The organism is Paenibacillus lacisediminis, from assembly GCF_046567315.2.
Map to the genome: position 1 here is coordinate 1 of NZ_JBKIAX020000026.1, position 56,764 is coordinate 56,764.

Sequence of the window (56,764 nt, forward strand, 5' to 3'; positions counted from 1 at the left end):
CCCCCTCAAGATGAGATTTCCCAACTAGTAAGACCCCTTGAAGACGACGAGGTTGATAGGCCTGAGGTGGAAGTGCAGCAATGCATGGAGCTGACAGGTACTAATCGGTCGAGGGCTTATCCAAATGAACATCTAAAATGCAAATTAGTTTCGTATCCAGTTTTCAAGGATTAACACCTTGAATTTATGGCTTGGAGAGATACCCAAGTGGCTATAAGGGGACCCTCTGCTAAGGGGTTAGACTGCGTAAGCGGTGCGAGGGTTCGAATCCCTCTCTCTCCGCCATTTGTACAAGTTTATTATATGGCGGCGTAGCTCAGCTGGCTAGAGCGTACGGTTCATACCCGTGAGGTCGGGGGTTCGATCCCCTCCGCCGCTACCAACAATTTTGATTTGGAGGCTTAGCTCAGCTGGGAGAGCATCTGCCTTACAAGCAGAGGGTCGGGGGTTCGATCCCCTCAGCCTCCACCATGAACTATTATTTTTTTCTTTTGCACTGTGCCGGTGTAGCTCAATTGGTAGAGCAACTGACTTGTAATCAGTAGGTTGGGGGTTCAAGTCCTCTCGCCGGCACCATGAAGTCTTTTTATTGCGGAGCCGTGGTGTAGAGGCCTAACATGCCTGCCTGTCACGCAGGAGACCGCGGGTTCGAATCCCGTCGGCTCCGCCATTACATCATTGAATATTTCCACAATGAAGTGGGAAAGTTACCAACTTAACCGCTTTATTTTTTTGGCCAATTACATACGGCTCGGTAGCTCAGTCGGTAGAGCAGAGGACTGAAAATCCTCGTGTCGGCGGTTCGATTCCGTCCCGAGCCATTTTTATGCCCCCTTTTGGATCGTTACCGGTCTAAAAGGGCAGCATATATTACATGGAGGCTTAGCGAAGCGGCCAAACGCAGCAGACTGTAAATCTGTTCTCTTACGAGTTCGGTGGTTCGAATCCATCAGCCTCCACCAGTTTTTATGAGCCATTAGCTCAGTTGGTAGAGCACCTGACTTTTAATCAGGGTGTCGAAGGTTCGAGTCCTTCATGGCTCATCAAAAGTCGTTGACCTTTGGGTTGGCGGCTTTTTAGTTGATAGAGTTTAGTCGCCTTGGTTCTGACTATTAATTGTAAATCATACAACTAACTTTTTATCCATTTACCTAATCATTTGTTTAATTGCATTTCATACAAGTATTTCCTCGTTTTTTTTAGCCCCTTCTTCGAAAGATAGCGGAATAATTGCAGGTTTTACACTTAATCGAGCGATGTAGCAGCATTTCCGGATAAGTAACGGTGTATTTTGCAGCTATTCCATTCAACAATAGACCTCAAGAAAGCTAGAGCAGGAACAGGTACGTTTAAGTGGGATGATCGCTTTACTATATCTGCTGCTGAAGATGATTCACGAAGTCGCCGCGAAAACCGGGAATAGCTTTCTCCTTTGATCCAGTGTCAACTCCAGATCATGATACCGCTTATTGTATAAGAAGTTGTTTCAATCCCCTTCAATTTGATAAATCCAATAGATTGGCTGATATCGAACGTAATTTTGAACCTTCATTGGAAATATCATTAGAATCTACTCAAATCGCCCGTTTAATGCTCTCCGCTCCTGATCTATTGGAAATATCCAATCAAGCCGATGGATCTCCAATGAATTTTCAAATCAATTGGATATTTCCAATCAGAGCATAGTCAGAACGTTATGTCAGTCAGACTGCGGGAATTATCTGTACATGTGAAATTTTCGAAATAGATATTTATTGCACGGGGCCGCTGCGCAAATTTATAGTTAAAAGCCCGGTTATGATAAAATAGAATGGCAAACGCTAAAATGGATAGTGGGAAAGGCGTAATCATGGAGATCAAAAAGCTAATGCAGCAGGTGGAGAGCATCATCGGCACTTCAATTACAGAGTCGACTTGGGACGTTCAAGTTTGGCGCGAGTCCGTGGAAGCCGGCGGCACTTTGGGAAACGGGCCTGTACGCAAGGATGGCCGGGTTGTTTGGCATTGGAACACGAAGGCGGACGCCGTTCAGGTGTTGCAGGCGGATGCGGGAGAAGTGACGGACGCGGAAGCGATGCTGATTCAAATGTTGTTATCTGCGGCGCGCGATCAGCGGTCTCAAACCGCCCCTTTAAAACAGGACGATGAATCCCGGAGTATCCAGTTTGGGGAATGGTTGCTCGAACGCATGAGCCGTCATGAAATCAACCTTTCCGTTCCGGACCCGTTCCCGATCAAGTCCCGGTTAAAAGGATGCATGCTTCCCTTTCTGTTAAGTTGGGACCACGCAGGCCAGGGGCAGACAGTATCATTTGCCAAGCTGCATAAACTGCTGCGCAGTTATTTTGGCGGGGATATTGTGTTGGTTCCGCTTAAAGAGGAATGGCTGATCCTGCTTGGGGAAGAACTTTTGACGAGTCTGCGCGAAGAAAGCGAAGAGGGCGCCGAAACGGAAAGGGATATGCTCGGAGCGTTATGTCAGGGACTGTACGAACTTATTACGAATGAATGGGTTGGCGGTATTCATATCGCCGCAGGCAACGCGTTGGTGGGAGAAAGGGAACTGACTTCGGCCGCATTGGCGCTGCGCCAGACCATGACCCTGGGACGCATTTTTAATGTTACGAATAAAATTCACCTGCCGTGGGAGTTAAAGCTGGAGCAGCTGGTATACAGCATTCCGGAAGATGAGCGGCTGCATTTTATTGAAGGGAACGGAGATCACGCCAAAGTGTTTGAAGATGAGGAGACGCTGACGACGCTGGAAACTTTTTTTGATCTGGACTGCAATGTCAGCGAAACCGCGAAGCGTTTATATATTCACCGGAATACGCTGCTGTACCGGATCGATAAGTTCAAACAGGAAACGGGACTGGATGTCCGGACGTTTCGTGACGCCGTTTTAGTGAAATTGGAGCTCTTATTGTATAAAGTGACGAAATCCCGGTAGTTTTTTTGTGCAGTTTGTGGATGGATGGGCTGCCTCCTATCGATTAATATATAAATATAAAATGTATCCGATTACATGAAACTGATAGCATCATACTAAATTCATTTAACGGGAGGCAAAATTCTATGGCAGGCGTACGCTTAGAACACATTTTCAAGAAATATCCGGGTGCCGATAAGGCAACAGTAGCAGACATCAACCTCGACATTAAAGATAAAGAATTCCTCGTGCTGGTCGGACCGTCCGGTTGCGGTAAATCCACGACCCTTCGGATGATCGCCGGGCTTGAAGAAATTACCGACGGCAAACTGTACATCGGTGACCGCGTCGTGAACGACGTAGCTCCGAAAGACCGCGACATCGCGATGGTATTCCAATCCTACGCTTTGTATCCGCACATGAACGTTTACCAAAACATGGCGTTTGGTTTGAAATTGCGTAAAGTGAAGAAAGACGAGATCGACCGTCGCGTTCGCGAAGCGGCAAAAATCCTCGATATCGAGCATTTGCTGGACCGCAAACCGAAGGCTCTGTCCGGTGGTCAACGTCAACGGGTTGCCTTGGGCCGCGCTATCGTCCGCGATCCTCAAGTGTTCCTGATGGACGAACCGCTTTCCAACTTGGATGCTAAACTGCGCGGTCAAATGCGCGCCGAAATCACGAAGCTTGTTAAACGTCTGGAAACGACTTGCATCTACGTAACACACGACCAGATCGAAGCTATGACGATGGGCGACCGGATCGTTGTTATGCATGACGGTATCATCCAACAAGCCGCTTCTCCGGAAGAACTGTACAACCAACCAGGGAATATTTTCGTGGCTGGCTTTATCGGTTCGCCTACGATGAACTTCGTAAACGGCAATTTGGTGGAAGAAGCCGGTGCCGTTCGCTTCAGATCGACTAATTTGGATGTGGTTGTGCCTCAAGGCAAAGCCACCATTCTGAAAGATAAAGGTTATATCGGCAAAGACGTGATCATGGGGATCCGTCCAGAAGATATTCATGAAGAGCCAGTATTCCTGGAAGCTTCTCCGCAAACGGCTTTCACCGCGAATGTGTACCTGACGGAAAACCTGGGTCACGAAATGCAATTGTACCTGAACGGCGCAGGCAGCGACACTTTGATCGCCCGCGTGGACGGCCGCTCCAATACGCGTGAAGGCGACAATGTGAAACTGGCCATCGATATGAACAAAATTCATATCTTTGACAAAGAAACGGAACGCAACGTATTTTTCGGCTAATTCGTTAGACAACTAAGAAACCGTCCTTCGGGGCGGTTTTTTGCTGTTATCGGAAAAATGCCGTTGTGAAAGCCGGCGGAAATAGCGTGCTGCGAGCGAATGGCGATGACCTGAAAATGGGATATTGCTGCGATGATTGATTTACGCTGCAATTTCCATTACGATGAATACATTGGAAGATCTAAGCCTATGGTGAATTTGTGTTGTTTTACACTGGATATTGGTACTGAAGACTAGGACAGACTGTTTAGTTTGGACCGCGTGCAGGGGAAAGGAAGAACAACATGGTTAAAAAAGTAAAGGTGTCGGAATTGGTTAACCAATTCGGGCTCGAGGTCGTTTCTGGAGAGCAGGGATTAAAACGGGCGATTACGGTGGATGATCTGTACCGCCCAGGCTTGGAAATGGCCGGCTATTTTGAATATCATCCGCCGGAGCGGGTGCAAATTTTGGGGAAGACGGAATTAGCCTTCTTCGAAATGCTTCCGGCGAACGAACAAAAGGAACGGATGGAACGATTGTGCAGCAGCGACGAGACGCCCTGCATCATCGTCACCCGTTCCTGGGAAGTGCCCGAGGAGCTTATTCAAATCAGCTCGATTAAGCAAATCCCCGTGCTGCGAAGCAGCATGGCAACAACGATCCTGTCAAGCCGGATTACCAGCTTCCTGGAGCGGAAGTTGGCGCCTACGGCAACGATTCACGGGGTGCTTGTCGATGTGTACGGGGTCGGCATGCTCATTACCGGCAGCAGCGGCATCGGGAAAAGTGAAACGGCGCTGGAGCTGGTGAAGCGCGGCCACCGTCTGATTGCCGACGATGCCGTAGAAATCCGCCAAACGTCCGATAACCAGCTGCACGGTTCGGCGCCCGAGCTGATCCGGCATCTTCTGGAAATCCGCGGTGTCGGGATCATCAACGTCATGACGTTGTTTGGCGCCGGGGCGATCCGCAACAACAAACGGATACAGCTGGTCGTTAAGCTGGAGGCCTGGCAGCAGGAGAAGCAGTATGACCGGCTGGGACTGGATGAGGAAACGACGCGCATCATCGACACCGATGTGCCGCTGGCTACGATTCCGGTGCGGCCCGGACGGAACCTCGCGGTAATCCTCGAGGTTGCCGCAATGAACTTCCGACTCAAACGGATGGGGTATAATGCGGCGCTGCAATTTACGACGAAACTTACGGAGACCATTGCTGAAGATATCGACGATTTGGATTAGGAGCGTGAACAATGGGAACCTTGTTATTGGACCCGATAGCTTTTTCTATCGGTGCTTTGAATGTGCATTGGTATGGCCTGATTTTGGGGAGCGCCGCTTTGGTCGGACTTCTGCTGGCGATCCGCGAGGGGAAGCGCTTTGGCATTCCCCAGGAGTTTTTTATGGACTTGCTGCTCCTTGGCGTACCGTCGGCCATTATCGGTGCGAGAATTTATTTTGTCGCGTTTATGTGGGAAGACTATAAAAACAACCTGTGGGATATTTTTAAAATCTGGAATGGCGGCATCGCCATCTACGGTGCGCTGATCGGCGCCATAATTTGCGCGGTCATCTTCGTGCGGCGCCGCGGGTACAACTTTTGGCGGATTGCCGACATTTGCGCGCCTTCCCTGATCATCGGACAAATGATTGGACGTTGGGGCAACTTTGTGAACCAGGAAGCCTATGGCGGACCGACGACGGAAAGCTTTTTGCGCGACCATCTGCACCTGCCGTCTTTTATCGTCAATCAGATGAATGTGGCCGGGACCTATCATCATCCCACGTTTTTATATGAATCGTTGTGGAACTTGGCGGGCCTCGTTTTGCTGCTGATTTTGCGCAGACAGAAATTTTTGCGGGCCGGGGAGCTGTTTGCCTCCTACTTCATCTGGTATTCCATCGGCCGCTTCTTCATCGAAGCATTGCGCACGGACAGCTTGGCGTTTCAGGGTGCGGCTTGGCTGGCTGCGTTCGTTAATGGTCTGTGGGCGCCGATGACTTGGCTCGGATTTGAACAGGGATATCTTGCACCTTCTTACGGCAATGTGAGAATTTCACAGCTGCTTGCCCTGCTTATTGTGGTGGCCGCCGTGGCGTTTATGATTATCCGCCGCCGAACCGTGCGCGGTTTGCCGCATTACAGCGATCCGATTGTTTCGACCAAAGCGGCTGCGGCGGAAAAATTGTCGGCGATGGAGTCGGCCGAACCGGAGCAAGCCGAGTCTATTTCCGATAAAACGGAGGAACTGCCGGACAGCCCAGAAGAGAAGAAGGAGTAGCTGCTGCATGATTGACACGGTGTTATTTGACCTCGACGGAACAATTATCGATACCAATGAATTGATCATTACGACTTTTCTGCATGTCATTCAGAAAAATCAGTTGCGTCCTCACACGAGGGAGGAAATCATCCCGTACATGGGGATGACGCTTGAGCATCAACTGCAAGTCTTCTCGGGCCGGGAAGAGGTTGCGGACCTGGTCGCCGATTACCGGAAATACAACCGGGAGCGCCACGACGAACTGGTCGGGGAGTTTCCGTATGTCAAGGAAGTGATCGGTAAGCTCCATGACCAGGGGATTACGCTTGGCGTGGTGACGACGAAGATCCGGGAGACGGCCATGCTCGCCTTGGAACGGTTCGGCCTGCTTGAGTACATGAAAGCGATTGTGACGGTGGAGGATGTCGAGCATCCGAAACCTCATCCCGAGCCGATTTTGACGGCGCTGGAGAAGCTTAAGGCCAAGCCGGAGCGGACATTAATGGTCGGGGACAGCGCGGCCGATCTGCAGTGCGCGCATGCCGCCGGGGTTCTTTCGGCAGGTGTAGCTTGGTCGCTTAAAGGCGTGGAGGAGCTGCAAAAATACGAGCCGGATTATATCCTGAAAGACATGACCGATTTGTACGGTGTGTTAGGTTGGGAGCCCGTGAACCCGTGAGAAAGGTGACGCGTTATCCGGTCGAAGGACCAAACGCATTGTGGCAACTGTACCGGACGGTAAGTCCGTGGAAGGGCGTGCGGAATTTTATTTTTATCCAATTTGCGCGTTATTGTCCGGTGCTATCCTTAAAAAATGCAATTTATCGCCGCATTCTCGGCATGAAGGTGGGAGAGCACACCGCTTTTGGCCTGATGGTGATGGTGGATGTGTTTTTCCCGGAATTGATTAAGATCGGACGGAATTCGGTCATCGGCTACAATACGACCATTCTGGCGCATGAGTACTTGATTAAAGAGTATCGCCTGGGCGAAGTGCATATTGGCGACGAAGTGATGATCGGGGCCAATTGCACGATTTTGCCGGGCGTGACGATCGGGGACGGCGCGGTGGTCGCCGCCGGGTCGGTGGTACATAAGGATGTGCCCGCAGGCGCTTTTGCCGGCGGCAACCCGCTGCGGCTGCTGGAGCGGAAAAGCCCGGAGGGGCCGGACCCTGAGGGGAAGTAATACTCAAGAAATCCAGATCGAAAAAAGCCGACTCAAGGTCAGATAACAATCTGTCTTGAGTCGGCTTTTTTGCGTGGAAATCGGCGCTCGGCACCCCGGATCCCCAGTCTTTCGCTAACGGTTGTAATCACGCTTATTTAGCTGAAAAGACGGGAATTCAATTTCTAACGGTTGCAGGTGCGCTTATTGGGGTGAAAAAGGCCCGAATTCATAGAAATAAGGCAAAATAAGCTCTATAGCAACCGTTAAATTTGGTTCCCCCTACATTTTATCGAAATAACGTCGCTGGCAACCGTTACAATGACGGCCTCGCTAAAGGGCGGCACCTTTCGTTATTTTAATTTAATTTTGAACTCCTTGGGCTGATAGTCACTTGTCTCCCAGCCGTCGACTTGCAGGGTGACCTCGTTCCAATCCTCGTAATATAGACTGTCAAATACGATGGCTGATAATAAAGCATCTGCTTCATTTTGACCGCCACTGTAAATTGCGGTTCTCGATTTGATGTAATATTGGAACTGCTTTTCCTTTTTTTCTCCCAAGTAAAGCTTAGCTTGCATATTCACTGCCTCATAAATGCTGACGGTAACTTTTGGATCAAACCGGATGGTTGTGCTTATGGGCCGAAGGATCACGTCGCCGATGTTAATATGCCGTCCGTCGATCTTCGCGGATTGATTCACAGGAACGGTTCGCTCCAAACCGGCGTATCGGCTGGTATCCAACTCGATGGGAATTTTAACGCTGGATTCAGCAGCAGGAATAAACTTTGAACCGGCCGTGAAAATGATATGGCTAGGTGTAGCGTCTGAAAAGGTTAGTCTAGTATAGCCGTGTTTGACACGTTCTGTATTATTTACGGAATAAGAACTCACCTTCCAAATATCGGGCGCCAACAGGAGGTTCCCATTCGCATCGAGGAAATCGATATATATATCTTTGGACTCGCCTGCACCTGATAAATTTTCCAACGTATAAAATAAGATCATGGTTTGGTTGTCCGCCAACACCCCGTCCACGGTAACCTTATAGCCCTCGGTTTCCGCCGACTGATTGATTGGCTGGTACAAGCCTTGGTCCGCGGCTTGCTCCATCGGAGTCGTCATTTGGCTTAAGACGTAATCAGGAATCCCGGGTTGGCTGCTCATGACGATAGATGTACCGGGCATGGGCCAGACCGGCCAAACGGCCGCGATTAGCAGGCAGCAAGCCAACACTCCGGCCGCGACCACCCCGCACCGCACCGCCCGCTTGCGGCGAGCGGCCTTGCCGCGGGCAAGACCGGCCCCAATAGCGGATGCCAGAGCGCTTTCGGATACTTGCTGCTCTGCCAGACGAGCGCCGTCAAAATAACGGACCAGTTGATTTTCCCTCGTTTCGACCATAATACAACTCACCTCCTATGCTCATGTGGCGGCGGAGCTGCTTAAGCCCTTGATGAAGCCACGATTTGACGGTGCCTTCCGGGCAATCCAGCACCCGCGCTATTTCCGCTAACGTCATGTCCTGGTAATATTTCAAGGTGATCACATGGCGGTATTTCGGTTTCAGCCGGTCCAGCGCCGAATCCAAATCGAGTTTGTATACGCTGACCATCTCTCCGTTTCCCTGCGGCGGAGCCGAAACGAACGGAAGAACCCGTTTCCGTCTTTTCAGCTCGTCGATGCAGCAATGGATCAGGATACGGATCAGCCAGGGTATAAATGCATCAGGATCCTTTAAACTCCGGCATTTCACCCAAGCTTTGCACATGGTCTCCTGAATCGCCTCAAGCGCGTCCGGCTCGCTGCGCAAATAGCTGTAAGCGATGCCGTATAGCTTTCGTTGATGCGCGGCGATCAGTCGGCAAAAGGCTTGTTCGTCCCCTTTGCAAGCAGCGGTGGCCCATTCTCTCTCTTCCACAAGCGGGCTCCTTCCCTTCCTACTGATAGTTCCTGAAGCGCCGAAGCATCCCGGCCGGGTAATTCAACGCTCTATATAAAGACGCCGCAAGGAAATAAACGGTTTTAATTAAAAGTTGAAGTGAAGAAAAATGTTTGACAATTTGAAAAGAGGTTTTGAAAACACGGGGAGATGCGAGTATAGTAAATAAGGCGGTGCATGTAACCTTTTCATGCAAATGCGCGTCTAATTTCATGGGTAAACGTATTTTTTACATAACGATTAGGAGTTGATCTAGTGAACAAAGTGGTCAAGGAGCGATTGCCGCAGCTCGACCTATTTCGCGCAATTGCCATCTTTGCAGTCATTCAGGTGCATTCTTCTTCATTTGCGGCTGCGGAGCAAGCGCTGACTTCACCCATTTATTATTTTTATAGTTGGATGAACATTTTTTTTAAGTTTGGTACTCCCACGTTTATATTTTTGAGCAGCTTCGTTCTTTTCTATAATTACTATGACCGGCCGCTCAATAAAGAGCTAATCGGCGGGTTTTACAAGAAACGGCTGCTTAATATTATCCTGCCGTACATTTTGGTTTCCTGTTGTTATTTTTTGGTGGTGGCGATCCAGCGTCATGATTTAATCAACAACTCGAAAATGTATGAATTGCAAAAACTGATCAAGGGACTCTTAACGGGTACATCTTACACCCATTTGTATTTCGTATTTATCAGCATCCAGTTTTATATCCTGTTCCCGCTCCTGCTCTGGCTGTTCAAGTCGTTCCGCAACAATAAGGTGCTGATTGGGCTGATTTTGCCGGCGGGACTGGCCATTCAATGGGGTTTCGTGTTCTTGAACAAATACCAGCTTCATTTGCCGAATAAGGGAAGTTACGCTCCGACTTATATGGCGTACTACTTAATGGGGGCCGTGGTCGCCATTTGCTTTGACCGGATCAAGGGGTGGCTGCAGACGGACTGGCGGGATATGGCCAAATCGCAGCGGATATTAACGGCCGCAATGTGGCTCGGTTGGCTGGCGGTCGCTTTTACCCATATCCAGCTGTGGCATACCTACCGCCTAGGACTAAGCAGGCCCAACACGTTTTGGTTCGAACTGGCTTGGAATGTGCAGGCGATGTTCGCGGCGATGGTGCTGATGAGGGTGGCCTTTCTCATTCAACGCAGGGGTTCGGCGTTTTGGGTAAAAGCGCTGACCCGATTGGGCGAGCTGTCGTTTGCCATCTACTTGTTCCATCCGGCGGTTTTGCTCGTATACCGGGTATTCCGAACGAATAAAAATCTGCCTGGCGATTCGCCGTTCTACTTGCCTTACATTATCGGCGGGTCATTGTGCGCATTGTTTATCTCCTGGGCTTTCGTGCAATTTTGCTTCCGCAGAGTGCCGTTTGCCTGGGTGTTCCTGGGGAACGTTCCCGCTTCCTTACGTAAAAAGAAACTGCCGAAACAATCTGACAGCGGTCAAACTCCATCGGTTAACACGAATATGTGATACGCTTCAAAGCCCCGGCCCGGGATGGCCGGGCTTTCTTTTTGTGCGGATTCGGGAATAATGAAGAGACCAGGTGCATTGCTTTGAAACTGGCCGCGGCGCATTGACGGTTTCAAAAAAGATATGATAAGATAGGCCATATACTTTAATTTGTTAGCACTTTAATATAATAAAGTAAGTTTTGAACGGGTGAGGTGAAGGTGTTGTCTAAACCAAAAGGATTTGAGAAGCCTGCCGGCGTTCGTGACTATCTGCCATTCGCCGTAGATAAGCTGCGGGCGATCGAGCGGCGTGTCCTCGACTGCATGGGGGGCTGGGGTTACCGGCAAATCATGACGCCAACGATGGAATATTACGATACGGTGGGCGTGGCCAGTTCGACATCGGATCAGAAGCTGTTTAAACTGTTGAATAATCGGGGAACGACGATGGTTCTCCGTTCGGATATGACGACTCCGATCGCTCGGGTCGTTGCTTCGCTGCTCAAGGAAGAGCCGCTTCCTTTAAGATTGTCTTATCATGCCAACGTATTCCGGGCGATCGAAGAAGAGGCGGGGAAGGAAGCCGAGTTTTATCAAACCGGCGTGGAGCTTGTTGGCGATGACTCGCCCGACGCTGATGCAGAGGTGGTCGCGCTGGCGGTAGCTTCATTGCAGGCTGCCGGAGTTAAGTCGTTTAAGATCGCTTTGGGGCATGTCGGGTTTCTGAACGGGTTGCTGGAAGAGGCGGTGCCCGGACGCGAGGACATCCGCGATGCGCTCAAAGGCGGGCTGCTGCACCGTGATTTCGTTGGCTACCGTGAAACGCTCGCCGGGCTTGCTTTGGAGGAGCGGCAGCATACCGTGCTGGAAGGGATTTTGCGGCTGCGCGGAGGCAAGGAGGTTTGCGGCCAGGCGCTGGAGCTAAGCGAAAATCCGACCGCTAAGGCGGCGGTAGAGCATCTCAGCCTCGTTTGGGATGCGCTGGAGGATTTCGGCGTGGCCGAGCATGTAATGATTGATCTAACGATGATCGGGGATTTCTCGTATTATACGGGCATGACGTTTGAAGGGTATGCCGCCGAGCTGGGGTTCCCGGTATGCAGCGGCGGGCGGTACGACAATTTGCTGCAGCAGTTCGGGCGTCCGGCACCGGCGACGGGCTTCTCGCTAAAAACGAACCGGATTTTGGACGGCGTCGACGGGATTTCGGCCGAGCGGCAACTGCCGATCTTGCTGCAATACGATGCGCCGAACCGGAAGCGGGCTTTTGCCGAAGCGGAGCGGCTGCGCCAGGAAGGGCGCAATGTGCTGATGCGGCATGTGGGCGCGCCGAATGAGCTGCTGCCGGGGGACGATCAGGCGGAGCGCGTCCGTACGGGGCCGCTTGGTCCGTTGTACGGCGAAGTCCGCACGGTCACGAGCTTTTGAACGGACTTGCTTCACAAGCAAAGGCAAGAAAGGAGGGCCATGGACATGGGACAAATTATCAAAGTAGCGATGCCCAAAGGGCGTATTTATAAAAAGGCGGCGGCACTGTTCCGCGAAGCGGGGATCGATATCCCGCATGACGTCGACGAGACGCGCAAGCTGGTCATTCCGCTGCCGGAGATCGGCATGGAATTTATTTTGGCAAAGCCGGTGGACGTTCCGACTTATGTGGAGTACGGGGTGACCGATATCGGCATTGTCGGCAAAGACGTGCTGATGGAAGAAAACCGGGATGTGTACGAACTGCTTGATCTCGGGATCGCCCGCTGCCGGATGTCGGTGATCGCGCTGCCCGACTGGAAGCCCGGCATTCAGCAAAGAGTGGCGACGAAGTATCCGAACGTGGCGTCGCAGTTTTTCCGTGAGCATGGTCAGCAGGTGGAGGTCATTAAACTGAACGGCTCGATCGAGCTGGCGCCGCTGATCGGCCTCGCTGACCGCATCGTCGATATGGTGGAGACGGGACAAACATTGAAGGAAAACGGACTGGTCGAATTGGAACGGATCTTTGACATCACCAGCCGCCTGATCGCGAACCGGGTGAGCTACCGGATGAAAAACGCGGAAATTCAGGCGGTGTGCGATGCGCTGGCTAAAGTGATCGTACGGGATCAAGTGAAGGCTTGAGCTTCGCAGGCCGCGAATCGCGAATGTTATAAAGACCGGCATAAGTTGAGCTAAAGATAAGAACGGGAAGTAGGCAAGAGGGGTCAATATTATAGAAGGATAAACGAGGCGGGGGGAATGGCGAATGAAAATAGTGTCGGCCCAGGAGTTTGATTTACGGCGGGAAGTCGAATACGGTTCGCCGGAGCAAAACGAAGCGGTGCGCTCGATCGTCAAAGCGGTCAAAGAGCAAGGGGATGCGGGGTTGCTGGCGTTCACAGAGCGGTTCGACGGTATGAAGCTTGACGCCGCTTCGCTGCGGGTGACGCAGGAGGAGCTGAAGGCGGCGTACGACGCCGTGGAGCCGTCGTTCGTTCAGGCGATCGCGGCAGCGGCGGACAACATCCGCCGTTTTCACGTCCGGCAGAAACGCAATTCGTGGATGGATCTGCAGCCGGACGGAAGCTTGCTGGGGCAGATTATCCGGCCCTTGAAGCGGGTCGGCGTGTACGTTCCCGGCGGGAAAGCGGCGTATCCTTCCTCCGTGCTGATGAACGTCATCCCGGCGCAGGTGGCCGGCGTCCCGGAGATCGTGATGGTGACGCCACCGGCGACGGGCGGCAAAGCGGGCATCGACCCGTACATCCTCGTCGCCGCCGCCGAGGCCGGCGTGCACGAAATTTACCGGGTCGGGGGGGCGCAAGCGATCGCCGCGCTCGCTTACGGCACGGACACGATCGCGCCCGTCGATAAAATCTGCGGGCCGGGCAACATTTACGTCGCGCTTGCCAAACGCGAAGTGTACGGCGCCGTCGATATCGACAGCATCGCCGGTCCGAGCGAAATCGCCGTGCTGGCCGACGACAGCGCCGATCCCGCCTATGTGGCGGCGGATCTGCTGTCCCAGGCCGAACACGACGAAATGGCGTCGGCGATCCTGGTGACGCCGTCGGAGGTGTTCGCGCAAGCGTGCCAAGCGGAGATCGCGCGGCAGCTTGCGGAATTGCCGCGGCGGGAGATCGCCGGAGCGGCGATTGAACAGTACGGGGCGATCATCCTCGTCGGTTCGGTCGAGGAAGGTATTGGCGCGATCAACCGGCTGGCGCCGGAGCATTTTGAGCTGATCGTGGAGAATCCGATGAATTATCTCGGCCTGGTCGAAAATGCCGGGGCGATTTTTCTCGGCCCGTACAGCTCGGAGCCGGTGGGCGATTATTACGCCGGTCCAAACCATATCATTCCGACGAACGGGACGGCAAGGTTCTCTTCGCCGGTCGATGTGGACGATTTTATTAAGAAATCGAGTTTGATTTACTACAGTAAAGAAGCGCTCCTTACGAACGGGGCGACGATTATGGAGCTGGCGCGCCGGGAAGGGCTGGAAGGCCACGCCCGGGCGATTGAAATCCGGCTGAATAAGGAAGGAAAGGCGGGGAATCAAGATGGCGGCAAACAATGAAGCGGGAACGGTACGAAAATCCGGGGTGAGCCGGAAAACGAATGAAACGGACATTCAGTTGGAATTTGCCCTGGACGGCAGCGGTCAGACTCGTTTGGAGACGGATGTGCCGTTTCTGAACCATATGCTGGATTTGTTTACGAAGCATGGCCAATTCGATCTGGCGGTGCGGGCTAACGGTGACATCGAGATCGACGACCACCATACGGTTGAGGATATCGGCATTTGCCTGGGTCAGGTGATCCGGGAAGCGCTCGGCGACAAAAAAGGAATCAAACGTTATGCCAGCGTTTTTATTCCGATGGATGAAGCGCTCGCCCAGGTTGTGATCGACGTCAGCAACCGTCCGCATTTTGAGTACCGGGCGGAGTATCCGTCGGACCGGGTCGGCAGCTTTGAGGTGCAGCTGGTGCACGAGTTTTTGTGGAAGCTGGCGTTGGAAGCGCGGATCACATTGCACGTCATTGTCCACTATGGGCAAAATACGCACCATATGATCGAAGCGGTGTTTAAAGCGCTCGGCCGGGCGCTGGATGAGGCGACAGGCATCGATCCGCGCGTCAGCGGGGTGCCGTCGACGAAAGGAGTGCTGTAGCGATGAAGCTCGCGATCGTCGATTACGGCATGGGCAACCTGCACAGCGTGGGCAAAGCGGTGGAACGCCTCGGCTACGAGGGGATCGTCACCGGCGACGAGGCGCGGGTTTTGGCGGCGGACGGCGTGCTGCTGCCGGGCGTCGGCGCTTTCGGCGACGCGATGGAGCATCTGCGCGCGTCAGGCCTGGACGCGGTGGTGCGGCAGGCGGCCGCGAGCGGCAAACCGCTGCTCGGCATCTGCCTCGGGATGCAGCTGCTCTTCGACGAGAGTGAGGAGCATGGACGGAACGAGGGCCTGGGCTTGCTGCCGGGCAGGGCGGTGCGCTTTGCGGGCGGCGAGGGGTTGAAGGTGCCGCACATGGGCTGGAACCGGCTGGAATTTCTGCAGCCGGAAAACCCGCTGTTCGCCGGGCTGGAGGAAGGGCATGTGTACTTCGTGCACTCCTACCATGTGCTGCCCGAGCGGGGGGAGGACCTGCTGGCCGTCACGGACTTCGGCCACCCGGTCACGGCGATCGTCGGCCGCGGCAACGTGTACGGGATGCAGTTCCATCCCGAGAAAAGCGGCCAGCTCGGGATGGCGCTGCTGCGGAACTTTCTGGCGCTCGTGCAGCGCCAGGCCGGCAGTAGCGCCGGTAGCCTGCGGCGGTAGGCCGCGGCGAAGGCTGGCGGACGTGGTCCGGGCGGTGAGCACGGGCGGCGGAAGCGCGAAAGCGTGCGGGTCGCACGGCCGTAAGGCGGCGGCGCGGGCAGCCTGCGGCGGTAGACCGCGGCGAGGGCTGGCGACCACGGCCCAGGCGGGGCGGTGAGCACAGGCGGCGGAAGCGCGAAAGCGTGCGGGTCGCACGGCCTAAGGAGGCGGCGAGGAGCTTGCGGCGGTAGACCGCGGCGAGGGCTGGCGACCACGGCCCAGGCGGGGCGGTGAGCACAGGCGGCGGAAGCGCGAAAGCGTGCGGGTCGCACGGCCGTAAGGCGGCGGCGCGGGAAGCCTGCGGCGGTAGGCCGCAGCGGAGGCTAGCGGACACGGCCCAGACGGGCTGGAACGCAGGCGGCGGAAGCGGTGTGCGAGCTGGTGATCGGTGGCGGGTTGCGGGGGCAAGTCCTACGCGCTGGCAGTAAAGTAAAGTTGCATAAAATGATTCTAACGGTTGCCACAACCGCTATTTGTGCCCAAAACGTTGATTTCAAATTGTAACGGTTGCCATGGCGCTTATTTCGCTGAAACCCGGTCATTTTCACCTAGATTAAGGGAAATAACGGCGCTCGCAACCGTTAGAGTTTGGAAAAGGTCTTTTTTCGTAAAATAGCGCCTGCTACAACCGTTAGATTTCCGGCGGGTGATAATATTGGCTCGAAAACCTGAGTTTTGGCGGGAGATATGGAAAGTAGGTATCAGGGCAACTAGTTGTCTTTGTGTAAGAGTTATAGAGCTAGAGTAGATGCAGCGCTAGTGGATCGCTGCAGGCTCATTAGCGGTAATTTTTGGCCTTAGATGGGCTCGATTTCCGGCCTGGCTGAAATAGCGGTAAAAACTGGTCTTATTTTCACCAAAGCGCCTCAAAAGCACCCTAATCGCTCGCGTTTGAGAAAATAACGACAAAAATGTCCGCTATTTCGGGCCAATCTCGGAAAAGTGCCAATATAGCGCCGTAAATTACCTTTATTTTTCGGGAAAAATTATGTGCGGCGGGGGGAACAGAATCCGATGTCATTATTTACTATATATCCGGCAATCGATATTCGGGGCGGCCAGTGCGTCCGTCTCGTGCAGGGCGATTACGACCGGGAAACCGTGTATAACGCCAATCCGGTGGAAGTGGCCAAGTCCTGGGAAGCCCAGGGCGGGGCGTTTATCCATGTGGTCGATCTGGATGGGGCCAAGGCCGGCCATCCCGTCAATGACGAACTGATCGGCGAAATCGCCCGCAGCGTGCAGGTGCCCGTGCAGGTAGGCGGCGGGCTGCGCTCGCTGGGGGACGTGAAGCGGCTGCTGGCGCTGGGCGTCAGCCGGGTTATTCTCGGCACGGCGGCGATCGAGGACCGCGCTTTTACGGAAGCGGTGCTGGGCACCTACGGGGACAAAGCGGCGATCGGCATCGACGCCCGGAACGGGTTGGTGGCGACGCGCGGCTGGCTGGAAACGTCGGAGGTGCAGGCCGAAGTGCTGGCAAAAGAGCTGGCGGGCAAAGGGGCGGAGACATTTATTTTTACCGATATTTCCCGCGACGGGATGATGCAGGGGCCAAATGTCGAAGCGATTTTGTCGCTGGCCAAAGCTTCCGGCAAAACGGTGATCGCTTCCGGCGGCGTTACGGTGCAGGGCGATCTGCTCCGCCTGGCCGCGCATGCGAACGAGGGCGTGGGCGGCGCGATCGTCGGCAAAGCGCTGTATACCGGCAACATCGAGCTGGCGCAGGCAATTGCCGCGATTCAAGCTTTGAAGTAGAATGCAGCAGCCGGGTTCAAGGCCATCCGATCCAAGTTTCAAGTTGGATTTAAGTTGAAATAGAAAGGAAGTCGAATCACCATGCTCGCAAAGCGAATTATCCCCTGTCTTGACGTCAAAGACGGCCGGGTCGTCAAAGGCGTCAATTTTGTGAATCTCCGCGATGCTGGAGATCCTGTGGAACTGGCGGCGCTGTATGACCGCGAGGGAGCGGATGAGCTTGTATTTCTGGACATTTCTGCCTCGCATGAAGGGCGGGCCACTATGGTCGAGGTCGTAAAGCAAACGGCCGGAGAAATTGCTATTCCGTTTACGGTAGGCGGGGGGATTTCTCAGGTGGATGATATGAAGCGCCTGCTGCGGGCCGGGGCCGACAAGATCGGGATCAACACGGCGGCGGTGCTGAACCCGCAGCTGATCTCGGACGGCGCGCGCCGTTTCGGCTCGCAGTGCATCGTGGTGGCCGTGGACGCCAAATATAATCCCGAGTGGGGCGAATGGGAAGTGTACACTCATGGCGGCCGCAAGGCGACCGGCATCCGGGCGCTCGCTTGGGTGCGGGCAGCCGAGAAGCTTGGCGCGGGGGAGATTTTGCTGACCAGCATGGATGCTGACGGCACCAAGGACGGATTTGATCTGCCGCTGACCCGGGCGGTCGGAAGCGCGGTGGGCATTCCGGTCATCGCTTCGGGCGGGGCCGGGGATATCGACGATTTTTACGAGGTGTTCACCGAAGGGCAGGCGGACGCGGCGCTGGCGGCGACGATTTTTCACTATAAAGAAATTGCGGTTCCGGATCTGAAAAAAGATCTGAAAGCCAAAGGGGTGGAGATACGATGACGGAAAATCAACCGTTGCAATATACGTGTTCGATAGAGGAACTAGAGGAAACGATCAAATGGGACAGCCAAGGGCTCGTCCCGGCGATCGTGCAGGATGCGGCGGACAAAGAGGTGCTGATGCTGGCTTATATGAACCGCGAGTCGCTGCGCAAATCGCTGGAGACGGGGCAAACCTGGTTCTGGAGCCGGTCGCGCCGGGAGCTGTGGAACAAAGGAGCGACTTCCGGCAACACGCAGCGGATTTCCACGCTTCGTTACGACTGCGATGGCGATACGTTGCTGGTGGAGGTTCATGCGAACGGTCCAGCCTGCCATACCGGCGAAAATACTTGCTTTTACCGTACGGCGGCGACGGTGGATGCGGGGGGAACAGCGGCAGGAGCAGGGACAGCGGGGGGAGCAACGGTGTCAGCGGTGTCATTGGCGGCGTCTCAGGTTGCGGGCTCCACGGACGGATCTATCGGCGCCGGAGGCGGCTCTGCCCGCACCGAAGATGGCCCGGAGACCAAGCCAAACGGCGCTGGCCGGTTCGCGGTGCTCGCTGAGCTGGAGCAGCTGATTGCTGAGCGTTACGAGCAGCGGCCGGAAGGGGCGTACACGACTTATTTGTTCGAGAAAGGGCTCGACAAAATCCTTAAAAAGGTCGGCGAGGAAACGGCCGAGTCGATCATTGCTGCGAAAAACGGCGACAATGACGAGCTGCGGTACGAGGTGAGCGATTTGATTTACCACTTGCTCGTGCTGCTGCGCGAACGGGGCTTGCCGCTGGAGGAAATCATGCAGGAACTGGAGCGGCGCCATGAGCGTCCGCGCCGCGACTAGGCGGGGAGGAAGGCCTTAAGATGCTGATCGATTACCATACGCATCATGAACGCTGCGGCCACGCCGTCGGCAAGCTGGAGGAATATATCCGGCGGGGGATTGAAATCGGCTTGTCCCAGATCGGTGTATCCGATCATATGCCGCTGCTGCATGTCGATCCGGCCGATTATTATCCGGAGATGGCTATGCCGCTTGACGAGCTGCCGCGCTACGTGGAGGAAGCTTTGGCGCTGAAGGAGAAATACCGCGGCCAAATCGAGGTAAAGGTCGGATTGGAGGCCGATTACATCGAGGGCTGGGAGGAACGTATCGAAAGCATCGTTCGCGGTTATCCTTGGGATTATGTGATCGGTTCGGTGCATTTTCTCGGGGAATGGGATGTTTCGGATTTCCGCCAAGTGCACCATTGGGAAGGCCAGGACGTTTTTGCGGTCTATGAGCGGTATTACGATGCCGTAACTAAGGCGGCAAAAACGGGCTTTTACGATATTATGGGCCATTTGGACGTGATCAAGCGGTTTGGATATAAACCGGAGCCCGCGCTGCAGGAGGCGAATGTGCAGTTGGAGCGACAGGCGCTGACCGCGGTGGCGGAAGCCGGGGTGGCCATGGAGCTAAACGCCTCCGGGTTGTCCAAACCTTGCGCGGAAATGTTCCCGAGCGAGCGGATTTTGCAAACGGCGATCGGGCTGGGGATTCCGCTGACATTAGGATCGGATGCGCATGATCCGAACAAACTGAGCGAACATCTGGATACGGCGCGGGCGACTTTGTACCGTCTGGGGGTTCGCGAGCTGGCGACGTTTGCGGGGCGCCAAAGAACGATGGTGCCGCTTCACCCGTAGGATGGCCCAAGGCCAACTGGAGCAGGAATTAGGCATGTATGCCGCGAAATTGGAACACTATAGAAATCAGAAGCTCGGGCGCTTCAGCCTAATTTATCGATATTCCGGGAGGATGTTATGGAAGGCAAAATGCGAATTTTCTCCGGTTCGTCCAATCCGAAGCTGGTGGCGGACATTTGCGGGCGGCTCGGCGTGGAGCCCGGGAAAATCAAGCTTTCACGGTTCAAAAGCGGAGAAATCTACGTCCATTATGAGGAAAGCATCCGCAATTCCGACGTGTTTCTGGTTCAGGCGTTGTCCCATCCGATCAACGAGCTGTTCGTGGAGCTGCTGGTGATGATCGACGCGGCCAAACGGGCTTCCGCCCGGACGGTCAATGTGATCCTGCCGTATTACGGCTACGCCCGCCAGGAGCGCAAGTCGGCGCCCCGGGAGCCGATCTCGGCCAAGCTGGTAGCCGATGTGCTGACGACGGCGGGGGCCAGCCGGGTGGTCACGATCGACTTGCACGCCCCGGCGATCCAGGGCTTCTTCAACATCCCGGTCGATCATCTCACTGCGCTCGATTTGATGACCGAATATTTGAAATCCCGGAATATCCAGCGTCCGGTGATCGTGTCTCCGGATGCAGGACGGGCTTCGATGGCCGAAAAGCTGGCCAACGGACTCGATTCCCCGTTTGCGATCATGATCAAAAAGCGTCCGGCCCACAACCAGTCGGTCATCACGCATGTGATTGGCGATGTGGCGGGACATACCCCGATCATTATCGAAGATTTGATCGACACCGGGTCGACCATCGTCAACGTCGTGGAAGGGCTGAAGGAGCGGGGGGCGGAGGACGCTTACGTGTGCGCCACGCATGGATTGTTTTCCGGCGAGGCGCTGCAAAAGCTGCAGCACGAAAACATCCGCGAGGTCGTGGTGACCGACTCGATCGCACAGCCGGAGCATCTCCCCCACTTTAAAGTGCTCCCCGTTGCGCCGATGCTGGCGAAGGCTATCCATTTCATTCTGGAAGGCGGGTCCATCGCCGCTTTGTTTAAAGATCGCGGGATTTGACTTGGAATAAGCGTGAAACTGGAACGACGAACCGCCAGCCTTCAAAATAGCGGAACTTTATGTACTTATTTACCGGTGCCTTGGCATGCTCACCTCATTAGCGGCATTTTTTGCCCTTATTTTCCCATGAATGGTCCAGGACGGGGGCATTTCCTTGCGATTCAAGAAAATAGCGACACAAATTACCTCTATTTCTCTTTGAAAGGGGATATCGACGGAATAACGCCCTTTTTTGCCCTTATGTTCTTTGTAAAGAGCACCGCAGGGCATATCGGTGGACTCCCTACGCTTCTTCCGCTTGGCTGTGGCCTGTTCGATATTTTTGGCGGCCCGGAATCGGGCGATGCGGCCGATCAGTTCCAGCGGCAGCGGCTCGTCCAAGGGGAATTGCACGGAGCCTTTAGCGTTTTTATACAAGGACAGCTCCTCCCGGAATTCTTCGATCCCGCTGGGGGTCGGGTAAAAACCGATATGGTTTTTAAAAGCGGCAAAATGCACCAGGTTTTTGCCGGCCAGCGTAAAGGTGGGCATTTGGTAGCTGATTTTCTCGACGGCGTCCGGCGCGGCTGCCTGGATCGTACTGCGGATTTGCTGCAGCTTGCCGCAAACGTCCGGCGGAAATTGGGCGATATATTCATCAATTGTGGCAAATGTCGGCTTATTTCCTTCCATAAGTCCTCCTTAGGCGCCCCTTTCCGGGGTCTTATTTTTTCTTCCTAATCGACCTGACCGCCATCCACATCACAATCACCAGCAATAAGATAAACAGCAGGCTGATGATCGTATTTTCCCAGACAAAAGTCATCGATTATCCCGCCTCCTTATCTTCGACCGGCCTACTTCACCGCTCGCATAAAGTCGTCCAGTTTATTGCCCTTGACGTAAATGTCCGGCTTGATGTGCGTGTTCATGATATTGTTCTGCTTGACGTTCCAATAGTGGTTTACGACGTAGACCATGATGCGGTTTCGCTTGTCTTCGAATACTACCTGGCCCACGCCTTTGCCGAAGGTGTCGCGGCCGACGATGGTGACGTTGTTCAGGTAGGTTTTGAGCCCCAGGGTCAAAAGCTCGGCGGCGCTGGCCGTATTTTCGTCGACGAAAATATAGATTTTCTTGAATTCGGTATGCGAAGCGTCGGAGTAATAGCTGCTGGTGTAGCCGTCCTGATAGATGATCGTGCTGGTCACCAAATCGGGCAGCAGCACGTCGAGCATGGCATTGGCGCTATAGGACAGACCGCCGCCGTTGCCGCGCAGATCGATGACCAACGTCTTGTCGCCGGGATTCGGAATCCGGTCCAGGAGCTGAATGAATTGATCATCGGTCGTCTCCGCAAAGCTGTCGAAGGCGAAGTAGTACAGATCTCCTTTTTCTTTATAAGTGATAATTTCGTCCTGTGAGGCCGTCATTTGGTCGTACGCGTCTCCGTAGATCGTAAAGGTAAATCTGTCGTCCGCCAGCTTGGCGTTGTCAATCACTCGTCCGATCTGTTCAATGGACAAGCCGGGCTGTTTCAGCTTCTCCAAAGCCCGCTCCAATTGATCGCCATTCTTCCGGTACAGATAGTTGTCCAGGAAAAACTGGCGGATCCGCTCGCCCAGCGGCTCCTGATTCTCTTCAAGCGAACTTTGCACATAAAGGGCCGTCGCGTCTTCGTCATAGATTTTCAACGCCCGGTCGCTGTACTCCTTGGCCTTCGCATCGTCCCCGAGCAGCAAATAAGCGTAGGCGAGCTGCGACAGGGCTTCATAATCTTCGGGATTGAGGTTCACCGCTTGTTCGAAATAAGGGATAGCCTCCTCATCATTTTCCAGCTCAAGCTGGCATTGCCCGATGTACCACGGAATATCAGGGTCCGTGACCGCCAGATCGTCAAGCTTTTGGCCGAACTCGACGCACTGGTAATATCTTTTACCCCAATTCAGCGCTTTGAGCTTGTAAGTATAACCGGTTTCGTCGGCCGGAGCCAGCTTGATCGCCCGTTCGAAAAACGGGACCGCTTCCATGTATAACCCTTGATCCAGATAGGCATTGCCCATGGCATTATGGATTTCCGGCAGGTCCGGGCTTTTCGCGTACACCGTCTCGGCTTGGTCCAAATCCCCCTGGGCGCTGGCAGTCCAGATCAGCCATTTGTACACTTTCAGGTCGTCCGGGAACTTATTCAGCAGCCGGTTAAAATGGTCCGCCGCCGCATCGTAATCGCCGTTATCGTAATACAACTCGCCCAGCTTTAGTTGGGCTTCCGGAAGATCGGGAAATTTTTCTCCTGCCTGTTTGTAGAATCGTTCGATTTCATCGTACTCTGCGGTTACTTCCAGCATATATCCTTTGATCATGTATCCGTCATAACTATCCTCATATTTCTCGAAAAAGGAATCGGCAAACTTAACCGCTTTCTCATCCCGCTCCAACGCCAAAAGGGAGTCGATGACCATCTCCGCCGCGTCGGTATCGGATGGCACGAGATCCAGGTATTTCTTGAACTGCGCCAGCGCTTCCTCATAGTCGCCTTCCTCGTAGGAAATCAGCCCCAAGCCGTAATAGGCATTAGCGCTCTGGCTGTTCAACGCAATAGCCTGCTTATAACTGTCCATCGCCTCCTCGCTCCGGTGCAGACCGTTCAGCAAGTTGCCTTTGTTGATGTACTCCTCATCGGTATTGGGGAGAATCAACAGGGATTTCTCGATATAGTCCAGCCCTTTGGCATAATCGCCGAGTTCGTAATAAGCCCAGCTTATATTGCTAAAGGGAGAGTCGATTAGCTCCGAGCGCTCGACCTCCTGTTTCAAATCTTTAAGGCTCGGGTCGAGTTCATAGACGTATTCTATGGCTTTGTTCAAAAATGGCAAGGCTTCTTCATATGCGCCTTCTTCAATCTTCTCATAGCCCGCTTCGTTACTGTTGTAAATCTGTATCTCCAAAACGCTAGGCACGGATGGTTTGTCCTGACCCAGGCACCCGCTCAGCATGCCGCCGCCCACCAATACGGCAGCCACTACAAAAGCTCTGATTCTGTTTCGCAAAAAATCCCCTCATTCTGCCTCATTCTAAATAATAACTCTGCCAACTAATTCTGCGTTTTTCTCCGATTTTCCTCTTGCTTTCGAAAAACCGTTATTTTCCGCCCTGATTTCCCATGGGAGGACAGCTTTACCTATGGTATACTGTGTGGTGGAGAGTTTACGACCACGTACTAAGCTGACGATTCGATCTTAAAATAGAGCGCATAAATTAAAAACCAGAGGAGGTGCCTTGCTTGCACGAGAAAAAACAACCGTCCGGGGACACGCGCGGAAAAGTGCTGCCGCTCTCGATGGATGCGGGCTTTTTCTTTGAGAGAGCCGTCTCTTCGTTAGACCGCTATCACTATGACAAGGCATTGAAATATTTTCGCAAAGCCGTGGAATATGAGCCGGAAAATCCGGTGAACCACTGCAATATGGCGGGCATTCTTTCGGAGATGGGAGATTATGAGGCGTCCAACGAGGTACTGGCCACCGTGCTGCGGGAAATCGATCCGACCATGACGGAATGTTATTTCTACATGGCCAACAATTACGCCAATATGGATTTGTTCGAAGCGGCGGAGGAAGCGCTGGTGACGTATTTGGAGGAGGATGCCGGCGGGCATTTTCTGGCCGAAGCGGAAGAGATGATGGATCTGCTCCAATACGAGCTGGATCGTCCGACCAAGCTGAGAAGCATTAAGTCGAGGGAGGGCTTGTACGAGCATGACCAGGCCAGAGCCCTGCTTGAGGAAGGCAAGTTCAACCAGGCGGTGAAGCTGCTGGAGGAGCTGGTGCAAGGCCGTCCCGACTTTCTGGCCGCCCGCAACAACCTGGCGCTTGGCTATTACTATCTCGGGCTGTTCGATAAGGCGATGGATACGGTTCATGAGGTGCTGGCGCAGGATGCCGGCAATTTGCACGGGCTGTGCAATCTGGCTGTGTTTTACCAGCATGAGGGGAACGAGGAAGCACTGGAGGAGCTGGCGGAACGCTTGGGCAACATCGTGCCGTTTCACCAGGAGCATGTGTTCAAGCTGGCGACGACGATGGGCATGTTGGGCCGGCACGAAGCCGCTTTCGGGCACTTCAAGCGCCTGCTGCAAAACGACGAGATGCGCCGCGAACCAAGCGTTTCACATTATGCGGCTGTAGCCGCTTATTACACCGGGCGGTATGCTGAGGCTCGCAGGCTGTGGCAGCACGTGAAAAGGCTCGATCCCGACTCTTCCGTGGCCGACTTTTATCTGGCGCAGATGGATCAGCGCGGCGGCGAGGCTGGTGTGTCCGGGATTTTTTCGGTCAATTATCAGTATCTGCTGCCGTTTGAGGAGCAGCTTAAGCGTTGGGAGCAGTCCGAGGACGGCATCCCTGCCGATCTCAAGGATAATCCGCTTGTCCGCTCCTCGTTCTTCTGGGCGCTGCGCCACGGGGATGCGAAAACGAAGCTGCAGGTTATTCAAGCGCTGGGACTGATCGCCGACCAGGAGGTTGAGGAAGCGCTGCAGGCTTTTTTGCTGGAGCCGGAGGAAGACGAGTATTTGAAAGAAATGGCTCTTTTTGTACTGCGCAGTTTGGGTGTAAGCAAAATGCTTCCGGTCCGCTTCGGAGGGGCCACGACGATGGTCGATCCAAGCCGTGTCACGACGAAGCTGCCGGTTTGGGAGCGCGAGTGGCAATCGGTGATCAACCTGGCGATGAGACAGATGCGGCCCAGCTATGATCTCCAGCAGCAGCATGATATGGAGACGCTGTGGGTTGATTTTTTGACCCGGCTTTATCCGGATACGCCGAAAATCACCCACCTGGAAGGCTGGGCGGCGGCGCTGGAGTATTTGACGGCCAAAATGCATCGGCGGTCCGTAACCTATGAGCAGGTGGCGAGTAAATACAATATTTCCGCTTCGACGGCCCGCCGGTACGCCTCCCGTGTTGATGAGGTGTGCGGCGTGAAGGAGAAAATCGAGGCGATTTTTCCGTCGGTGCGGTAGTTTTGGGGGTAAGCCGGTCCAACTTGGGGAAAACTTGTAATGGCGAATCAATGGCATGTATGGCAAGCATGACGGATTGATTTTTTATTTCTAAGGGAACCAAGGAGGTAGACGAAGATATGCGTAAAACGATGGTGATCGGCACCGGTCCGGCCGGACTGACGGCGGCGATTTATTTGGCGCGGGCCAACCTGAGTCCTGTCGTGATTGAAGGGACGCAGCCGGGAGGGCAGCTGACCACGACGACGGAGGTGGAGAACTTCCCCGGTTTTCCGGAGGGCATCATGGGGCCGGAGCTGATGGACAATATGCGCAAGCAAGCGGAACGCTTTGGCGCCGAATTCCGAAACGGCTGGGTGGAGCAGGTCGATTTCTCGAAACGTCCGTTTAAAGTGAAGCTCGAAGGCGGGGAAGAGCTAGAGGCGGAGTCGGTCATTATCTCCACGGGCGCTTCGGCCAAATATTTGGGCATCCCGGGCGAACAGGACAATGTCGGGCGCGGCGTTAGCACCTGCGCGACTTGTGACGGATTTTTTTTCCGCGGTAAAAAAATCATCGTCGTAGGCGGCGGCGACTCTGCAATGGAGGAAGCGAATTTCCTGACCCGGTTTGCCACTGAGGTGACGGTGGTGCATCGGCGGGCGGAGCTGCGCGCTTCGAAAATCATGCAGGATCGGGCCAGGGGCAACGGGAAGATCAGCTGGTCGCTGGATCGGACGCCGCTTGAAGTGGTCACGGACGAGACCGGGATCGTGAAGGGGCTGAAGGTGCGCAACAACGCGGCCGGCCAGGAGGAGCTGGTGGAGGCGCAGGGGGTGTTTGTGGCGATCGGCCATACGCCGAACACGAAGTTCCTGGGCGGGGCGATCGAAACCGATGATCACGGCTACATAGTGGTGAAGCCAGGAACGACGGAAACGAACGTGCCGGGCGTGTTCGCCTGCGGCGATGTCCAGGACATGCGCTACCGCCAGGCGATTACGGCGGCGGGCTCGGGCTGCATGGCCGCGATGGACTGCGAGAAGTTCCTCGAAGGCAGCATGGTGCACGATTGGAGCGGGAACTAGGAGAAGCGAGATGTAAGAAAAGCGGAAATTAAGAAGAGTGAAATTAAGAAAAGTGAAATTTAAGAAGAGCGGGATTTAAGAAGAGGCGCCATTAGGCGTCTTTTTTGATCTTGTAGAATTTGTAAAATTTTGGTCGTGGTAGAGGACGATGTGCAGGTAGAAAGGGGAGGAGAAGAGGACGTGGGGGCTAAGGGACACCAGAGCCGTTATTTGCGGAAAAACGGAGGTTTGCAAAATGTAACGGACACAGATGCACTTATTTACCTCAAATCGGCGTGAATGAGCGGGTTTAGAGCGAAATAGGGCCGCCTGTGTCGTTTAGGCTGGGAAATACCCGGGAAATGGGCGGATAAGGTCGCTGGTGTCCGTTAGAGCAGCGTCCAAAGTCTTGGAATGGCCTCCAATCGCTCCAAAGTAGAAGTCAGAGCCATTAAAGGACGCCGTCAGGCGTTTTTCCTACGTGGATAAACCGGGGAGTAGTAGAAGGAGAGGCGACTTGACTGGATCAAGTGCAAAAGTGCATTCTATTTGCGGTAAATTACTAATTTAGGGCGGTTGAAATGCAAAAGTGCATCTGATTTGAGGCTTTTCGATAAAAAAGGGTGTTTTGGCCGGAAATGAACTGCAGTTTTGCATTTGATGAACCATTTTTGGGGCATATGGGCGCATACGAACTGCACTTTTGCATTTCGTGGGGGTGAGGGGCTTCTTGCGCATAACCTCTGGTTACCAAGGACCTGGCCGTTATGGCCAGGTCCTTCTCAATAGCTGTCTGTTACACCCATTGCCCGTCTGCGGGGATTGTCACGCGTTGCAGCAAGTCTTCGGCTTCGAGGCGCCGCCGAAGATCGCTGCGGGTCACAAGGCAGTGGTTAATTGCCTCCATGTGCACGGCGATGACCTGCGTGTCGCAGTTGTAGCGGCATAACTCGAGGATTTGCCCGGCGTCCATTGTAATTGGCCCCCCGACGTTAAACCGCGCTCCTCCGGCGTTGACGATCGAGATATCCGGATGATGCCGATCCAACGCCTGCTTCACCTCATCGCACCAAATCGTGTCTCCGGCCAAGTATAGAGAAGGTTCGTCAGGGGCCCGGAACACAAAGCCCGATACGCGGCCCATCCGCTGTCCGATTTCACCGGTCCCGTGCCTGCCGCCTGTGCGCGTTAGGGAGACTCCGGCGCCTTCCAGCTCCAGCCGATCCTGAATAGCCGTTACCCGGGTAAATCCGCTGGAGCGCAAGGCTTCTTCATCTCCCGGCTGGCAGAGGACAGGGATGTCCTTGGGCAGCTTTTCCGCGGAAGCTTCGTCCCAGTGATCGGGATGCAGATGCGTGACGATAACGGCGTCGAGGTCGGGACGAAGCCAATGCTCAACCGGCTGGGGCAGCGGAACGAGCGGATTGCGCCGCTCGTTTGCCGTATTGTCGATCGGCGGTTTGGAGCCGGCGTCGCCCAGCATCGGATCGATCAAAAACCGGCGATTTGCGTATTCAAGCCATAGGGTAGCGTGACGGACTAACTGCAATTTCATCAAAAACACCTCTTATTTCCCCAAGGGTTATTTGTTACAATTCCATTGTAAAGGAGCGCGAGCAGGCTACCCATAACCTGATGAAAGTATATGGTGCGGGGCGCTTTCGCGATGAAAGGAATGATGGGATGATGACGGCAGCAACTCCGGAACTGGATGAAACGGATTTGCAAATATTGCGGATTTTGCTTGAGGATGCGAGTTTATCTTTTAAAGATATCGGCCGTTCGGTGCATCTGACCGGTCAGGCCATCGGCGCCCGGGTTCGCCGGCTGCAGGACCTCGGCGTGATCGAAGGGTACACCCTGCGCTGGAATCCGGAGCGGATCGGCCTTGCGGTCCATGCTTTTATTACGGTATTTATGGCTTCGGGCTCGACCCATTCCAAGTTTCAGCGGTTCGTCGCCGAAAACGGCAGCATTGCCGAAGCGCACCGGGTCGGCGGGGAGGGCTGTTACCTCTTGCGGGTACAGGTTGGCACGCAGGCCGCTTTAAATGAGCTGCTGAACAGCTTGCTGGTATTTGGCAATTACAAGCTCAGTCTGTCGATTGAACGTTTAAAGTAACAAATAAGCCGAAAAAATCTTCCTGGCCATGTGGTGTGGCCGGGAAGATTTTTTTATGGAGGAAGGTATGGTATGGAGAAGCAAGCTGGCGTGTGCTAACACCTCAGCAGGTCTGTCATAAGATCGCCGCAGCAGGTCTGTCAGTAAAAGTGCTGAGTAAGGTTGCCGTTTAAGAGGCCGCTCTCAGACGGCTTTCCGGCGGAAATACAGCATGCCCGCGGTGAGAAAAATCAGGAAGCTGCCCAGCACGGTGATAAGCAGGTTTTCTATGGGCAAATTAAACGCGCCGTAATCGGCTTCCCCTTTCGGCATCATCGCCAGCACCGGCTGGGTCCAAGGGTAAAAGGGGGCGATTTTGTCCGAGTAGACGATCAGCAGGCTCGGAATCGTCAGCGAGACGTTGACGGCGAGCGGGGCGGCAAAGCTGGACCAGACCAGCGAGACGCCGAGCTGCAGCGCCACCAGCGGCAAGCAGGCGACCAGGCCGCCGATGAGGCTTACGGCGATCATGCTCCAGGGAATCGGCCAAACGAGGCCCTGTACCTGGGAGACGATCAGCAGCATGATCAGAAATAGCAGCTGAGTCCCGGCCAATAATGAAATCACAACGGTAAATTTTGCCATATATACGGCCGGGCGCGAAACGGGCAGGACAAGCAGTTGCTTCCAGCCGCCGCCGGTATGCTCGTAGCGGCAGATGAAAGAAGCAAACAACCCGGCCATGATCGGCAGGAACAGCAAGCCGTGCAGCATGGACATCCCGCCAAGGAGCGCCGGCCAGGCCGCGGCCCCGTCCGGCAGATTCATCGTAAGGCCGATCAGGGTGGACAGCACGGGGCTGGCGAGCAATACCAGCCAAAGGCGGGAACGCGACATTTTGAGCCGTTCCGCGGCAAGCACGTTGAGAAACGTCTTCATGTCAATCCACATCCTTTCGGTTGAAATGAACAAGTCCGGCCAGCAAAATCACCGCACCGATGGCGATGCCTAACGCCACGAACCATTCCCGGTGCGGACCTTCGTACCCGAATACCGGCCAGTTGAGGGGAAACCATTCGGAAAGGTCCAGCGTGAACGGGGAGACGAGCGACAAAACCACGCCAAGCGAAACGGGCAGCGACGGGTTGCGGTAAGTGAGCGAAAGCCAGAGCTGCAATGCGAGCAAGGGCAGCGCCGCAAACAGCGGGAAAAAACCGATTCGCGCCAAATCTGCCAGCGGCATCCCGCTTGGGGCAAAGCCAAAGGCCAGGCCGAGGATCGCCGTAGCGATGGGCAGCAAAATGCAGGAAACGGACAGCAGCAGCAAACAGAGCAGAAACTTGGCGCCAAATACGGCTGTACGGGAAACCGGCAAGGCCAGCAGCTGTTTCCAGGAGCTTAGTTGATGCTCTACATTCGCCACCAGGGAACTGACCAGCGTGCAGCCGAGAAACAGGGCGATCGGGACGAACTCGGAAATGTTTTTTAACAGGCCGCCCCAAGGGTCGTCGGCGTATTTTTTCATCAAATAGTCGAAGCGGAGTCCGAAATTCAGCGCCTGCATGGCCACCAGCCCGAGCGGTGCGAGAAAGATCAGGAGCCATATGCCTTTGCGGCGGATTTTCAGAAAGTCCGCCGACAATGCGCGCAGCATCATAGGGAGCTTCCCTCCCCGACGATCCGCATAAAGATGTCCTCCAGGGACTTTTTCTTTTGCTCGACCCGGTAGACGGCGTGTCCGTTCTCCACCAGGGCTTTCACCAAACGGGCGACCTGCGCGTCCGGCAGGCCGGGGAACTTGAGCGTATCGTCCTGCAGCTTCCCTACCGTCCCCAAATCGCGGGCGATCCACAGGGCCGCGTCGGGCTCGGAGACGACCAGCTCCATATCGTGGGCCGTAGTGAGTCGCAGGTTGTCGATGGTATCCTGGAACACCATCTGGCCCTGACGGATAATGCCTACCGTATTCGCCATCAGCTCCATTTCCCCGAGCAGGTGGCTGGAGACGAGCACGGTGATGCCGTACTGCTTCGGCATGTTTTTGATCAGCTCGCGGATTTCGTGGATCCCGGTCGGGTCAAGGCCATTCGTCGGCTCGTCCAAAATAAGCAGCTCGGGGCTGCCCAGCAGGGCGGCGGCGATGCCAAGCCGCTGCTTCATGCCGAGCGAGAAGCCCTTGACCGGGCGGCGCGCTTCGCCGCGCAGCGAGACGATGTCGAGCACTTCGTCGATGCGCGATTTCGGCACCTCCAGAATGCGGCGGATGGCCTCAAGATTGTCGATCGCGCTTAGGTGTCCATAGTAAGACGGCGACTCCACCAGCGAACCGATGCGGCGCAAAATCGCCAGTTTGTCCTTGCGCAGGTCTTTGCCGAACATGTGGATCATACCGGCCGTTGGCTGAATCAGTCCGAGGAGCATCCGGATCGTTGTCGTTTTCCCGGCCCCGTTGGGCCCAAGGAAACCGTAGATGTCGCCTTTGGCGATTTTCAGACTTAAATTGTCCACCGCGGCGCGGCCGCGGTATTTTTTCGTTAAACCTTCCGTTTGAATGATCAGTTCATCCACGTTTTATCACCTCGGGATAAATCATACTGCGATGAGTTTAAACGGGAAGGTGGGGCAAGTTTAAGTTTTGTTTAAAAGTTGCGGAAGCGGCCGGCCGGGAAAAATGTATACGTGTGTCCCCGCGCTGGAAGACTCCGTCTCCCGCACCAGGCCCATTTCCCGGAGCAGCAGGTCGACGATTTGCAGGCCAAGTCCGGCCCCTCCGGAGGGCGACTCGGCGTTCATGCCGGGGCCGCGGTCGCTGATGGCCAGGGCGATGGCCTCCCTGCGCGGCTGCAAGGAGATGCCGACATAACCGCCGGAGCGGGCGTACCGCACCAGGTTCTGGAACAGGTTGTCCAGTACGCGGCGGAAACCCTGCGCATCGACGTTCCAGTATAAAGGCTGATCCGGCAGCTCGATGTCGGCGGCGATGCCTTCTTTTTCCCAAAGCGGATACCAGGCCGCCGCGCTTTCCCGCACGAGCCGCAGGACATCGAGTTTTTCCGGCGACATCGCGTACCTCCCGGAGGAGAGCAGGCTGTAGGACAGCAAATGATCCATCAGGCCGGACAGGTCGCTTAACTTGGCTTCCATCAGGGCCAGAGATTGCCGGCCTTGTTCGGTCAAAGGCTCCTTGCGCAGCGTATACAGATGGCCTCCCAGCACGGTCAGCGGCGTCCGCAGATCATGCGACAGCTGGCTGATCAGGTTTTTGCGCAGCTCCTCCTCCGCGTGCTCCCGCTGTCGGCTGTCTTGAAGCTCGTACACCATATGGTTGAACGCTTGCTCAAGCCGGCCGATTTCGTCCGGCCGCCCTTCCTCGATCGGGGACGGCAGCCCGGCGGGCCCGGTTTGCGTCATCCCGGCTTCCAGGCGCAGCAGTCTTTTGCGGATATCGCGAAAAAACAAATACGACAGCAGCACGAAAATGGCCAGCATGATCCCAAGGAACACGCCGTAAAACCGGCCGTCGTTCCGCTCCGATAGGTCTCTCGTCATGAATTTGCGCGGGAGCTCGAACACCATAAACCCCTGCTTGGCTTGTTCGTCCCCGCCAATAAAGGCCACAACGGTAAACGGGTCGGCATTGATCCGCTTTTTCATGAAGGCGATGGTATCTTCCAGGGTCCACTTTGCCGGCACATTCGCTTGCTTGGGGATTTGCCGCCGGGTTGTCCCGGACGAATCCACCCAGTACAGCGCGGCGTCGGGGTATTGCTCTTTCCATGCTTCGAGCCGGGCGTCGATCGTCTCCGGGGCCGCATCCCGCAGCGCGGCTGCTTCCTTGTGCCAGGCCGTTTCAATATCGAGTCCGCTGCCGTAATAGGGGCGTGTAGATTCACCGGTATGCGCAGGATACAGCAAAATGTTGACGCCCCAGCTAGCCATGAAGCTGAGCGGAATGAGCACGGGAATGAATACGAAGGCCAGCATCAAGATCAGGATGTATTTGTTCAGCAGCGATTTTCTGTATTTTCGAATGGGGTGCAGCTTCATGCTCTCACCCGGTAGCCGATGCCGCGGACCGTCTCGATGACTTGGGGATTGGCCGGGTCGCGTTCCAGCTTCTCGCGCAGGTGGCGGATATGGACCATCAGGGTTTTATCCCCGTCGAAATACGGTTCGCCCCAGACGGCCTCGTAAATTTGTTCCTTGGTCATAATCTGCCCGAGATGGCGGAGCAGATAGGTGAAAATGTGAAACTGCTTGCCGGTCAGAACGATTTCCTCGCCGGTGTCCTCGTTGATGATCCGGTTTTCTTTTTCATACACAAGCAGATGTTTGAGCTTCAGCGTTTCTTCGGCCGGGCTGCCGCTGCGGCGCAGCAGCACTTCGATCCGGGCGGCCAGCTCATCCGGGTGAAACGGCTTGGTCAAATAATCGTCCGCGAACCGCAACCCCTGCAGCTTGTCGTCGATCGAGGTGCGCGCGGATAACATCAGCACCGGCAGGTTCGGAAACCGCTCTTTGAGCCGGCTGCCGACGGTGAAGCCGTCGAGCCCCGGCAGCATCACGTCGAGAATGACGAGCTGGCAGTCTTCGGCTTGCTCCAACGCCCGCTCCCCGCTGGTCAGCCAGGTGACTTTAAAGCCTCGTTCCTGCAGGTTTTGGCTAACCCATTTTCCGATTTCAACATCATCTTCTATGTATAGTAAATTGGCATTTGGCATCGAAACCCCTCCTGTCTCTATTGTGGCAAAATCGCTCCGAAAAAGAAACATCGTTACTCTTTTAGCGGTTTGTGATTTGAGTCACAAGGGTTGGCTTGGCCGCGTGTTACTTTTTAGTTGTGAGAATGTTTATCACTAAAATTTGAAACAGCCAGGCTGATTTAAATAAAGAAGAGGAGGAACCGGAGATGAGCGAGTTGATCAATAACCGGGAATACGCCGCGAACGGGGGGGAGGGCGAGCCGGAGCAGCGCCGCCGGCAGGAACTGCTGAAGCAAATCATTAAAGAGCTGCATCAGGGGAAAAGCGTGGAGGAAGTAAAGGCGCGGTTTGAAGAAGCGGTCGGCGATGTGACGGTCGCGGAAATATCGGCGATGGAGCATGCCTTGATGGAAGAGGAAGGCATTCCGGTGGAGGAGGTGCAGCGTCTTTGCTCGGTGCATACGGCGATTTTTAAAGGCTCGATCGAGGAAATCCACCGCTCGGCGAAACCGGAGGAGCAGCCTGGCCATCCCGTGCATACCTTCAAGCTGGAAAACCGCGAGGTTGAGCGGCTGGTCAATTTCAAGCTGCAGCTCCATCTCGATAAATTCCGGAAGGAGGATAAGGAGGAGCTTGTTTTTAAACTGCTGGACGATTTGAACCTGCTGCTGGATCTGGACAAACATTACAGCCGCAAGGAAAACTTGCTGTTCCCTTATCTGGAGAAGTACGGGATCTACGGGCCGACCAAGGTGATGTGGGGCGTCGATGACGGTATCCGCGCCATGATCAAGGAAACCAAAGCCAAGCTGGCGAACGGGAGCGCTGATAAAGAGACGGTTTGCATCGACCTGGAGCGGATCATCAAGGAAGTAAATGAAATGATCTTTAAGGAAGAAAATATTTTGCTCCCGATGGCTCTGGAGAAGCTGACCGAAGACGAATGGGTCAAAATCGCCCAGGAAAGCGATGTGATCGGGTATTGTTTGACGGCGCCCGAGCAGGAATGGGTCCCGGAAAGGGTACCGCTGGAGTCCGGTGACGGCGGGGCCGGGGAAGGCGGTCCGGAGGGCGGCGCGTTGGCGGAGCAGGGACATGGCGTGCCGCAGGGATTTGTCAAATTCGACACCGGCATCCTGTCCATGGAGCAGCTGGAAGCGGTGATGAACCATTTGCCGGTTGACCTGACGTTTATCGACGAGAACGACGTTGTCCGGTACTTTTCCCATGGTAAAGAGCGGATTTTTGCCCGGACTAAAGCCGTGATCGGCCGCACCGTGCAAAACTGCCACCCGCCGCAAAGCGTACATGTGGTCAACGAACTGCTGGCGGATTTTAAGGCCGGGCGTAAAGACGCCGAGGATTTTTGGATCCCGATCAAAGACAAGTTCGTATATATCCGGTATTTTGCGGTGAGAAGCGAAGACGGGCGTTACCTGGGCACGTTGGAGTTTACGCAAAACATCGCCCCGATCCGCGCTTTGGAAGGGCAAAAACGGATTTTGTCCTAAAGCCGCCTTGGGTAAGGTTTGTTCATAATAGCTTGACGATGAAGCCCTGACGTTTCGCCTTCGCGAATGCCGGGGCTTTTTGGTTAGAGGGGAGCAGGCGGCCTGCAGATTTATGGAGGTGAAGGGGGCCGTGGAAGTCGTGGGACGGTAAAAAAGGGCCCAACCTCGAAATCGGCGCTTGACTACAAGGTTAACCGGCCAATTCATTTAGTTGGAATAAATGGTTCGGCATCCCGAGGCTTCGGTATTTCGCTAATATAGAATTTATAAAATTCCGGACATGGTAGAGGGTGCTGCGCAGGTAGAGCGGGGGGAGAAGATGGAATCTGGAGGCTAAGGGACACCAGAGCCGTTATTTTGTGGAAAAACGGAGGATTGCAAAATGTAGCGGACACAGAAGCCCTTATTTAGTTCAAATCGTCCTGGATGAACTGGTTTAGAGCGAAATAAGGTCATGTGTGTCCGTTAGGCTGGGAAATACCGGGGAAATGGGCGGATAAGGTCGCTGGTGTCCGTTAGAGCAGCGTCCTAAGTTTAGGTAGAGCCTCCAATCGCTTCAAAGTAGAAGTTAGAGCCACTAAAGGACGCCGTCAGGCGTTTTTCTTAAGTACAATCCCCCGGTTTCCATGAGCTATGTCACACCGAAATCCCTTGTCTCGACGGGGCTTTGGCGTTTCTTGCCTTCACTTGACCGAAAGGGAGGGTTCGCTTATAGTTGGTACGTAGGAGTATACTACGGGCGCGGCATGCGCGTACCCGTTGTTCTGGCAGCATATTATTTATGATAAAGGTGGCTTGTGAAATGTCTGAAAAAATCTACATTGGTGTTGACCTGGGCGGTACGGCCATAAAAGTCGGCATTTGCAATGAAGAAGGACAGCTCCTTCATACCTATGAAGGCCCGACGGAAACGGAAAAAGGCGCCGATACGATCGTAGCCAACATTGAGCGTTATGTCCGGCTGATCGTGGAACAGTCTCCGTTCTCCTGGGATCAGGTGGCCGGTGTCGGCGCTGGGGTCGCCGGGTTTACGAACGTCCGCGAAGGCATCATTATTCTGGCGCCGAATGTAGGTTTGAGGGATTTCCATATTCGCGAGATTTTGGAACAGCGACTGGGCAAGCCGATCAAAATAGACAACGATGCCAACGTGGCGGCGCTGGGCGAAGCCTGGGGCGGCGCGGGGAAAGGCGTCGACAACTGCGTTTGCTATACGCTGGGAACCGGCGTTGGCGGCGGCATCATCATCGACGGTAAAATTTATCAAGGCTTCTCCGGCATGGCCGGCGAGCTGGGACATATGTCGGTCGTTCCCGACCTGGAAGCGATCGGTTGCGGCTGTGGCCAAATGGGCTGCCTGGAGACGGTCTCCTCGGCCACCGGGATTATCCGCATGGCCAAGGACGCCGTAGCCCGCGGCGACCTCACCTCGCTGGCGCAGGTGGAGAATATCATGGCCAAGGACGTGTTTGACGCGGCCAAGGCCGGCGACGAAGCAGCGATCCGCATCGTCAACCGCGCCGCTTTCTATCTGGGCAAATCGCTGGCGGCCGTGGCCGTGGTGCTCAATCCGGAGCTGTTTATCATCGGCGGCGGGGTGTCCAAGGCGGGCGATATTCTGTTTAACGAAATCCGCAGCGTATTTGCCAAGCTGACGCCGGAGCCGGTGCAGCGGGGAATGAGAATCGTCCCGGCCACCTTGGGGAACGATGCCGGCATGGTTGGCGCCGCCGGCCTGTTCCTGCGTTCTTAAGCGGATTTGGTTGTTAAGCCGATATAGATTATAGGATTTCAGGATATGGAGAATTTGCGGGAGGGAATAACGATGCCGGATATTGAAACGAGTCCAGTTGCCAACCTGATCATTATTACGGGCATGTCGGGTGCGGGAAAGTCGCTTGCCGTACGGAGTTTGGAGGATCTCGGTTTTTTCTGCGTAGACAATCTGCCTCCGGTTCTGATTCCTAAATTCGCTGAATTGATTGAGCAATCCAAAGGGAAAATCGCCAAGGTGGCGCTTGTGATTGACCTGCGCGGACGGGAGTTTTTTACAGCGCTTGAAGAGTCGCTTGGTTACATTCGAAACCACTTCACCATCAAGTGCGAAATCCTATTTTTGGATGCCACCGATTCGGTTCTCGTCCAAAGATACAAGGAGAGCCGCCGCCGCCACCCGCTGGCGCCGGAAGGCATGCCGCTCGACGGGATCAAGCTGGAGCGCAAGATGCTGAATGAGCTGCGGATGTCGGCTACCCAGGTGATCGATACCAGCAACATGAAGCCTGCCCAGCTAAAAGAGAAGATCATTTCCCGATTCTCCCACCTGGAGAGCAGCAATTTATCCGTCAACATTACTTCGTTTGGATTTAAATACGGCATCCCGATCGACGCCGACCTGGTGTTCGACGTCCGCTTTTTGCCCAATCCGCATTACATTGAGCAGCTTCGCCCACACACGGGACGAGACAGCGACGTATATGAATATGTTATGAAGTGGCCGGAGACGCAGCAGTTTTTGAGCAAGCTGCTCGATATGCTGCATTTCCTCCTGCCGCAATACCACAAAGAGGGCAAAAGCCAGATCATCATCGCGATCGGCTGTACCGGCGGTAAACACCGTTCGGTGGCGATCGCCGAATATTTGGGCCGGATGCTCGGAACCAGTGAAACGGAGACGGTTCGCGTGAGCCACCGGGACGAAGGACGGGATCGGCATTAAGAGAGCTCCCACTGGCGTGGACTCAAGTTAAGAGGTGAACCATTAGTGATACATCGGGCCAAGGAAGAAAGGGTCCCGCGGATCGTCGTGATGGGCGGGGGAACCGGTCTATCCGTCATGCTTCGCGGATTGAAGGAGAAACCGCTCGATATCACGGCTATCGTAACCGTAGCCGACGATGGAGGCAGCTCGGGAATTCTGAGAAACGAGCTGCAGATGCCGCCGCCGGGCGATATTCGCAACGTATTGACAGCGCTGGCCGACGTTGAACCGCTGCTGTCGGATATGCTCAACTACCGGTTTGCGGCCGGTTCGGGACTAGCCGGGCACAGCCTGGGCAATCTAATCTTAGCGGCGATTACGGACATTTCCGGCGATTTCGTGACAGCGGTCCGCGAACTCAGCCGCGTATTTGCCGTACGCGGGCGCGTGCTGCCCGCCGCCGGCCAGGCCGTCGTGCTGCATGCGGAGATGGAAGACGGAACGATCGTCACCGGCGAATCGAAAATTCCCGAAGTCCGGGGGAAAATCAAGCGTATTTTCCTGGAGCCGGAAGAAGTGGAGCCGCTGCCTGAGGCGGTCGAAGCGATCCGAGAGGCGGACGCTATTTTGATCGGACCGGGAAGCTTGTACACCAGCATTATTCCGAATTTGCTCGTGCCGAAGCTGGCGGAGGCGATATTGGAAAATACATCGGCGATCAAAATATTTATATGCAACGTCATGACCCAGCCGGGGGAAACGGACGATTATACGGTGAGCGATCATCTGCAGGCGGTCTACAACCATGTCGGCAAGCACTTATTCGATTATGTCATCGTCAACGACGGGGAAATTCCAGCGCAGGTGCAGGATTTTTACGCCGAAAAAGGGGCTAAACCGGTACAAGTCGACTGGGATAACGTCACCGGTCAAGGCTACAAGGTCATTGCGGACACGCTGGTGCTGTTCCGCCGATATTTGCGGCATGATGCCGACAAATTAAGCCATCATATATATCAACTGGTCCAGGACTGGATTTTGCGAAAGAGGTGAGTCCCTTGTCATTTGCGGCGCAAACGAAAAAAGAGCTGACCATGGTCGAAGGCCCCGCTTGCTGTGAGCAGGCCGAGTTATCGGCGCTGATCCGGATGAACGGTTCGGTCCAGGTCTCCAACAAAAAGGTCGTGCTGGACATCTCGACCGAAAACGCCGCGATCGCAAGGCGAATTTATTCTTTGCTTAAGAAGCATTTTCAAATTCACACCGAGCTGCTCGTGCGCAAAAAAATGCGCCTCAAGAAAAACAATGTGTACATCGTGCGGATTCCCGGGCGTGTGGAAGAAATTTTGAATGAGCTGAAAATCGTTTCCGAAGGATTTGTTTTCACGCCGGGGATTAATCCGGAGCTCACCCGGAAAAACTGTTGTAAGCGGGCTTATCTGCGCGGGGCGTTTATGGCCGGCGGATCGGTTAACAATCCGGAAGGCTCCTCCTACCACTTGGAGATCGCCTCCATGTATGAGGAACACTGCAAAGCCCTGGTCGAGTTGGCTAACGAGTTCCATTTGAACGCGCGCTGCATCGAACGGAAAAAAGGCTTTATCCTGTACATCAAGGAAGGCGAGAAGATCATCGAGCTGCTCAGCATCATCGGGGCTCACCAGGCGCTGTTCAAGTTTGAGGATGTGCGGATCATGCGCGACATGCGCAACTCGGTCAATCGTATCGTCAATTGCGAAACCGCGAATCTGAACAAAACGATCGGCGCCGCCGTTCGTCAGATCGACAACATCAAGCTGCTGGAAAAGGAAGTGGGCCTGGAAAATTTGCCGGATAAGCTGCGCGAAGTCGCCGAAGTCCGTTTGGCCCATCCCGATATGAACTTGAAAGAAGTGGGCGAGCTGCTGAAAGGAACGGTCAGCAAGTCCGGAGTAAACCACCGGTTGCGCAAAATTGACGAACTGGCGGAAAAAATTCGCGGGGGCTAAAGCGGTTTTGCTAGTGTGTTGCACGTTGTGTATGATATAATGATATAAATTATAATGACCACGAATTTGTAACGTGATGATTGAATTCGTATAGGGGGTAAGTTTTCATGGTTAGAAACCCGGTTACCGTTCGTTTGAAAACGGGACTGCACGCTCGGCCGGCTGCGCTTTTCGTTCAGGAAGCGAATAAATATTCTTCGGAAATTTTCGTTGAAAAAGACGATAAAAAAGTGAACGCCAAGAGCATCATGGGGATTATGAGTTTGGCCATCAGCACCGGAACTGAAATTTACATTAGTGCCGAAGGCGCGGATGCAGAACAGGCTGCAAACGCTTTAATCAATTTGGTCAGCAAAGAGGAATTGGAAAATCAGTAATCACCGGATTTTCTTCGGAAACAAAAGGATGGTTCCGCTCGCGAAGCGGATTCATCCTTTTTTTGTCGTTGCGTTGGAAATCGGCGCTTGGCCACAAGTTCAGCAGGTCAACCCGTTCGTTTGGAGCTAACGGAAGTTGGGCATCCGGACTTTCAATTTTTCGCTAACGGTTGTAATGGCGCTTATTTAGCCAAAAAGCCGGGATTCCAATTTCTAACGGTTGTAATCACGCTTATTCGGGCGAAAAGGGCTCGAATCCGCAGCAAAAAGGCAAAATAAGCTCTGCCGCAACCGTTAAATTTATTTCCCCCTGCATTTTAACGAAATAACGGCGATCACAACCGTTAGAATGTCGGCCTCGCTCGACCTCGTTTAAAGGAGCTGCACTTATATCCGCAAAAGTAAGGGCTTTCAATTCAAAGGGCCGCCGGAACAAAATTTATTTGACAGTTATTCTTATTTGCTGCAACATTTGTCCGCGGGGCGCGTTTAGTAGTTAAATTCAACCAACATTGGAGGTCATAAGTTATGAAAATGTGGTTAAAGCCTGCTGCGTCCATTTTGATTGCCGGTTCTTTGCTGATGGGAGGGGCATACGTCAACGGTTCATGGGGGTTGGCCGGAACGGCCAATGCCGCCGAGAGCAGTATTCAAACCAACGTAGTCAGCGTCCGAGGAGAAGGCGAAATTACCGTGAAGCCGGATGTGGCCTATTTGTCCGTCGGCGTCGTCACCAAAGCGAAAACAGCTCAGGAAGCGCAAAAAACGAATGGTGAGAAAGCCGCCAAACTGACCAAACTGCTCAAGGAAACTTGGGGCATTAACGAAAAAGACATCCAAACCGGCCAATTCTCGGTCCGCCCGGATTATACGTATAACGATAAAACGGGAGCGGAATCCATCAGCGGGTATACGGCCCGTTATTCGCTGGATGTGACCTACCGCAACCTGGATAAGGTGGGAGAGCTCCTGGATGCGGCTTCCGCTGCGGGGGCCAATCAAATCGACGACATTCGCTTTGGCACCGAGAAACCGGAGCAATACGAAGAGCAAGTCATCCAAAAAGCGATGGCCGATGCAAGCCGGAAAGCGGGCATCCTTACCAAAGCCGCCGGCCGCACGTTGGGCCAGGCGGTAAGCATCAGCCTGGAAAACGCCAGCACGCCGAGCATTTCGGTGCAGTACAAGGCGGTTAACGAGGCTGCCATGGACAGCGCGGGAAGTACGCCCGTAGAAGCAGGAGAAATCGAAGTGCGGACAACGGTGAACGTGGTTTATGAGATGAAGTAAGGCTGCGATAGCTGGAGCCGCCTCCGTGTGTTTGATGGAGGCGGTTCCTTTTTTAGATAAATTAGATGCCTACAATCTGCTTCCCTGCGGCGTCTTCGCGATATTCCGGATTGATATTGGAAAGGCCGAGGGCTTTGAACACCTTGTTAATCGTTCCCATTTTCACGCCTTCATGTGCGGCTTCAATCTGGGAGATTCTAGCCTGGGTGGTATCGGCTCTTTCGGCAAGTTGTTTTTGTGTCCAGCCTAGCTGCAGCCGGCGAGCCATAACGAGGTCGCCAATAACCACCGAAAAAGAGGATAAGTATTCTTTAACTTCCGGGATTTGGCTGGCTTCGTCCATGAATTCCGCAAAATCCTGACCTAATTTTTTAGTCATGAGGGTTCACCCTTTCAAGAGATGAATGTACTTGCTCGGGTTCTGATTAAAGTCAGGCAACATGGCTTTGGTTTCCTGAACGATCGCTTCAAAGTCGGGCGATGCTGTACTTTGCTTAATGACAGAGCGAGTAAACACCAATATTTGATTGCCTATATGCTCAAACGGGAAGAAAATAGCTCTATACGCCCCGGTGCGTCGGGGTTTGTTCACTCTAAGCTCTAATAACGGCTGATGGTACACTAACTCTTTCACTGGATCTACCAAGGTGAATGGAAAGCCACTATCATCATTGGCGATTAAAGTTTGTCCTATCGAACCTGGAATACCGTGACGCTGGATAAAATTTAATGCCCGTGCAATTCGAGCTAGTAGCCAAACGGCGTCCGAATCTCCAGTAGCTGCTTGCTGCCGAAGTTGCATTAAGTGATCCAGCACTGGCTGCTTACCATTTTCATCAAACGCAAATTCAATGTATGCCATGAATATACCACACGTGATATAAATAAGCAATATCGCGTGAATTCTCCTTCCCTTGTTCTGAAAACATGAGTTGAAGCAAGGCTGCGATAACTGGAGCTACCTCCGTGTGTTTGCCGGAGGCAGCTCCATTTTAAATAAATCTCTTGGTAAATACAGGCTTTAATCTTGCTTATGCACAAGCTCCGTCTCTCCGGTCATCACTTCATTCATGATCCATAAGGCGTTTATATTCCCGTCAAAAAGTTCTTCCGAAATGCTTTTCATATGTCAAGAGTGCGCCGCTTCTTTTTATTTTTTGAGGTCGTCATGGATCTTATGGATACCTTTTCGGATGATTTCTGAACGTGAAGTATTTAACTTTTTTGCGCTGTCATCCAGTTTTTCCAATGTAATCTTATCTACCCGAACACGCAGCATAGTATCCATAGGATTGTCCGTTTTTGGCCCCGGTTTCTTTTTAGCTACCAACATATCACCTCCAATTCGTAGCTACAAGATAAATATAGATCTGTAGCTACGAATTGTTAATTTGATTTTAAATATATATTGGAAAATTTTATGACAAAAAACAACCATCCATTCTTTCTTGGTCCATATGTATGAAATGCAATTAAACGAATGATTCGGGAAATGGATGTAAAGTTAGTTGTACGATTTGCAATTAATGGTCAGCGCCCAGCCGGTCAAGTACTTTTGCCCGCCATCTGAAAGGGCGAAATAAATAGGCCGCAGTGGTTTGCAGCTTTGTCAAGGCTAAGATTTTATTCGTACTCCGTCTGTAGAATTTCAAAAAAGATCGGAATCCATATAAAGTCTAAATCACGCTAACTCCGGAGCGGAAGCTTCGTCGGTCAGGGTGATTTTTTTGCTATTTGGGGTTATTTGTATGGTCCTGGGTTAATTTACCGGAGGATATTTCCGAAATATAGGGATAGATGGTCTAATTTCACAAAATTGATGCTTCGGAAGTAGAAGGAGGAAAAGGGATGTCGTTTATGGATGAAAAGATTACCCAACTGATCAATGAGGTGGAGCAATCCATGGTTCCCCGCTCGATTACGGACGGACCGGTAAAAATCGGCAAGCGGTATTATGAATTTACGCTGCAGTCTTTTTATGAGGATAAACTTTCCCTCTACCTTCCTGCTGACTTTGAAGAGATGCCCCAGGAATTCCGCTCCATCAAGTATCCGTATGAGCAGCGGCCCGAAATTATAAGAAGCGACGAGGCGGGGGCCGTAAACTTTACGCTGAATCGGGTCAAAGTTGACCTCAAAGATGAGATGGTCGAAGAGCTCACAGCAGACATGAAAACGATGATTCAAAAATCGAATCCTTCCCATATTTTCTATAACAGCGGGTTAGAGACCGTCGGCGGGAAAACGTTGGGATACTTTGAGTTCAAAAATATGGTGATTGACGGTGCCCTGTTTAATATCATGTATTTCCTGGAATTTGCCGGCAAGATCCTGATGGGAACTTTTTGCTGCCGGTATGAGGACTACCCGGATTGGCGAGATATCGCATATCAGGCCGTTCGCAGCATTACGGTCAAGGCGGAGGATGAGGGAGGGGCGCGAGTATGAGTGAAGCGGTTTATACGTCGGCCCATATCGTGGTGTCCCATTACAAGTTCGAGAGAATTACGGAGCTCGTCATCCATAAACCGATGAATGACCATGGGAAGCTTCTCCTCAGCGGCATTATTTCCGAAGACCTGAAGGATAAGTACATAGAACAAGCGGAGGCCAGCGATACCATTCAGGTGGCGGTTCAGGATCAGGACAAACCAATCACGCTGTTTTACGGGGTCATTACAAATATTTCCGTTCAGGCCGCTAGGGGAGTAAGAAGCATTACCATAGAGGCGCATAGTCTCTCCGCCCTGATGGACATTCGCAAGCAGACCCGATCTTTTCAGAACAAAACGTTAACGTATAAAAGTTTATTCCACCGCTTGATCGCAAGCTATCCCGATTCGGACCTCATCGATGAAGCGTCTCAAGGCAAAACCATCGGCGGATTGCTGGTTCAATACCAAGAGACCGACTGGGCGTTTTTGCGGAGATTGGCTTCGCATTTTCATGCTTCTCTGGTTCCGGTTAGCTCCCAGCCTGGCGTTAAGCTGTATGTGGGAGTGCCGGGCGGCGATAATCCCCGGAAGCTGGATGAATATAACTACTCCATGAAAAAAAATTTGCAAGACTACAAACTGAAGTCCGAGAACGGTGTCGAGGATATTTCGGAGCAAGACAGCATCTGTTACACGGTAGCCAGCCACAAGCTGCTGGAGTTGGGCGATGCCGTAACGTTTCAGGGACGGACATGGTATGTCGGCCGGGTGGAGACGAAGCTGGAGAACGGCGTGCTGAGCAGTTTATATGATTTAAAAGATGCCAAAGGCTTGCGCTGCCGCACGGAATATTCTTATGCGCTTGCGGGAACGTCGTTATTTGGAACGATCCTTGACGTGTCCAAAGATAAGGTGAAGGTGAAGCTGCATATCGATCAGAATCAGCCGGTAAATGAAGCCATGTGGTTTGCTTATTCGACGGTTTATTCCTCACCGGACGGGAGCGGCTGGTATTGCATGCCGGAAGTAGGGGACGAGGTGCGGCTTTATTTTCCGGATGAGCAGGAGAAACATGCTTTTGCTGCAAGCTCAGTCGATACGGATTCGGCAAATCCGCAAAAACGAAGCGATCCGGCGGTGAAGAGCATCAGCACCAAATACGGAAAAGAAATTGTGTTTAAACCCGGTGCGGTTGAAATTATCGGCGGAGGCCAACTGCTGATGAGGCTCACCGACGAAGGCGGGATCGAAATTAACAGCGACAAGAAAATTTCGCTATCGGCCATGGAGGATATTGAAATTACCGGCGGCGCCAAGATTCTGATTCAAGGGGAGTCGGGTATTGAATTCATTCAAGGGAACACGTCGCTGAAAGTGGAGGACGAGGTGACGTTTACCGGGGGCCGGGTGAATATCAAATGAGTTCGGTCATGAGCCGTGAAGAGGCGTTGGGTTTGTTTTTGGAGAATCATGTGCTGGATCGTTGGCAGGGAGACTTGGAGACGATTTCAGAGACCTTTATTCAAAATCAAGATTCCATTAAAGCGGGATTCGCCGGCGTTATGGACGCGGTTTGCCGAAAGGGCGCCGGGTTTCAAGATACGGGAGTGAAGGGAGAAATCCAGTTTATCTACCTTTCTATACTGCGTACAAGTGTAAAAGAGCATCAGGCTGACTACCGGATCGACCTTTATGATGAACGCTGGTTTTTTGATCCAGTGGAATGTTCTTTGAATTGGCAGGCCGAGTTCATTTTCGCTCCATTATTTCACAGAATGCGGGAGCTGGACCAGCTCAAATCAAGCTATGCCCGGAAAGTATCGTCAATGGACATTGAGCGGATTTTGCAAATGGAAGCGGCGCGTTATCATCTGGTCGCTATCGAGTTTATGCGAAGTATGGTTCCGGCGGTTCTCGATTGTGAAGGCTACAAGCGGCTGGCGAAGAAGCCAAATCTTTGCATCTTTGCGGGAGAATATCGGGATCGCAGCGAGATCATTTACGGGCAGCCGGAAGCCGGACAAGCAGGGGACGCGGAGTAGCCGTGATAGGAGGAGGCAAGCCATGGATTTCTTTGTGATGCAACAGGATGAACGTTATGCCGATGTGCCCGTCTTACAACATATTCGGCAAAAAATCGATATCCGCCATATGAATCGCTTGCAAGTCCACCACATCGCGGATACGACCATCTTTCAGGTGCAGGCCACTTCCGAGACCGAGTACCCGGATCTGCTCAGCGATCAGCTCTTCCTGGTGTCAGAGTCATTGAAGAAGCTGATTGCCATGTACGAGCCGGATTGCATGTTCAAGCATATTCCGCTTATGGATCATTTTAACGGCAAGCAAACCCTGTACTTTCTGCCTTTTTTTGAGGAAGTGGAAGCGCTAAGTCCGCGTAGTGAATTTAATGCGGATCGCAGCGTTATCAAGAAGCTGGTGCTTCAAAGCGATAAGGTGGTGAAGAAACGCATTTTCCGCGTGCGGGAAAGCGAGAAACCGCTGATCATTGTCCGCTTGGATGTGGCAGAGAGCATCATGCGGCGGGATTTGGTCGGGGTCAGCTTGAAGAAGGTTGCCGTAGAGTGAACTAAATACTGGTGTGAAAGGGGCGAGAAATGATGGATAAGTACGAGTATGCGGTTCGCGGCGCAAACATTTTTTGCGAATGCGGTTCGCATGTCCGGAGGTTGAATTTACCGCAAAGCCATGGGGCTTTTGTTAACGACAAGCCGATGATGAATGAAGCGGACTGCGTTCCCGAGGTGAATATTTCGAGCTTCGGGACATGCGACAGTCCGAAAAATGAGAGCGGCGAGACGGTTTATTTAATCTCAATGGATGGTAAAGAAATTCAGGGGAAACCTTGTAAATTCGCTTTATTATCTGGTGGAAAATGGGAGAAAACCAAGGAGCAGGCCAAGGTCGATGGGAAACCGGCGCTGACTACGGAGTCGGAATTACACTGCTCGTTAGGCGGGACGATCCGGTTTAACAGCAGCGGCCAACAGGAAAAGGATTAATATAACGCAGCAAACATTCAGCGTACAAGCGGAGGCGACGGACAGCGTGACAAGTTATGCGATCGGGGGCTAGTGGAAATGGTAGGGTATGAAAGCCTTAGAGTAGCATCGCCGTACCGGATTAAGATCGTTCAAGATATGCAAATGGAGTGGAAGCCCAATGAGCATGGGCGGTTGTTCATCCGCGGTGTTGCCGATGATCAGGACCAGGCGAATGCGGTGCTCAAAGCCTCTGCGGAGGATCGGATTGAGGTTTTTGCAAGCCAGGAATCGGGGGAGGGCAAAATTTTTAGCGGCCTGATCTCCGCCGTACAGACCAAGCATCACAACGGGGTTTATGTGGTCGAGGTGGAGGGCGTTTCCGGCACAAGCCAACTGGATGTCCAGAAGCGGCGCAGGTCTTTTCAGGATTCCCGGATGACCTACGGCGAGCTTGTACGAAATGTGTTGAAAGGCTATGCCGGGTCCGATGTGATTCAATTGATCGGCGATAAAGAACCTATTGGCGCACCGATTGTCCAGTATGACGAGACGGATTGGGAGTTTCTGAAACGGATGGCGAGTCATTTTGAGACGGTTTTGTTCAGTGACATTTCCGAGGCCAAACCGCGGCTTTATATCGGGGTGCCCAGCAGGAATAGCTTTCGGCTTCCGGATGATTTGCCGTATACGGCAAGCAAAGACTTGCTCGCCTATCAGGAGGCTATGGCGGCGGGGTCATCCCCATTGCATTCTACGGATTTTTTTACTTATGAGGTAAGAACGGGGGAGCGTTACTCGATTGGCGATGAGGTTCTTTTTCGCGAGAAACCGCTGGTGATCAGCGAAATAAAAGCCGGGATGGATCAAGGCCAACTGGTCTATACTTACCGGTTATCGAGAAGCGAGGGCATTCGTCAAAACCGGATATGGAATCGTCAACTGGTTGGCGTCTCGCTGAACGGCAAGGTACTCGATGTCAAAGGGCAGCAGGTCAAGCTGCATTTGGAAATCGATAAAGAACAGCCGCCGGCTGCGGCGTATTGGTTTCCTTTTGCTCCGCCGACGGGGAATGTGATGTATTCGATGCCCCAGAAGGGCACGACGGCCAGTCTTTACTTTCCGGATGATGCCGGAAGTAAGGCGAAAGTCACCGGGTGTGTGCGTACCAATGGAGAGGACTGCAGCAAAACGGGGAATCCGCAAAACCGCTATTTTGGCACCGAGCATGGCAGCGAGCTTGAAATGACGCCGACCGCGATCAATATCGTGAGCGGCTCCAAAGAGCCGTTAAAGATTAGCTTTGACGACGCGGCAGGCGTCACCCTGACGAGCCATCGGAAGCTTATGATGAACGCCGGTGAGGAGATTTCGCTATATACGCCCAAACGAGTCGTTTTCCGGACGACCAACATGATTTTGGCCAAAAAATTAAGCAAGCAGAGCGGGTTTACGCTGGAAAGCGAGTACCATGTATTGGGAAGCCAGGTCAAATTGGTTGGAGCCGATCGGACAAGCTATGCCAAATATGATGACGATATTCAGACCTATACGCCGCAGAAGGAAGAAAAGAAGGGATGGGGCCTCTTCGATACAGTTTTGGCTGCCGTGGCCGTTGTCGTGGTCGTCGCTTTGGTGGTCGCCGCTACTGTGGTGACCGGCGGAGTCGCCGGAGCCATATTAATGGGCGCGGCTTGCGGAGCCGTTGCGGCCGTGGGTGCAACCGCCATCGGCGACTTGGCCCGCGGCGAACTGAGCAGCGGTGCCACCTACCTCAGGAGTGCGGTAACAGGGGGGATTGTCGGAGCAGTTACGGGTGGAATCTTCGGCCCCTTGGCTGGAGCTGCATCTACATCTTTAGCTCCATTGACTACAAGTCAGCTAACGAGAGGTCTTACAACATATGTTGCTACTAATTTTGCTGCTGGGTATACTGATTATACATTGTTTGAATCGATCAATGGGCGTAGACCTAAGTTTACAGAAGCACTAGCTTCAGGCCTTCTAGCCGCTACGGTCTCCAGTGTATTCTTAGCAGCTATCAAGCCATTGAGAACTGCTGTATTTGGTCTTTTCCGAAAGGGAACTAAGGTTGACCCGCTCAGGTTGAAAGAACAGCCTCATGTCGATGAGTTGGAGATTAATCGTCAACCGGAAGTAGAGGAGCCGCCGAATAGGGGGGCTGAGGATACGGGTAACCCTTTGAAGAAGTATTCTGTAGAAGATTTTACTGAGGAAATGGCCAAACTTCCTCATGCCAAGATCTCAACAGAAATGAAAGGCGAGATTATTGGGATACCTAAAGGACAGAAACCTGATCCTAGTGTGTATATGAGTAGTTCAGAAATAAAAAGACATTTATCATTATTTGATGATGGGGCAGTACGAATACAAAGCAAGGAATCATTTGAAAAAGCAATACAATTGTATGGGAGCAATATCGGAGACCCTGAAACGGGTACGTTTGTACTTCCGAAAAGTGTCGTTAACAAGGCTGTAGAGGCATCTAATGGTAATCCTCGAATTTTGGAGGATCTTTTAGGACTAGATCCGGGTTATTTAGGAGAACATCCAATCATATTAGAGATAAATAATCCATCTAATATTAGGATTCCATCAGGAAATGAAGCAGGTGCATGGCCTAAGTACTGGATTCCAGGTGGATACACGAGTGGTGGTGTTCCAGAGGCTGTGGTCGATCAGATTCAATCAGGAGGATATACAATATCTGATGTTTATCCTAAACAGTAAATTTGAAGGAGGAATTATTTATGGAGAGAATACACCAGGGGAATGGTTTTGCCATTATCGAGAAGGGTGATAAAATTCAAATTACGTGGCCGCAAGGCCCATATGGGGACCCTGTTTTTTACGATATTTCAAAAGAAAATATGGAGAAAGCACTAAAGTCAGACCAGGATGCTTATAAAGTAATGGTTTATGCGGAGACGGGAAATTGGCCTTTAGAAAGAGACGAACAGATGGAAAAAAGAAAAGCATTTATTAGACGTTTTCCCGAACTATTGATAAAAGTACCCGAGAATCAAGATTTATTTGATGAAGAAGAATTAAAAATATTACTTCAACAAATAAATGAAGGATTATAAAAGGATGAGTGTATGATAGTTTACTCTTATTCTGTCAAAGTCTAAGATGCATGTGGTATCACAGTGATTGAAGCAACGTACACTGATGAAGTGAAAACGTATAATCTCAATATTGAGTAGGCTACTTAGTGACGGTTAAAACCATCATTCAACCAATAACTCATGCAAAAAAAAGACTTGATTAGCTTAGCTGCAGCCGGCAAGCCAGCCAAAAACTGCCGAAAAAGAAGTTAAGTATTCTTTAACCTTCGGAATTTGGTTGGCTTCATCCATGAATTCCGCAAAATCCTGACCTAATTTTTTAGTCATGAGGCTTCACCCTTTCAATTAGCGATAGTCGAGCCGCCTCTGTGTGTACGTCGAAGGCGGCTCTATTTATCAGATCCCTGTGTACGTGTAGGCTTTAATCTTACTAACGCACAAGCTCCGTCTCTCCGGTCATTACTTCAATCATGATCCATAAGGCAAGCTTAAAACCGTATACAAAGGATGCTTCGGCATACATGGAATCCGATTGAGAGCGTAAGTCCAACAATTCTTCGAGCTCTTGAAAATCATGTTCAGACAGCTTGTCTTTCCACATAAGTATTGTATCGGATACTTTACGATTTAAAGGACGATACTCTGGATTTCTTGGAATGATTAGTTCAGCCGGGTTTATATTCCCGTCAAAAAGTTCTTCCAAAATACTTTTCATATACGTCATCCTTTCAGTCTTTTATATTTACAATTCCTTGAAAGGACCGACTGCACATGATAGGATATTTATGCAGTCTGCCTTTTAGGTGATTGCAGGTGGGAAGTGGCGTGGTTCTTTGTCGAGAGTGCGCCGCTTCCTTTTATTTTTTATCGTCCAACTTATGAATAGCTCGCCTAACACCCTCTGAACGCTCAATATTATTGTTTTTGCAGTACTTATCCAGTTTTTCAAGCGTATCGTTGTCCATTCTGATGGTAATTTTGTTAGGCTTTGGATTGTCAGTTGGACGACCCATTTTCTTGTCGGCCAAACACTCACCTCCTACTTTTGCCGGACATAAGTATTGTACATTTATGTCCGACATAAGTCAACGGATAGATTCAGTGTTAAATAACTAATGAAGGAAAGACGATGGAAGACATGGCACTTATGAAAGTGGACCAGCAGCAGAAGGACCAACTCCTCAACAATTATTTGTGAAAAATGGTTCTTGGGAAGAGGTCATTTTGGGGTCGGTAAGAACCAGTCCAGCTATGGATGTACTTACAGGATTATACAAACAATAGGAGGATACAAATTAATGTTTGAGGAGAAGCAACATCAACATACTAAGTGGTTCTTAAGTGGAGATTTAAAATTACGACAACATGATTTTGGAGATGGAAGAGTAGGTATTTGGATTTCGATACATAAATTCAATATTTGTTTTACAATGATCATGTATGATTTTATCGAATGGTGTCGGGAGTTGGATATAAATTTAGAGGTTGATATGAATTGGAATAACCATAGGGGGTTTGTGATCGAGAGTAAGGATCAGGTGTTGATGAGGTCAGAAATAAAAAGATTCATAGACATAAACAATTTAAAGCCTAGTGAAGATGATGAGACATTTTCTGACGATGAGTGGTATTCATAATATAGCGTAATATATTTTCCATTGAAAGTGTTATGATGAGGGCTACTCATTACCGAATGAGTCCATCTTTTAACAAATAGCATACTTAACCCATGTAACACCCGTATTAGATTTCGTCATTTTGTTTGTACGTACATCAAATGCTTTAATCTTAGCTCTGAATGATGAAATTGAATTGCATTGAACAGGTCGATAATGGTTAGAATACCACCATTGATTGACCTGTTTTTCTATAGTTTTCTTATTGTGATTACAAAATGCAAATTCCCGTTGATTAAACAAGAGAAAATAAGGTGAGGGACGCAGCATTTTTCACATAAAACACGAAAAAATGAGGTAGTATAAAATGTTGGTATCTAATCAAGTTATCAGAGAATTCTGGGAAGAAAACCTTATAAAATATGAGGAAAATAGCCTTCAAAAGTTTGGCCTTTCTAACGAAACTATATCATTTCTAACAGATGTAGGTTTACCTAATGAGGAAATATTGGGAAATAACGGAATAAATAGATATTTCTATGATAGTACAAATTTTGATGAAAAAATTATAAACAATGAAAAGTATATTATTGTTGGGGAGCAAAAAGATATAAGTGACTATTATTGTATTAAATGTGAGACGGATGAGTTTGTTGTTCTTGATGGTAGTAATGTAGTATACATTAATTTATCTATTCGTAATTATATTATTTTTGAGCAAATTTGCCGTTCAGAGTTTTATAAAGTAAAAGCGTACGAAGAAAAAGAAATGATGGCAGCAGTTTCTAGAATGAAGGAAAAGTTTGTTTTAATTGAGCCTGAAGCTTTAGCGGAGGGCAGTTACTGGGATCAATATTTATTTCCATATGAAATTGGCTCACTGTAGCTTTCTTTGCTTTATAAATTGGAGGACCGGGTATAGCAGAAAATTGATTGAGCCAATGGAGGATAAATGATGAAGATGTTGTATGAAGACTACATTACCGAGATCAATGAATGTTATGATGATTACAAAAATGAAGATAAACTAAGTACGGTAGAAGCAATTGCAAGAACTTTGTATGACTTTGAGGGCTTAATGTATCGTAGTGAAACTGAGAAAGCCATTATTCTTATTTTTTATGGTCAACTAATTGTTTCCGAACAATCAAGAGTGTTGGTTAATACAAGGGATAATCTATTAGAAAAGTTAAATAGTATAGATTTTATGACAATTAAGCAAGAGCAGAAGCTCACTGTAGAGCAATATGATGAATTACAGTCTAAATTCAATGATGTTATAGAAAAAATTAACAGAATGCCGCTAGATACTTGTCGTTTAGCAAGATGGTATTATGAAGAATTAGTAGAAGAGGTGAATCGATATTTTTTAGATATTAAACGTAATGATATGAATGTAGAACAAATTATAAGAGATATATTTAGTCGGTTTAATCGTGATTGCAATAATACTCTCAGCGAAAAAATGATTGTATATACAACTTTGGGAGAGCTACTCATATCGCATTTTTTTATAATTCCAGAGGAAATTCTTGCAGAAATAAAAAGTTTCAATATTAACGATACAAAAGATCAACTTCTTCAAGTAGAAAAAAAGCAACTAACCGAGCGTATTAATAAGATTTTGGAGCAATCAAACTATAGTTGAGAATTCACGGCTACTATTAAGAAAAAACAACAGAGGCAGAACGTAATATGTTGTATAAAGCAGTCAAATATTTTTGTGAAAAAAAGGAAGTGCTGATGTTGTCTTTATGGTAAAAAACTTATGTTTCAAGGAAATTTAACTTCATATGGGATATCTTGTGAAGATAGAGTATGTATCAGCTTAACGCTAGGGGGTTATAAACCTCCTTTTTTATTGGAAGGTGAAGTAGATGAGTAATTTGATCGACATAATAGTACAAAATTATGATGAAGAGAATAATATTGTATTTATTGAAAAGCAAGGAAAAAATATTTGGACAATGCTAAGCTTAATGCAATTTGAAGATGATATGGAATATTGGGATATGCCAACACAAATTGAAGAGGTTGCCGGAAGAAAAGGTTATTTATTTGACAATAAAATTGATACTGAAAGTTTGATTTTGGAAATTCAAAGATTTATTTATGAACATAAGCTAGACGAGCTAGATTATATTCTTGACAATGAGTAAATGCTTAGCTAACTAAAATGTACAAGTAGAGGAGGGATGCAAGTGTTTATTTTGCTAGAGCATTCATTACGTCCTTGTAGAATGCGTGGTAATAAAGTTATCCCAGCAACTATTATTCCTTTGGATAAAGAAAGACTAGAAATTAACTGTTATATTGGGATGAAAAGTGGCGCAAGAGTCCGCGTTTTAAATTTTGGTGGACACATAAAACCAGCCCCTGAATCTAAGGATGCTTTTTATCTCTCGGATGTCATACCAGCTACTTTAGATGAATCAGCATCCAATGCTATGGACGGAGAAGTATTTATTCCTGTCAGTAGTTCTTGTAAAGTTGAATTGCTTGCGATTAATGATATAAAACCAATATATTGGCCCGAATCATTAAATGGTTATTGGATTTCCGTATCTTTTAATCAAAAGAACCAAATAAGGGGCTACGGATGGTTTTGCAAGAAGAATGAGTTAATTGGAGAAGCTGTATTGGTCAACGGAGAGCTAGAAAATGATAGTCCAACCATCATAAAGGGTTTTCGTTCTTTTTTTCAAAAAACTGTTGAATGTGAGTGTAAGGGGGCAGCACAGAGAGAAGTGTGGCATTATAAACCTGGGCGACAAAGAAATAGTGTAGTTGATCAAAATTATAACCGGAGTGTTATAGATGGCTGAGTATTACAGAGATTTCACCTTTTATTCTCTTCATCATTTTGAAAATGCACAAAACATTGGATGAATAAATAAAGCAAATGATTATTGTAAAGGGAATGTATCAAGTGAATTTATTGAAAACTTGTGTTTGTACGTAAAAAATCCTTTTAACGAAATAAGAATGGTTCCCATAAAATCAAACTCAACTGACTTCACTGCATTAGGATCATCTGAAATTCGAGTAATCACTGAAGATGGTAAACAGAAATTTGCAGCCCCCAGCATGATCCTTCATTATGTAATTGATCATAACTATTGCCCTCCAGAAGAATTTATAAGTGCCGTAATTAATGGACCCAAGCCAGGATCGAACGAGTATGAAACATATGAGAAACGTTACAATATTGATTGTTTATGGGGGGAACCAGATGATATAGTGGTTATCTCTGAAAAACTAAGGAACGGTGTCTTAAATAATGATAGAAAATTAATTTATGATTATTCTGCTTTTTGTAACATAATTACAAAGGACGGATCATTATTAAATGTTGCAATTAAATCAAGAAATGTAGAATTGGTAAAAGATTTAATTTTATTAGGGTCCGATTTAAATAAGTTCAGTGGAATTGAGTTAAATAATGCAGTTGCTGAATCTGAAAATGAAATTGAAATTGAAATTGAAATTGTTAGACTGTTGTTAACCCATAATATTATGATTGATGTGAGTACTCCCAAATTAAATCCGCTTTTTACTGCTATTCGTAAAGGTAATTATGATGTATCTAAGATGTTGTTGGAATATGGAATAGATGCTAACGTAAAATATACAAATGAATTCATGAAAAATATGGATGCAATTACTTTGGCGGAACGCTGCAATCAAGATCGTATTATTGAATTGCTTGAGGGATATATTGATCCATAAGCATTATGCAGAAGCTCCATTTAAAAACTTGACAAACATACTTGATAAACTTTCAAAAGCTTATTCCAATTAAGATTATGAGTTAGGAGTGAGCTTTTTTTGCATGGAGAAATCAATAAAAGAGATGATAAAATGTGCGGCTTTAATTTGAGAGATTCTAGCCTGGGCGGTATCAGCTCTTACAGCACTCTAATAAAGCATCCCATAGTCATCCCCACCATGTTCCTGTACAATGGAATGAAAATGAACAGGACCGGCGGAAGGGGTGTTGTGGGGCGTGTTCATCCGGTTGAAACCGCTTAAATCTTGGAGTCTTCGCGCTAAAATTTTGCTGATCTTTCTGCTGCTCATTTCGATTCCGCTTAGCTTGCAGGGCGTGGCGACCTACGTGGATTTCTCCAGCTCCATTGAACGGAGGACCTCTGATTATACCGCGCAATTGGTAGACCAGATCAACCGGAATTTAGACCGGACGCTGATGGAGATGCAGAGATTAACGTTAATGCCTGTATACGATTCGGGGGTGTTGTCCATCTTGCGCAAGTACAGGGGGGAGGACAGTCTGCATCAGCAGCCCACGGTGGAGGAGCGCTCCAAAATGCAGCTTTATATCGCCAGCATGACCTTCGACAGGCCGGAAATCGACAGCATCCAGATTTTTGCGGGAAATGGCTATACTTTCTCCAGCCTGGCGCCGAGCGCGATTGCTGCATACACGGATGTGGAACAGCAGCCTTGGTACTCCAGAGTCGAGGAAGCGAGGGGCGCCTGGGTGCTGCTTCCGCCACATCGGCCCTCCTACTATCTGGATGGCAATCAAAGTTATTTTTCCGTAGCCCGACTGATCCGTGAGCCTAATACAAATCGGACGCTTGGGTTAGTCAAAATCGATTTGAAGCAGACGCTGTTCAAGCAGCTTGTCGATAATGCCCGGATGGAGGAAAACGGCGGGATCGTGGTACAAAATAGCCGGGAAGAACTGTTCTACACGGCGCCTGC

58 protein-coding genes, 8 tRNA genes and 1 rRNA gene (1 of these 67 cut by a window edge) are annotated in these 56,764 nt (G+C 51.4%); 51 read left to right on the plus strand and 16 right to left on the minus strand.

Annotated features, from left to right (window positions below; all coding sequences use genetic code 11):
* The 15 genes from ACLD72_RS29835 to ACLD72_RS29905 form a co-directional block, all read left to right on the plus strand.
* Window positions 1–124, plus strand: a 23S ribosomal RNA gene (locus tag ACLD72_RS29835); the annotation flags it as partial.
* 69 nt (window positions 125–193) lie between these two features.
* Window positions 194–285, plus strand: a tRNA-Ser gene (locus ACLD72_RS29840).
* A gap of 20 nt (window positions 286–305) precedes the next feature.
* A tRNA-Met gene (locus tag ACLD72_RS29845) sits at window positions 306–382 on the plus strand.
* Between the two features lie 13 nt (window positions 383–395).
* Window positions 396–471 (plus strand) — tRNA-Val (locus ACLD72_RS29850).
* Window positions 472–500: 29 nt separating this feature from the next.
* Window positions 501–576, plus strand: a tRNA-Thr gene (locus tag ACLD72_RS29855).
* Between the two features lie 17 nt (window positions 577–593).
* Window positions 594–670: transfer RNA gene (locus tag ACLD72_RS29860), tRNA-Asp, on the plus strand.
* Window positions 671–748: 78 nt separating this feature from the next.
* Window positions 749–821 (plus strand) — tRNA-Phe (locus tag ACLD72_RS29865).
* 55 nt (window positions 822–876) lie between these two features.
* Window positions 877–962, plus strand: a tRNA-Tyr gene (locus ACLD72_RS29870).
* 8 nt (window positions 963–970) lie between these two features.
* A tRNA-Lys gene (locus tag ACLD72_RS29875) sits at window positions 971–1,043 on the plus strand.
* Window positions 1,044–1,825: 782 nt separating this feature from the next.
* Entirely contained in the window at window positions 1,826–2,950 is a 1,125-nt protein-coding gene (locus tag ACLD72_RS29880) for a PucR family transcriptional regulator (protein WP_458476479.1), read from the plus strand.
* Between the two features lie 125 nt (window positions 2,951–3,075).
* Complete coding sequence (locus ACLD72_RS29885; RefSeq protein WP_128630991.1) at window positions 3,076–4,197, plus strand: ABC transporter ATP-binding protein; 1,122 nt, start codon at window positions 3,076–3,078, stop codon at window positions 4,195–4,197.
* Window positions 4,198–4,481: 284 nt separating this feature from the next.
* Complete coding sequence (gene hprK / locus ACLD72_RS29890; protein ID WP_411002798.1) at window positions 4,482–5,423, plus strand: HPr(Ser) kinase/phosphatase; 942 nt, start codon at window positions 4,482–4,484, stop codon at window positions 5,421–5,423.
* Between the two features lie 11 nt (window positions 5,424–5,434).
* Entirely contained in the window at window positions 5,435–6,463 is a 1,029-nt protein-coding gene (gene lgt / locus ACLD72_RS29895; RefSeq protein WP_411002799.1) for a prolipoprotein diacylglyceryl transferase, read from the plus strand.
* Between the two features lie 7 nt (window positions 6,464–6,470).
* A complete protein-coding gene (gene ppaX / locus ACLD72_RS29900; RefSeq protein WP_411002800.1) occupies window positions 6,471–7,124 on the plus strand; it encodes a pyrophosphatase PpaX in 654 nt (217 codons plus the stop codon).
* Window positions 7,121–7,633, plus strand: a complete 513-nt coding sequence (locus tag ACLD72_RS29905) for an acyltransferase (RefSeq protein ID WP_411002801.1) — start codon at window positions 7,121–7,123, stop codon at window positions 7,631–7,633. The genes ppaX and ACLD72_RS29905 overlap by 4 nt, the downstream gene beginning before the upstream one ends.
* Before the next feature lie 332 nt (window positions 7,634–7,965).
* On the opposite strand, the gene ACLD72_RS29910 is transcribed toward ACLD72_RS29905, so the two are convergent.
* Complete coding sequence (locus tag ACLD72_RS29910) at window positions 7,966–9,018, minus strand: DUF4179 domain-containing protein (RefSeq protein WP_411002802.1); 1,053 nt, start codon at window positions 9,016–9,018, stop codon at window positions 7,966–7,968.
* The gene (locus tag ACLD72_RS29915) at window positions 8,978–9,535 is read right to left on the minus strand and encodes a sigma-70 family RNA polymerase sigma factor (RefSeq protein ID WP_411002803.1); all 558 of its coding nucleotides are present in this window, start codon (window positions 9,533–9,535) and stop codon (window positions 8,978–8,980) included. Before ACLD72_RS29915 ends, ACLD72_RS29910 begins: the two co-directional genes overlap by 41 nt.
* A gap of 276 nt (window positions 9,536–9,811) precedes the next feature.
* Between ACLD72_RS29915 and ACLD72_RS29920 the strand changes: the two genes are divergently transcribed.
* From ACLD72_RS29920 to ACLD72_RS29975, 12 genes are all read left to right on the plus strand, one after another.
* Window positions 9,812–11,029, plus strand: coding sequence for an acyltransferase (locus ACLD72_RS29920; protein WP_411002805.1), 1,218 nt, complete (start codon window positions 9,812–9,814; stop codon window positions 11,027–11,029).
* A gap of 203 nt (window positions 11,030–11,232) precedes the next feature.
* On the plus strand, window positions 11,233–12,438 hold the full coding sequence (locus ACLD72_RS29925) for an ATP phosphoribosyltransferase regulatory subunit (protein ID WP_411002806.1): 1,206 nt from the start codon (window positions 11,233–11,235) through the stop codon (window positions 12,436–12,438).
* Window positions 12,439–12,483: 45 nt separating this feature from the next.
* Window positions 12,484–13,125, plus strand: a complete 642-nt coding sequence (hisG, locus tag ACLD72_RS29930) for an ATP phosphoribosyltransferase (protein WP_411002807.1) — start codon at window positions 12,484–12,486, stop codon at window positions 13,123–13,125.
* Between the two features lie 124 nt (window positions 13,126–13,249).
* Complete coding sequence (gene hisD / locus ACLD72_RS29935; protein WP_411002808.1) at window positions 13,250–14,563, plus strand: histidinol dehydrogenase; 1,314 nt, start codon at window positions 13,250–13,252, stop codon at window positions 14,561–14,563.
* Window positions 14,547–15,158: an imidazoleglycerol-phosphate dehydratase HisB gene (hisB, locus tag ACLD72_RS29940; protein ID WP_251596904.1), complete on the plus strand. Its 612-nt coding sequence runs from the start codon at window positions 14,547–14,549 to the stop codon at window positions 15,156–15,158. The genes hisD and hisB overlap by 17 nt, the downstream gene beginning before the upstream one ends.
* A gap of 2 nt (window positions 15,159–15,160) precedes the next feature.
* Entirely contained in the window at window positions 15,161–15,811 is a 651-nt protein-coding gene (hisH, locus tag ACLD72_RS29945; RefSeq protein WP_411002809.1) for an imidazole glycerol phosphate synthase subunit HisH, read from the plus strand.
* A gap of 269 nt (window positions 15,812–16,080) precedes the next feature.
* On the plus strand, window positions 16,081–16,278 hold the full coding sequence (locus ACLD72_RS29950) for a hypothetical protein (protein WP_458476480.1): 198 nt from the start codon (window positions 16,081–16,083) through the stop codon (window positions 16,276–16,278).
* 586 nt (window positions 16,279–16,864) lie between these two features.
* Entirely contained in the window at window positions 16,865–17,605 is a 741-nt protein-coding gene (hisA, locus tag ACLD72_RS29955) for a 1-(5-phosphoribosyl)-5-[(5-phosphoribosylamino)methylideneamino]imidazole-4-carboxamide isomerase (protein ID WP_411002810.1), read from the plus strand.
* Window positions 17,606–17,686: 81 nt separating this feature from the next.
* Window positions 17,687–18,445 carry an imidazole glycerol phosphate synthase subunit HisF gene (gene hisF, locus ACLD72_RS29960; protein WP_411002811.1) on the plus strand — a complete coding sequence of 253 codons (759 nt, stop codon included), beginning with the start codon at window positions 17,687–17,689 and terminating at the stop codon, window positions 18,443–18,445.
* On the plus strand, window positions 18,442–19,269 hold the full coding sequence (hisI, locus tag ACLD72_RS29965) for a phosphoribosyl-AMP cyclohydrolase (RefSeq protein WP_411002812.1): 828 nt from the start codon (window positions 18,442–18,444) through the stop codon (window positions 19,267–19,269). Before hisF ends, hisI begins: the two co-directional genes overlap by 4 nt.
* A 20-nt stretch (window positions 19,270–19,289) precedes the next feature.
* Window positions 19,290–20,114 (plus strand): histidinol-phosphatase HisJ, encoded by an 825-nt coding sequence (hisJ, locus tag ACLD72_RS29970; RefSeq protein WP_411002813.1) that lies wholly within the window; start codon window positions 19,290–19,292, stop codon window positions 20,112–20,114.
* Window positions 20,115–20,231: 117 nt separating this feature from the next.
* The gene (locus ACLD72_RS29975; RefSeq protein WP_411002814.1) at window positions 20,232–21,176 is read left to right on the plus strand and encodes a ribose-phosphate diphosphokinase; all 945 of its coding nucleotides are present in this window, start codon (window positions 20,232–20,234) and stop codon (window positions 21,174–21,176) included.
* A 69-nt stretch (window positions 21,177–21,245) separates the two neighbouring features.
* Here the strand turns inward: ACLD72_RS29975 and ACLD72_RS29980 are convergent, their stop codons facing one another.
* Window positions 21,246–21,848: an iron chaperone gene (locus ACLD72_RS29980; protein WP_411002815.1), complete on the minus strand. Its 603-nt coding sequence runs from the start codon at window positions 21,846–21,848 to the stop codon at window positions 21,246–21,248.
* A gap of 164 nt (window positions 21,849–22,012) precedes the next feature.
* Window positions 22,013–24,205 (minus strand): tetratricopeptide repeat protein, encoded by a 2,193-nt coding sequence (locus tag ACLD72_RS29985; RefSeq protein WP_411002816.1) that lies wholly within the window; start codon window positions 24,203–24,205, stop codon window positions 22,013–22,015.
* Between the two features lie 233 nt (window positions 24,206–24,438).
* Here ACLD72_RS29985 and ACLD72_RS29990 point away from each other — a divergent pair, with 233 nt between their 5' ends.
* Window positions 24,439–26,178 (plus strand): tetratricopeptide repeat protein, encoded by a 1,740-nt coding sequence (locus ACLD72_RS29990; RefSeq protein WP_411002817.1) that lies wholly within the window; start codon window positions 24,439–24,441, stop codon window positions 26,176–26,178.
* A gap of 119 nt (window positions 26,179–26,297) precedes the next feature.
* Window positions 26,298–27,245 carry a thioredoxin-disulfide reductase gene (gene trxB / locus ACLD72_RS29995; RefSeq protein ID WP_411002818.1) on the plus strand — a complete coding sequence of 316 codons (948 nt, stop codon included), beginning with the start codon at window positions 26,298–26,300 and terminating at the stop codon, window positions 27,243–27,245.
* A gap of 775 nt (window positions 27,246–28,020) precedes the next feature.
* On the opposite strand, the gene ACLD72_RS30000 is transcribed toward trxB, so the two are convergent.
* Complete coding sequence (locus ACLD72_RS30000) at window positions 28,021–28,779, minus strand: MBL fold metallo-hydrolase (protein ID WP_411002819.1); 759 nt, start codon at window positions 28,777–28,779, stop codon at window positions 28,021–28,023.
* 131 nt (window positions 28,780–28,910) lie between these two features.
* On the opposite strand from ACLD72_RS30000, the gene ACLD72_RS30005 reads away from it, so the two are divergent.
* Window positions 28,911–29,345: an Lrp/AsnC family transcriptional regulator gene (locus tag ACLD72_RS30005; protein WP_411002862.1), complete on the plus strand. Its 435-nt coding sequence runs from the start codon at window positions 28,911–28,913 to the stop codon at window positions 29,343–29,345.
* Between the two features lie 183 nt (window positions 29,346–29,528).
* On the opposite strand, the gene ACLD72_RS30010 is transcribed toward ACLD72_RS30005, so the two are convergent.
* From ACLD72_RS30010 to ACLD72_RS30030, 5 genes are read right to left on the minus strand one after another with little or no spacing between them, the layout of a single operon-like run.
* Window positions 29,529–30,263 carry an ABC transporter permease gene (locus ACLD72_RS30010; protein WP_411002820.1) on the minus strand — a complete coding sequence of 245 codons (735 nt, stop codon included), beginning with the start codon at window positions 30,261–30,263 and terminating at the stop codon, window positions 29,529–29,531.
* A gap of 1 nt (window position 30,264) precedes the next feature.
* Window positions 30,265–30,981, minus strand: a complete 717-nt coding sequence (locus tag ACLD72_RS30015) for an ABC transporter permease (RefSeq protein ID WP_411002821.1) — start codon at window positions 30,979–30,981, stop codon at window positions 30,265–30,267.
* The gene (locus ACLD72_RS30020; protein WP_411002822.1) at window positions 30,978–31,892 is read right to left on the minus strand and encodes an ABC transporter ATP-binding protein; all 915 of its coding nucleotides are present in this window, start codon (window positions 31,890–31,892) and stop codon (window positions 30,978–30,980) included. The genes ACLD72_RS30015 and ACLD72_RS30020 overlap by 4 nt, the downstream gene beginning before the upstream one ends.
* Window positions 31,893–31,952: 60 nt before the next feature.
* A complete protein-coding gene (locus ACLD72_RS30025) occupies window positions 31,953–33,371 on the minus strand; it encodes an ATP-binding protein (RefSeq protein WP_411002823.1) in 1,419 nt (472 codons plus the stop codon).
* Window positions 33,368–34,045, minus strand: coding sequence for a response regulator transcription factor (locus tag ACLD72_RS30030; RefSeq protein ID WP_411002824.1), 678 nt, complete (start codon window positions 34,043–34,045; stop codon window positions 33,368–33,370). Before ACLD72_RS30030 ends, ACLD72_RS30025 begins: the two co-directional genes overlap by 4 nt.
* A 188-nt stretch (window positions 34,046–34,233) precedes the next feature.
* Here ACLD72_RS30030 and ACLD72_RS30035 point away from each other — a divergent pair, with 188 nt between their 5' ends.
* The 7 genes from ACLD72_RS30035 to ACLD72_RS30065 all read left to right on the plus strand — a co-directional run bounded on the left by ACLD72_RS30035 (window position 34,234) and on the right by ACLD72_RS30065 (window position 41,894).
* A complete protein-coding gene (locus tag ACLD72_RS30035; RefSeq protein ID WP_411002825.1) occupies window positions 34,234–35,538 on the plus strand; it encodes a DUF438 domain-containing protein in 1,305 nt (434 codons plus the stop codon).
* 802 nt (window positions 35,539–36,340) lie between these two features.
* Window positions 36,341–37,291: an ROK family glucokinase gene (locus ACLD72_RS30040; protein WP_128631018.1), complete on the plus strand. Its 951-nt coding sequence runs from the start codon at window positions 36,341–36,343 to the stop codon at window positions 37,289–37,291.
* Between the two features lie 72 nt (window positions 37,292–37,363).
* Complete coding sequence (gene rapZ, locus ACLD72_RS30045) at window positions 37,364–38,257, plus strand: RNase adapter RapZ (protein WP_251593723.1); 894 nt, start codon at window positions 37,364–37,366, stop codon at window positions 38,255–38,257.
* A 90-nt stretch (window positions 38,258–38,347) separates the two neighbouring features.
* Entirely contained in the window at window positions 38,348–39,292 is a 945-nt protein-coding gene (locus ACLD72_RS30050; protein WP_411002863.1) for a gluconeogenesis factor YvcK family protein, read from the plus strand.
* Window positions 39,293–39,297: 5 nt separating this feature from the next.
* Window positions 39,298–40,227: a DNA-binding protein WhiA gene (gene whiA / locus ACLD72_RS30055; RefSeq protein WP_411002826.1), complete on the plus strand. Its 930-nt coding sequence runs from the start codon at window positions 39,298–39,300 to the stop codon at window positions 40,225–40,227.
* A gap of 107 nt (window positions 40,228–40,334) precedes the next feature.
* Window positions 40,335–40,604, plus strand: a complete 270-nt coding sequence (locus ACLD72_RS30060; protein ID WP_036627138.1) for an HPr family phosphocarrier protein — start codon at window positions 40,335–40,337, stop codon at window positions 40,602–40,604.
* Between the two features lie 528 nt (window positions 40,605–41,132).
* Window positions 41,133–41,894, plus strand: coding sequence for an SIMPL domain-containing protein (locus ACLD72_RS30065; RefSeq protein ID WP_411002827.1), 762 nt, complete (start codon window positions 41,133–41,135; stop codon window positions 41,892–41,894).
* Window positions 41,895–41,955: 61 nt separating this feature from the next.
* Here ACLD72_RS30065 and ACLD72_RS30070 read toward each other — a convergent pair whose 3' ends face one another.
* The 3 genes from ACLD72_RS30070 to ACLD72_RS30080 form a co-directional block, all read right to left on the minus strand.
* Window positions 41,956–42,273: a helix-turn-helix domain-containing protein gene (locus tag ACLD72_RS30070; protein WP_328271466.1), complete on the minus strand. Its 318-nt coding sequence runs from the start codon at window positions 42,271–42,273 to the stop codon at window positions 41,956–41,958.
* Between the two features lie 6 nt (window positions 42,274–42,279).
* Window positions 42,280–42,756, minus strand: a complete 477-nt coding sequence (locus ACLD72_RS30075; RefSeq protein ID WP_411002828.1) for a hypothetical protein — start codon at window positions 42,754–42,756, stop codon at window positions 42,280–42,282.
* Window positions 42,757–43,044: 288 nt separating this feature from the next.
* Window positions 43,045–43,224 carry a ribbon-helix-helix protein, CopG family gene (locus ACLD72_RS30080; protein ID WP_458476481.1) on the minus strand — a complete coding sequence of 60 codons (180 nt, stop codon included), beginning with the start codon at window positions 43,222–43,224 and terminating at the stop codon, window positions 43,045–43,047.
* Window positions 43,225–43,742: 518 nt separating this feature from the next.
* On the opposite strand from ACLD72_RS30080, the gene ACLD72_RS30085 reads away from it, so the two are divergent.
* The 7 genes from ACLD72_RS30085 to ACLD72_RS30115 all read left to right on the plus strand — a co-directional run bounded on the left by ACLD72_RS30085 (window position 43,743) and on the right by ACLD72_RS30115 (window position 50,438).
* Window positions 43,743–44,342, plus strand: coding sequence for a hypothetical protein (locus tag ACLD72_RS30085; protein WP_411002830.1), 600 nt, complete (start codon window positions 43,743–43,745; stop codon window positions 44,340–44,342).
* Window positions 44,339–45,751, plus strand: a complete 1,413-nt coding sequence (locus tag ACLD72_RS30090; RefSeq protein ID WP_411002831.1) for a contractile injection system protein, VgrG/Pvc8 family — start codon at window positions 44,339–44,341, stop codon at window positions 45,749–45,751. The genes ACLD72_RS30085 and ACLD72_RS30090 overlap by 4 nt, the downstream gene beginning before the upstream one ends.
* Window positions 45,748–46,371 carry a hypothetical protein gene (locus ACLD72_RS30095; RefSeq protein ID WP_411002832.1) on the plus strand — a complete coding sequence of 208 codons (624 nt, stop codon included), beginning with the start codon at window positions 45,748–45,750 and terminating at the stop codon, window positions 46,369–46,371. Before ACLD72_RS30090 ends, ACLD72_RS30095 begins: the two co-directional genes overlap by 4 nt.
* Before the next feature lie 22 nt (window positions 46,372–46,393).
* Window positions 46,394–46,918 (plus strand): imm11 family protein, encoded by a 525-nt coding sequence (locus tag ACLD72_RS30100; RefSeq protein WP_411002834.1) that lies wholly within the window; start codon window positions 46,394–46,396, stop codon window positions 46,916–46,918.
* Between the two features lie 32 nt (window positions 46,919–46,950).
* The gene (locus tag ACLD72_RS30105; RefSeq protein ID WP_326045656.1) at window positions 46,951–47,352 is read left to right on the plus strand and encodes a DUF4280 domain-containing protein; all 402 of its coding nucleotides are present in this window, start codon (window positions 46,951–46,953) and stop codon (window positions 47,350–47,352) included.
* Between the two features lie 78 nt (window positions 47,353–47,430).
* Window positions 47,431–50,082, plus strand: coding sequence for a contractile injection system protein, VgrG/Pvc8 family (locus ACLD72_RS30110; RefSeq protein WP_411002836.1), 2,652 nt, complete (start codon window positions 47,431–47,433; stop codon window positions 50,080–50,082).
* Between the two features lie 20 nt (window positions 50,083–50,102).
* Window positions 50,103–50,438, plus strand: coding sequence for a hypothetical protein (locus ACLD72_RS30115; protein ID WP_411002837.1), 336 nt, complete (start codon window positions 50,103–50,105; stop codon window positions 50,436–50,438).
* Window positions 50,439–50,624: 186 nt separating this feature from the next.
* Here the strand turns inward: ACLD72_RS30115 and ACLD72_RS30120 are convergent, their stop codons facing one another.
* From ACLD72_RS30120 to ACLD72_RS30130, 3 genes are all read right to left on the minus strand, one after another.
* Window positions 50,625–50,747 carry a hypothetical protein gene (locus ACLD72_RS30120; RefSeq protein ID WP_411002838.1) on the minus strand — a complete coding sequence of 41 codons (123 nt, stop codon included), beginning with the start codon at window positions 50,745–50,747 and terminating at the stop codon, window positions 50,625–50,627.
* A gap of 103 nt (window positions 50,748–50,850) precedes the next feature.
* Window positions 50,851–51,135 carry a DUF6809 family protein gene (locus tag ACLD72_RS30125; RefSeq protein WP_411002839.1) on the minus strand — a complete coding sequence of 95 codons (285 nt, stop codon included), beginning with the start codon at window positions 51,133–51,135 and terminating at the stop codon, window positions 50,851–50,853.
* A 142-nt stretch (window positions 51,136–51,277) separates the two neighbouring features.
* Entirely contained in the window at window positions 51,278–51,448 is a 171-nt protein-coding gene (locus ACLD72_RS30130) for a ribbon-helix-helix protein, CopG family (protein WP_411002840.1), read from the minus strand.
* A 270-nt stretch (window positions 51,449–51,718) separates the two neighbouring features.
* Between ACLD72_RS30130 and ACLD72_RS30135 the strand changes: the two genes are divergently transcribed.
* The 7 genes from ACLD72_RS30135 to ACLD72_RS30165 all read left to right on the plus strand — a co-directional run.
* Window positions 51,719–52,057 carry a hypothetical protein gene (locus ACLD72_RS30135; RefSeq protein WP_411002841.1) on the plus strand — a complete coding sequence of 113 codons (339 nt, stop codon included), beginning with the start codon at window positions 51,719–51,721 and terminating at the stop codon, window positions 52,055–52,057.
* 346 nt (window positions 52,058–52,403) lie between these two features.
* The gene (locus tag ACLD72_RS30140; RefSeq protein WP_411002842.1) at window positions 52,404–52,922 is read left to right on the plus strand and encodes an SUKH-4 family immunity protein; all 519 of its coding nucleotides are present in this window, start codon (window positions 52,404–52,406) and stop codon (window positions 52,920–52,922) included.
* 69 nt (window positions 52,923–52,991) lie between these two features.
* Window positions 52,992–53,684, plus strand: a complete 693-nt coding sequence (locus ACLD72_RS30145) for an Imm3 family immunity protein (protein ID WP_458476482.1) — start codon at window positions 52,992–52,994, stop codon at window positions 53,682–53,684.
* A 229-nt stretch (window positions 53,685–53,913) separates the two neighbouring features.
* Window positions 53,914–54,195 carry a hypothetical protein gene (locus ACLD72_RS30150; protein ID WP_411002844.1) on the plus strand — a complete coding sequence of 94 codons (282 nt, stop codon included), beginning with the start codon at window positions 53,914–53,916 and terminating at the stop codon, window positions 54,193–54,195.
* Window positions 54,196–54,237: 42 nt separating this feature from the next.
* Window positions 54,238–54,861, plus strand: coding sequence for a hypothetical protein (locus ACLD72_RS30155; protein WP_411002845.1), 624 nt, complete (start codon window positions 54,238–54,240; stop codon window positions 54,859–54,861).
* 64 nt (window positions 54,862–54,925) lie between these two features.
* Window positions 54,926–55,765, plus strand: coding sequence for an ankyrin repeat domain-containing protein (locus tag ACLD72_RS30160; RefSeq protein WP_458476487.1), 840 nt, complete (start codon window positions 54,926–54,928; stop codon window positions 55,763–55,765).
* A gap of 289 nt (window positions 55,766–56,054) precedes the next feature.
* On the plus strand, window positions 56,055–56,764 hold the 5' portion of the coding sequence (locus ACLD72_RS30165; RefSeq protein WP_458476483.1) for a cache domain-containing sensor histidine kinase. The gene runs 1,132 nt beyond the window's last position; the window shows 710 of its 1,842 coding nt (coding positions 1–710); it begins with the start codon at window positions 56,055–56,057; the stop codon falls past the right edge of the window.

Bases quoted from the DNA above. Each gene is read 5' to 3' on its own strand.
- ACLD72_RS29880 (WP_458476479.1), top strand. From the start codon at position 1,826: ATGGATAGTGGGAAAGGCGTAATCATGGAGATCAAAAAGCTAATGCAG.
- ACLD72_RS29885 (WP_128630991.1), top strand. From the start codon at position 3,076: ATGGCAGGCGTACGCTTAGAACACATTTTCAAGAAATATCCGGGTGCC.
- hprK (WP_411002798.1), top strand. From the start codon at position 4,482: ATGGTTAAAAAAGTAAAGGTGTCGGAATTGGTTAACCAATTCGGGCTC.
- lgt (WP_411002799.1), top strand. From the start codon at position 5,435: ATGGGAACCTTGTTATTGGACCCGATAGCTTTTTCTATCGGTGCTTTG.
- ppaX (WP_411002800.1), top strand. From the start codon at position 6,471: ATGATTGACACGGTGTTATTTGACCTCGACGGAACAATTATCGATACC.
- ACLD72_RS29910 (WP_411002802.1), bottom strand. From the start codon at position 9,018: ATGGTCGAAACGAGGGAAAATCAACTGGTCCGTTATTTTGACGGCGCT.
- hisG (WP_411002807.1), top strand. From the start codon at position 12,484: ATGGGACAAATTATCAAAGTAGCGATGCCCAAAGGGCGTATTTATAAA.
- hisD (WP_411002808.1), top strand. From the start codon at position 13,250: ATGAAAATAGTGTCGGCCCAGGAGTTTGATTTACGGCGGGAAGTCGAA.
- hisB (WP_251596904.1), top strand. From the start codon at position 14,547: ATGGCGGCAAACAATGAAGCGGGAACGGTACGAAAATCCGGGGTGAGC.
- hisH (WP_411002809.1), top strand. From the start codon at position 15,161: ATGAAGCTCGCGATCGTCGATTACGGCATGGGCAACCTGCACAGCGTG.
- hisA (WP_411002810.1), top strand. From the start codon at position 16,865: ATGTCATTATTTACTATATATCCGGCAATCGATATTCGGGGCGGCCAG.
- hisF (WP_411002811.1), top strand. From the start codon at position 17,687: ATGCTCGCAAAGCGAATTATCCCCTGTCTTGACGTCAAAGACGGCCGG.
- hisI (WP_411002812.1), top strand. From the start codon at position 18,442: ATGACGGAAAATCAACCGTTGCAATATACGTGTTCGATAGAGGAACTA.
- hisJ (WP_411002813.1), top strand. From the start codon at position 19,290: ATGCTGATCGATTACCATACGCATCATGAACGCTGCGGCCACGCCGTC.
- ACLD72_RS29975 (WP_411002814.1), top strand. From the start codon at position 20,232: ATGGAAGGCAAAATGCGAATTTTCTCCGGTTCGTCCAATCCGAAGCTG.
- ACLD72_RS29980 (WP_411002815.1), bottom strand. From the start codon at position 21,848: ATGGAAGGAAATAAGCCGACATTTGCCACAATTGATGAATATATCGCC.
- trxB (WP_411002818.1), top strand. From the start codon at position 26,298: ATGCGTAAAACGATGGTGATCGGCACCGGTCCGGCCGGACTGACGGCG.
- ACLD72_RS30000 (WP_411002819.1), bottom strand. From the start codon at position 28,779: ATGAAATTGCAGTTAGTCCGTCACGCTACCCTATGGCTTGAATACGCA.
- ACLD72_RS30005 (WP_411002862.1), top strand. From the start codon at position 28,911: ATGACGGCAGCAACTCCGGAACTGGATGAAACGGATTTGCAAATATTG.
- ACLD72_RS30010 (WP_411002820.1), bottom strand. From the start codon at position 30,263: ATGAAGACGTTTCTCAACGTGCTTGCCGCGGAACGGCTCAAAATGTCG.
- ACLD72_RS30015 (WP_411002821.1), bottom strand. From the start codon at position 30,981: ATGATGCTGCGCGCATTGTCGGCGGACTTTCTGAAAATCCGCCGCAAA.
- ACLD72_RS30025 (WP_411002823.1), bottom strand. From the start codon at position 33,371: ATGAAGCTGCACCCCATTCGAAAATACAGAAAATCGCTGCTGAACAAA.
- ACLD72_RS30030 (WP_411002824.1), bottom strand. From the start codon at position 34,045: ATGCCAAATGCCAATTTACTATACATAGAAGATGATGTTGAAATCGGA.
- ACLD72_RS30035 (WP_411002825.1), top strand. From the start codon at position 34,234: ATGAGCGAGTTGATCAATAACCGGGAATACGCCGCGAACGGGGGGGAG.
- ACLD72_RS30040 (WP_128631018.1), top strand. From the start codon at position 36,341: ATGTCTGAAAAAATCTACATTGGTGTTGACCTGGGCGGTACGGCCATA.
- rapZ (WP_251593723.1), top strand. From the start codon at position 37,364: ATGCCGGATATTGAAACGAGTCCAGTTGCCAACCTGATCATTATTACG.
- ACLD72_RS30050 (WP_411002863.1), top strand. From the start codon at position 38,348: ATGGGCGGGGGAACCGGTCTATCCGTCATGCTTCGCGGATTGAAGGAG.
- ACLD72_RS30060 (WP_036627138.1), top strand. From the start codon at position 40,335: ATGGTTAGAAACCCGGTTACCGTTCGTTTGAAAACGGGACTGCACGCT.
- ACLD72_RS30065 (WP_411002827.1), top strand. From the start codon at position 41,133: ATGAAAATGTGGTTAAAGCCTGCTGCGTCCATTTTGATTGCCGGTTCT.
- ACLD72_RS30070 (WP_328271466.1), bottom strand. From the start codon at position 42,273: ATGACTAAAAAATTAGGTCAGGATTTTGCGGAATTCATGGACGAAGCC.
- ACLD72_RS30075 (WP_411002828.1), bottom strand. From the start codon at position 42,756: ATGGCATACATTGAATTTGCGTTTGATGAAAATGGTAAGCAGCCAGTG.
- ACLD72_RS30085 (WP_411002830.1), top strand. From the start codon at position 43,743: ATGTCGTTTATGGATGAAAAGATTACCCAACTGATCAATGAGGTGGAG.
- ACLD72_RS30090 (WP_411002831.1), top strand. From the start codon at position 44,339: ATGAGTGAAGCGGTTTATACGTCGGCCCATATCGTGGTGTCCCATTAC.
- ACLD72_RS30095 (WP_411002832.1), top strand. From the start codon at position 45,748: ATGAGTTCGGTCATGAGCCGTGAAGAGGCGTTGGGTTTGTTTTTGGAG.
- ACLD72_RS30100 (WP_411002834.1), top strand. From the start codon at position 46,394: ATGGATTTCTTTGTGATGCAACAGGATGAACGTTATGCCGATGTGCCC.
- ACLD72_RS30105 (WP_326045656.1), top strand. From the start codon at position 46,951: ATGGATAAGTACGAGTATGCGGTTCGCGGCGCAAACATTTTTTGCGAA.
- ACLD72_RS30110 (WP_411002836.1), top strand. From the start codon at position 47,431: ATGGTAGGGTATGAAAGCCTTAGAGTAGCATCGCCGTACCGGATTAAG.
- ACLD72_RS30115 (WP_411002837.1), top strand. From the start codon at position 50,103: ATGGAGAGAATACACCAGGGGAATGGTTTTGCCATTATCGAGAAGGGT.
- ACLD72_RS30120 (WP_411002838.1), bottom strand. From the start codon at position 50,747: ATGACTAAAAAATTAGGTCAGGATTTTGCGGAATTCATGGATGAAGCC.
- ACLD72_RS30125 (WP_411002839.1), bottom strand. From the start codon at position 51,135: ATGAAAAGTATTTTGGAAGAACTTTTTGACGGGAATATAAACCCGGCT.
- ACLD72_RS30135 (WP_411002841.1), top strand. From the start codon at position 51,719: ATGTTTGAGGAGAAGCAACATCAACATACTAAGTGGTTCTTAAGTGGA.
- ACLD72_RS30140 (WP_411002842.1), top strand. From the start codon at position 52,404: ATGTTGGTATCTAATCAAGTTATCAGAGAATTCTGGGAAGAAAACCTT.
- ACLD72_RS30145 (WP_458476482.1), top strand. From the start codon at position 52,992: ATGAAGATGTTGTATGAAGACTACATTACCGAGATCAATGAATGTTAT.
- ACLD72_RS30150 (WP_411002844.1), top strand. From the start codon at position 53,914: ATGAGTAATTTGATCGACATAATAGTACAAAATTATGATGAAGAGAAT.